The 56760-nt window shown below is 43.2% G+C and carries 71 protein-coding genes and 2 other annotated features (1 of these 73 only partly in view); all 71 genes read left to right on the plus strand.

The window, feature by feature from the left end:
• The first annotated feature begins 1290 nt into the window (after positions 1-1290).
• Entirely contained in the window at positions 1291-1752 is a 462-nt protein-coding gene (locus LQ216_RS18590; protein WP_230130972.1) for a CtsR family transcriptional regulator, read from the plus strand.
• Positions 1753-1776: 24 nt separating this feature from the next.
• Entirely contained in the window at positions 1777-2331 is a 555-nt protein-coding gene (locus tag LQ216_RS18595) for a UvrB/UvrC motif-containing protein (RefSeq protein ID WP_230130974.1), read from the plus strand.
• The gene (locus LQ216_RS18600) at positions 2328-3422 is read left to right on the plus strand and encodes a protein arginine kinase (protein ID WP_230130975.1); all 1095 of its coding nucleotides are present in this window, start codon (positions 2328-2330) and stop codon (positions 3420-3422) included. The genes LQ216_RS18595 and LQ216_RS18600 overlap by 4 nt, the downstream gene beginning before the upstream one ends.
• Positions 3419-5860, plus strand: coding sequence for an ATP-dependent protease ATP-binding subunit ClpC (clpC, locus tag LQ216_RS18605; RefSeq protein ID WP_230130977.1), 2442 nt, complete (start codon positions 3419-3421; stop codon positions 5858-5860). Before LQ216_RS18600 ends, clpC begins: the two co-directional genes overlap by 4 nt.
• Before the next feature lie 218 nt (positions 5861-6078).
• Positions 6079-7470 (plus strand): DNA repair protein RadA, encoded by a 1392-nt coding sequence (gene radA / locus LQ216_RS18610; protein ID WP_230130979.1) that lies wholly within the window; start codon positions 6079-6081, stop codon positions 7468-7470.
• Between the two features lie 2 nt (positions 7471-7472).
• Positions 7473-8546 carry a DNA integrity scanning diadenylate cyclase DisA gene (gene disA / locus LQ216_RS18615; RefSeq protein WP_230130981.1) on the plus strand — a complete coding sequence of 358 codons (1074 nt, stop codon included), beginning with the start codon at positions 7473-7475 and terminating at the stop codon, positions 8544-8546.
• A gap of 240 nt (positions 8547-8786) precedes the next feature.
• On the plus strand, positions 8787-9878 hold the full coding sequence (locus LQ216_RS18620) for a PIN/TRAM domain-containing protein (RefSeq protein ID WP_230130983.1): 1092 nt from the start codon (positions 8787-8789) through the stop codon (positions 9876-9878).
• A gap of 15 nt (positions 9879-9893) precedes the next feature.
• A complete protein-coding gene (gene ispD, locus LQ216_RS18625; protein WP_230130985.1) occupies positions 9894-10577 on the plus strand; it encodes a 2-C-methyl-D-erythritol 4-phosphate cytidylyltransferase in 684 nt (227 codons plus the stop codon).
• A gap of 30 nt (positions 10578-10607) precedes the next feature.
• Positions 10608-11087, plus strand: coding sequence for a 2-C-methyl-D-erythritol 2,4-cyclodiphosphate synthase (gene ispF, locus LQ216_RS18630; protein ID WP_230130988.1), 480 nt, complete (start codon positions 10608-10610; stop codon positions 11085-11087).
• A gap of 91 nt (positions 11088-11178) precedes the next feature.
• Positions 11179-12633, plus strand: coding sequence for a glutamate--tRNA ligase (gene gltX / locus LQ216_RS18635; RefSeq protein WP_230130990.1), 1455 nt, complete (start codon positions 11179-11181; stop codon positions 12631-12633).
• Between the two features lie 42 nt (positions 12634-12675).
• Positions 12676-12932 (plus strand) — a binding site (T-box leader).
• An 85-nt stretch (positions 12933-13017) separates the two neighbouring features.
• Positions 13018-13665, plus strand: coding sequence for a serine O-acetyltransferase (gene cysE / locus LQ216_RS18640; protein ID WP_230130992.1), 648 nt, complete (start codon positions 13018-13020; stop codon positions 13663-13665).
• 1 nt (position 13666) lies between these two features.
• The gene (cysS, locus tag LQ216_RS18645; protein WP_230130994.1) at positions 13667-15064 is read left to right on the plus strand and encodes a cysteine--tRNA ligase; all 1398 of its coding nucleotides are present in this window, start codon (positions 13667-13669) and stop codon (positions 15062-15064) included.
• 3 nt (positions 15065-15067) lie between these two features.
• Positions 15068-15481, plus strand: a complete 414-nt coding sequence (locus tag LQ216_RS18650) for a Mini-ribonuclease 3 (protein ID WP_230130995.1) — start codon at positions 15068-15070, stop codon at positions 15479-15481.
• 4 nt (positions 15482-15485) lie between these two features.
• A complete protein-coding gene (rlmB, locus tag LQ216_RS18655) occupies positions 15486-16229 on the plus strand; it encodes a 23S rRNA (guanosine(2251)-2'-O)-methyltransferase RlmB (protein ID WP_230130997.1) in 744 nt (247 codons plus the stop codon).
• A gap of 4 nt (positions 16230-16233) precedes the next feature.
• On the plus strand, positions 16234-16743 hold the full coding sequence (locus LQ216_RS18660) for an NYN domain-containing protein (protein WP_230131091.1): 510 nt from the start codon (positions 16234-16236) through the stop codon (positions 16741-16743).
• Positions 16744-16814: 71 nt separating this feature from the next.
• The gene (gene sigH / locus LQ216_RS18665) at positions 16815-17465 is read left to right on the plus strand and encodes an RNA polymerase sporulation sigma factor SigH (RefSeq protein ID WP_230130999.1); all 651 of its coding nucleotides are present in this window, start codon (positions 16815-16817) and stop codon (positions 17463-17465) included.
• Between the two features lie 3 nt (positions 17466-17468).
• A complete protein-coding gene (locus tag LQ216_RS18670) occupies positions 17469-17657 on the plus strand; it encodes a hypothetical protein (RefSeq protein ID WP_230131001.1) in 189 nt (62 codons plus the stop codon).
• Between the two features lie 39 nt (positions 17658-17696).
• On the plus strand, positions 17697-17846 hold the full coding sequence (rpmG, locus tag LQ216_RS18675; protein WP_117303886.1) for a 50S ribosomal protein L33: 150 nt from the start codon (positions 17697-17699) through the stop codon (positions 17844-17846).
• Between the two features lie 59 nt (positions 17847-17905).
• On the plus strand, positions 17906-18076 hold the full coding sequence (gene secE, locus LQ216_RS18680; protein ID WP_230131093.1) for a preprotein translocase subunit SecE: 171 nt from the start codon (positions 17906-17908) through the stop codon (positions 18074-18076).
• Between the two features lie 228 nt (positions 18077-18304).
• Positions 18305-18838 carry a transcription termination/antitermination protein NusG gene (gene nusG, locus LQ216_RS18685; protein ID WP_230131003.1) on the plus strand — a complete coding sequence of 178 codons (534 nt, stop codon included), beginning with the start codon at positions 18305-18307 and terminating at the stop codon, positions 18836-18838.
• A gap of 177 nt (positions 18839-19015) precedes the next feature.
• A complete protein-coding gene (gene rplK, locus LQ216_RS18690) occupies positions 19016-19441 on the plus strand; it encodes a 50S ribosomal protein L11 (protein WP_230131005.1) in 426 nt (141 codons plus the stop codon).
• A gap of 99 nt (positions 19442-19540) precedes the next feature.
• On the plus strand, positions 19541-20230 hold the full coding sequence (gene rplA / locus LQ216_RS18695) for a 50S ribosomal protein L1 (protein ID WP_230131007.1): 690 nt from the start codon (positions 19541-19543) through the stop codon (positions 20228-20230).
• Between the two features lie 53 nt (positions 20231-20283).
• Positions 20284-20433 (plus strand) — a sequence feature (ribosomal protein L10 leader region).
• 37 nt (positions 20434-20470) lie between these two features.
• Complete coding sequence (gene rplJ / locus LQ216_RS18700) at positions 20471-20971, plus strand: 50S ribosomal protein L10 (RefSeq protein WP_117303882.1); 501 nt, start codon at positions 20471-20473, stop codon at positions 20969-20971.
• 62 nt (positions 20972-21033) lie between these two features.
• Positions 21034-21399: a 50S ribosomal protein L7/L12 gene (gene rplL / locus LQ216_RS18705; protein ID WP_230131009.1), complete on the plus strand. Its 366-nt coding sequence runs from the start codon at positions 21034-21036 to the stop codon at positions 21397-21399.
• A gap of 138 nt (positions 21400-21537) precedes the next feature.
• Positions 21538-22143 carry a class I SAM-dependent methyltransferase gene (locus LQ216_RS18710; RefSeq protein ID WP_230131095.1) on the plus strand — a complete coding sequence of 202 codons (606 nt, stop codon included), beginning with the start codon at positions 21538-21540 and terminating at the stop codon, positions 22141-22143.
• 242 nt (positions 22144-22385) lie between these two features.
• Positions 22386-25967 (plus strand): DNA-directed RNA polymerase subunit beta, encoded by a 3582-nt coding sequence (gene rpoB / locus LQ216_RS18715; RefSeq protein WP_230131011.1) that lies wholly within the window; start codon positions 22386-22388, stop codon positions 25965-25967.
• 142 nt (positions 25968-26109) lie between these two features.
• Positions 26110-29709, plus strand: coding sequence for a DNA-directed RNA polymerase subunit beta' (rpoC, locus tag LQ216_RS18720; protein ID WP_230131013.1), 3600 nt, complete (start codon positions 26110-26112; stop codon positions 29707-29709).
• Between the two features lie 158 nt (positions 29710-29867).
• Positions 29868-30116: a 50S ribosomal protein L7ae-like protein gene (locus tag LQ216_RS18725; protein ID WP_230131015.1), complete on the plus strand. Its 249-nt coding sequence runs from the start codon at positions 29868-29870 to the stop codon at positions 30114-30116.
• Positions 30117-30217: 101 nt separating this feature from the next.
• The gene (rpsL, locus tag LQ216_RS18730; RefSeq protein ID WP_230131017.1) at positions 30218-30640 is read left to right on the plus strand and encodes a 30S ribosomal protein S12; all 423 of its coding nucleotides are present in this window, start codon (positions 30218-30220) and stop codon (positions 30638-30640) included.
• 42 nt (positions 30641-30682) lie between these two features.
• Entirely contained in the window at positions 30683-31153 is a 471-nt protein-coding gene (gene rpsG / locus LQ216_RS18735) for a 30S ribosomal protein S7 (protein WP_117303875.1), read from the plus strand.
• 51 nt (positions 31154-31204) lie between these two features.
• On the plus strand, positions 31205-33283 hold the full coding sequence (gene fusA, locus LQ216_RS18740; protein ID WP_230131019.1) for an elongation factor G: 2079 nt from the start codon (positions 31205-31207) through the stop codon (positions 33281-33283).
• 120 nt (positions 33284-33403) lie between these two features.
• Positions 33404-34591, plus strand: a complete 1188-nt coding sequence (tuf, locus tag LQ216_RS18745) for an elongation factor Tu (protein ID WP_230131021.1) — start codon at positions 33404-33406, stop codon at positions 34589-34591.
• 427 nt (positions 34592-35018) lie between these two features.
• Positions 35019-35327, plus strand: coding sequence for a 30S ribosomal protein S10 (rpsJ, locus tag LQ216_RS18750; RefSeq protein WP_230131023.1), 309 nt, complete (start codon positions 35019-35021; stop codon positions 35325-35327).
• Between the two features lie 40 nt (positions 35328-35367).
• Complete coding sequence (gene rplC / locus LQ216_RS18755; protein WP_230131025.1) at positions 35368-35997, plus strand: 50S ribosomal protein L3; 630 nt, start codon at positions 35368-35370, stop codon at positions 35995-35997.
• Positions 35998-36023: 26 nt separating this feature from the next.
• Entirely contained in the window at positions 36024-36647 is a 624-nt protein-coding gene (gene rplD / locus LQ216_RS18760; protein ID WP_230131026.1) for a 50S ribosomal protein L4, read from the plus strand.
• Positions 36644-36931: a 50S ribosomal protein L23 gene (rplW, locus tag LQ216_RS18765; RefSeq protein ID WP_230131096.1), complete on the plus strand. Its 288-nt coding sequence runs from the start codon at positions 36644-36646 to the stop codon at positions 36929-36931. The genes rplD and rplW overlap by 4 nt, the downstream gene beginning before the upstream one ends.
• 26 nt (positions 36932-36957) lie before the next feature.
• Complete coding sequence (gene rplB / locus LQ216_RS18770) at positions 36958-37788, plus strand: 50S ribosomal protein L2 (RefSeq protein WP_230131028.1); 831 nt, start codon at positions 36958-36960, stop codon at positions 37786-37788.
• Positions 37789-37848: 60 nt separating this feature from the next.
• The gene (gene rpsS / locus LQ216_RS18775) at positions 37849-38127 is read left to right on the plus strand and encodes a 30S ribosomal protein S19 (RefSeq protein WP_117303868.1); all 279 of its coding nucleotides are present in this window, start codon (positions 37849-37851) and stop codon (positions 38125-38127) included.
• A 17-nt stretch (positions 38128-38144) separates the two neighbouring features.
• Positions 38145-38486, plus strand: a complete 342-nt coding sequence (gene rplV / locus LQ216_RS18780; protein ID WP_230131030.1) for a 50S ribosomal protein L22 — start codon at positions 38145-38147, stop codon at positions 38484-38486.
• A 3-nt stretch (positions 38487-38489) separates the two neighbouring features.
• Positions 38490-39146, plus strand: a complete 657-nt coding sequence (gene rpsC / locus LQ216_RS18785) for a 30S ribosomal protein S3 (RefSeq protein ID WP_230131032.1) — start codon at positions 38490-38492, stop codon at positions 39144-39146.
• A gap of 2 nt (positions 39147-39148) precedes the next feature.
• Positions 39149-39583, plus strand: a complete 435-nt coding sequence (rplP, locus tag LQ216_RS18790; protein ID WP_230131033.1) for a 50S ribosomal protein L16 — start codon at positions 39149-39151, stop codon at positions 39581-39583.
• A complete protein-coding gene (rpmC, locus tag LQ216_RS18795; protein WP_117303864.1) occupies positions 39573-39776 on the plus strand; it encodes a 50S ribosomal protein L29 in 204 nt (67 codons plus the stop codon). The genes rplP and rpmC overlap by 11 nt, the downstream gene beginning before the upstream one ends.
• A gap of 19 nt (positions 39777-39795) precedes the next feature.
• A complete protein-coding gene (gene rpsQ, locus LQ216_RS18800; RefSeq protein WP_230131035.1) occupies positions 39796-40059 on the plus strand; it encodes a 30S ribosomal protein S17 in 264 nt (87 codons plus the stop codon).
• 42 nt (positions 40060-40101) lie between these two features.
• Positions 40102-40470 carry a 50S ribosomal protein L14 gene (gene rplN, locus LQ216_RS18805; protein WP_230131037.1) on the plus strand — a complete coding sequence of 123 codons (369 nt, stop codon included), beginning with the start codon at positions 40102-40104 and terminating at the stop codon, positions 40468-40470.
• Positions 40471-40512: 42 nt separating this feature from the next.
• Positions 40513-40824: a 50S ribosomal protein L24 gene (gene rplX, locus LQ216_RS18810; protein ID WP_230131039.1), complete on the plus strand. Its 312-nt coding sequence runs from the start codon at positions 40513-40515 to the stop codon at positions 40822-40824.
• Positions 40825-40849: 25 nt separating this feature from the next.
• The gene (gene rplE, locus LQ216_RS18815; protein WP_230131041.1) at positions 40850-41389 is read left to right on the plus strand and encodes a 50S ribosomal protein L5; all 540 of its coding nucleotides are present in this window, start codon (positions 40850-40852) and stop codon (positions 41387-41389) included.
• 24 nt (positions 41390-41413) lie between these two features.
• Complete coding sequence (locus LQ216_RS18820; RefSeq protein WP_230131043.1) at positions 41414-41599, plus strand: type Z 30S ribosomal protein S14; 186 nt, start codon at positions 41414-41416, stop codon at positions 41597-41599.
• Positions 41600-41629: 30 nt separating this feature from the next.
• On the plus strand, positions 41630-42028 hold the full coding sequence (rpsH, locus tag LQ216_RS18825; RefSeq protein WP_117303858.1) for a 30S ribosomal protein S8: 399 nt from the start codon (positions 41630-41632) through the stop codon (positions 42026-42028).
• A gap of 31 nt (positions 42029-42059) precedes the next feature.
• Positions 42060-42596, plus strand: coding sequence for a 50S ribosomal protein L6 (gene rplF / locus LQ216_RS18830; RefSeq protein ID WP_230131045.1), 537 nt, complete (start codon positions 42060-42062; stop codon positions 42594-42596).
• A 35-nt stretch (positions 42597-42631) separates the two neighbouring features.
• Positions 42632-42994, plus strand: coding sequence for a 50S ribosomal protein L18 (rplR, locus tag LQ216_RS18835; RefSeq protein ID WP_230131047.1), 363 nt, complete (start codon positions 42632-42634; stop codon positions 42992-42994).
• Positions 42995-43017: 23 nt separating this feature from the next.
• Positions 43018-43521, plus strand: a complete 504-nt coding sequence (gene rpsE / locus LQ216_RS18840) for a 30S ribosomal protein S5 (protein WP_230131049.1) — start codon at positions 43018-43020, stop codon at positions 43519-43521.
• Positions 43522-43535: 14 nt separating this feature from the next.
• Positions 43536-43718, plus strand: coding sequence for a 50S ribosomal protein L30 (gene rpmD / locus LQ216_RS18845; RefSeq protein WP_101596716.1), 183 nt, complete (start codon positions 43536-43538; stop codon positions 43716-43718).
• Between the two features lie 32 nt (positions 43719-43750).
• Complete coding sequence (gene rplO / locus LQ216_RS18850; protein WP_230131051.1) at positions 43751-44191, plus strand: 50S ribosomal protein L15; 441 nt, start codon at positions 43751-43753, stop codon at positions 44189-44191.
• Positions 44191-45486 carry a preprotein translocase subunit SecY gene (gene secY, locus LQ216_RS18855; RefSeq protein WP_230131053.1) on the plus strand — a complete coding sequence of 432 codons (1296 nt, stop codon included), beginning with the start codon at positions 44191-44193 and terminating at the stop codon, positions 45484-45486. Before rplO ends, secY begins: the two co-directional genes overlap by 1 nt.
• A 62-nt stretch (positions 45487-45548) precedes the next feature.
• Positions 45549-46199: an adenylate kinase gene (locus LQ216_RS18860; protein ID WP_230131055.1), complete on the plus strand. Its 651-nt coding sequence runs from the start codon at positions 45549-45551 to the stop codon at positions 46197-46199.
• Positions 46199-46945, plus strand: coding sequence for a type I methionyl aminopeptidase (gene map / locus LQ216_RS18865; protein ID WP_230131057.1), 747 nt, complete (start codon positions 46199-46201; stop codon positions 46943-46945). The genes LQ216_RS18860 and map overlap by 1 nt, the downstream gene beginning before the upstream one ends.
• A gap of 103 nt (positions 46946-47048) precedes the next feature.
• Positions 47049-47267 (plus strand): translation initiation factor IF-1, encoded by a 219-nt coding sequence (gene infA, locus LQ216_RS18870; protein WP_101631925.1) that lies wholly within the window; start codon positions 47049-47051, stop codon positions 47265-47267.
• A gap of 39 nt (positions 47268-47306) precedes the next feature.
• Positions 47307-47420 carry a 50S ribosomal protein L36 gene (gene rpmJ / locus LQ216_RS18875; protein WP_003156543.1) on the plus strand — a complete coding sequence of 38 codons (114 nt, stop codon included), beginning with the start codon at positions 47307-47309 and terminating at the stop codon, positions 47418-47420.
• A gap of 23 nt (positions 47421-47443) precedes the next feature.
• Positions 47444-47809: a 30S ribosomal protein S13 gene (rpsM, locus tag LQ216_RS18880; RefSeq protein ID WP_230131060.1), complete on the plus strand. Its 366-nt coding sequence runs from the start codon at positions 47444-47446 to the stop codon at positions 47807-47809.
• Positions 47810-47831: 22 nt separating this feature from the next.
• Complete coding sequence (rpsK, locus tag LQ216_RS18885) at positions 47832-48221, plus strand: 30S ribosomal protein S11 (protein ID WP_117303849.1); 390 nt, start codon at positions 47832-47834, stop codon at positions 48219-48221.
• Between the two features lie 181 nt (positions 48222-48402).
• Complete coding sequence (locus LQ216_RS18890) at positions 48403-49347, plus strand: DNA-directed RNA polymerase subunit alpha (RefSeq protein WP_230131061.1); 945 nt, start codon at positions 48403-48405, stop codon at positions 49345-49347.
• A 75-nt stretch (positions 49348-49422) separates the two neighbouring features.
• Positions 49423-49785: a 50S ribosomal protein L17 gene (gene rplQ, locus LQ216_RS18895; RefSeq protein WP_230131063.1), complete on the plus strand. Its 363-nt coding sequence runs from the start codon at positions 49423-49425 to the stop codon at positions 49783-49785.
• Between the two features lie 446 nt (positions 49786-50231).
• On the plus strand, positions 50232-51071 hold the full coding sequence (locus LQ216_RS18900) for an energy-coupling factor ABC transporter ATP-binding protein (protein ID WP_230131065.1): 840 nt from the start codon (positions 50232-50234) through the stop codon (positions 51069-51071).
• Entirely contained in the window at positions 51047-51913 is an 867-nt protein-coding gene (locus tag LQ216_RS18905; protein WP_230131067.1) for an energy-coupling factor ABC transporter ATP-binding protein, read from the plus strand. The genes LQ216_RS18900 and LQ216_RS18905 overlap by 25 nt, the downstream gene beginning before the upstream one ends.
• Entirely contained in the window at positions 51913-52713 is an 801-nt protein-coding gene (locus LQ216_RS18910) for an energy-coupling factor transporter transmembrane protein EcfT (RefSeq protein WP_230131069.1), read from the plus strand. Before LQ216_RS18905 ends, LQ216_RS18910 begins: the two co-directional genes overlap by 1 nt.
• 9 nt (positions 52714-52722) lie before the next feature.
• Complete coding sequence (gene truA / locus LQ216_RS18915) at positions 52723-53463, plus strand: tRNA pseudouridine(38-40) synthase TruA (RefSeq protein ID WP_230131072.1); 741 nt, start codon at positions 52723-52725, stop codon at positions 53461-53463.
• Positions 53464-53587: 124 nt separating this feature from the next.
• Complete coding sequence (locus tag LQ216_RS18920; RefSeq protein ID WP_230131074.1) at positions 53588-53845, plus strand: hypothetical protein; 258 nt, start codon at positions 53588-53590, stop codon at positions 53843-53845.
• A gap of 120 nt (positions 53846-53965) precedes the next feature.
• Positions 53966-54403: a 50S ribosomal protein L13 gene (gene rplM, locus LQ216_RS18925; RefSeq protein WP_230131076.1), complete on the plus strand. Its 438-nt coding sequence runs from the start codon at positions 53966-53968 to the stop codon at positions 54401-54403.
• Positions 54404-54423: 20 nt separating this feature from the next.
• Positions 54424-54816 (plus strand): 30S ribosomal protein S9, encoded by a 393-nt coding sequence (rpsI, locus tag LQ216_RS18930; protein WP_117303841.1) that lies wholly within the window; start codon positions 54424-54426, stop codon positions 54814-54816.
• 285 nt (positions 54817-55101) lie between these two features.
• Entirely contained in the window at positions 55102-56415 is a 1314-nt protein-coding gene (locus tag LQ216_RS18935; protein ID WP_230131078.1) for an MFS transporter, read from the plus strand.
• 294 nt (positions 56416-56709) lie between these two features.
• Positions 56710-56760, plus strand: partial view of a YbaK family protein gene (locus LQ216_RS18940; protein WP_230131080.1) — the 5' end (the start) only. Its footprint extends 393 nt past the window's final position; only the first 51 of its 444 coding nucleotides appear in the window; the start codon lies at positions 56710-56712; its stop codon lies off the right edge, out of view.

Below are 56760 nucleotides of genomic sequence, written 5' to 3' on the forward strand. Positions count from 1 at the left end.
GGCCCTGGATGGGGAGGAGCAAGGAGGTCGAGGAAACGAGTGAGTGAGGACCGGAATGTACTATGTACATGAGGACCGGAGCGAAGGAAGCTTGACGAAGAGATCCGCGGCTCATCGCCATCCAGGAATCCGAACGCGGAAGTTAAGCTCGAGCGCCGATGGTAGTTGGGGGATCTCCCCCTGTGAGAGTAGGACGTCGCCAAGCAAGCAGAAGATCAGTCGAATAGGCTGGTCTTTTTTTGTGTTTTAAAACCGAAGGTTAGTAAGAAGTTCAAAGTATGATGGGAGTTAAGTAAAGAAAGTCAGGCCCTGGATGGGGAGGAGCAAGGAGGTCGAGGAAACGAGTGATGTTAAGGAACGAAGGCTAAGAACGCAACATCCTGTTGCAACGCCTTCATGACCTACATCCTGTAGGCCTCACGGAAGTTAAGCTCGAGCGCCGATGGTAGTTGGGGTGAGTCAAGGACCTTCTGCTAAACCCGCCACATCCATGTGGCAACGCAGAAGTCAGCACATCCTGTGCAAGTCCTGTGAGAGTAGGGCGTCGCCAAGCAAGTGAAGACCAGCCGATTTGGCTGGTTTTTTTTTGTGTGAAAATGCGTTTCGTTTGAATGGACGATGTTTTCGTTTAAATGCCCGGAAGTTTCGTTCAAGTCACTAGGACTTTCGTTTAAATGGACTCGATATTTGTTTGAATCATAGAAATTATCGTTTAAATGATGAAAGCCTTCGCCAGAACTTCCACATATTGTAAAACTTACACAGTCAGAAACATAGAGATATATAACTCGTATCAAAAATGATCAACTTTTTTAAAAAAAAGGCTCTGTTAACGATAATGTTGTTTTTGGGAAGGGAATCTGCGAGACTCCTCGAAAATGCATACGCATTTTCTCGTGCGGTGTCTATTCAAGGATGATGAATCAACGTCCTGCGGAAAAACGGGCTGGCAAGACCCCGCAGCGAGGTACGAATGAGGAGGCTTGCCAGTTCGTCCGCGGAAAGCGAGTAGATTCCATGACCATTTGAAAATCAACAATGGAATTTAACAGAGCCAAAAAAAAAAGAATCTTTTGTTCCCCCTTATCTCTATTTTTCAGAACCCAGGTTTTACAGCAACAAATATGAGGTATAAAAATAAAATAAACGATCGGAACTTTTACGTATGTTTTAAATACATAAAAACGGGCGAAAATAATATTGTTACCAAAGGGCATTATTATTGAAAATTTTTAAATTCACTGTATAATAAAAGTCAAATATAGTCAAAGTCAGATTGGAGGAGGTTGGGTGAAAAATATCTCCGATGTAATTGAGAATTACTTAAAGCAGATATTAGAGATGAGTGAGAAAGATATTTTAGAAATTAAAAGAAGTGAAGTAGCGGATAAATTTCAGTGTGTTCCTTCTCAGATCAATTATGTCATCAATACCAGATTCACCATCGAACGAGGTTATCTGGTAGAGAGTAAGCGTGGCGGCGGCGGTTATATCCGGATTATGAAGGTTAAATCGTATGATTACGCGCATTTGATTGATCAGTTAATATCTCTTATTGGATCCCGCGTTTCTCAAGCGACTGCTGCGGGGGTTATTAGCCGGCTGATAGGCGAAGATATTGTGAATGAACGTGAAGCCAGAATTATGTTAAGCGTCATGGATCGTTCCGTTATCTATATCGAATTGCCGGCCAGGGACGAATTAAGGGCGAGAATCCTGAAGGCGATGCTTACAACCTTAAAATATAAATAAAAAGTGCCTTGAGAGGTGATAAAGATGATTTGCCAGGAATGCAACGAACGGCCGGCGGCCCTGCATTTTACGAAAATTGTAAATGGAAAAAAAACCGAAGTTCATATTTGTGAGAGGTGTGCCCAGGAAAAAGGCGAGATGTTTATGTTTAATGGCGGCTCGGGTTTTTCGATTAATAATCTGCTAGCGGGTTTATTAAACATAGAATCCGGCTTTCAACAAGCAATGCCAAATGCTCTTCCCCAAAAAGAAGTGCTTCGCTGTAAACGTTGTAATCTTTCGTTTCCGCAGTTTGTCCATGTTGGTAAATTTGGCTGTGCTGAATGCTATGAAACCTTTAAAGACCAACTGGATCCTATTTTAAAAAGAGTGCATAGCGGAAATACTTCACATCATGGGAAAGTACCTAAAAGAATTGGCGGAAGCATTCATATAAGAAAGCAAATCAACGATTTAAAACAAACACTTAAACAGTTTATCGAACAGGAAGAGTTTGAGAAGGCTGCTGACATTCGTGACCAGGTTCGTTCATTGGAAAAACAAATGGACAGTGGTGATGAAGGAGGGGAGCGGTCTTGAGTCTGGAACATTTTTTGGAAAACGCTATTAGCTCATGGATGAATGAAGAGGGCCCCGATTCTGATATTGTACTAAGTTCGCGGGTACGTCTGGCAAGGAATTTTAAAGACTTTTCTTTTTCTACTTTATTTTCACAAGAAGAAGCTGTGGCGATTATAAATGTAATAAAAGATCGTTTAAAGGATACGGAGATACCTGAGGTCGGGAAGCTGGAGTTTTTGCAGGTAGAAACACTTCAGCCACTTGAAAAATTGGTATTGGTTGAAAAGCATTTAATCAGCCCACATTTAGCAGAAGATTCACCATACGGGGCTTGCCTGCTTTCAGAAAATGAAGAAGTCAGCATCATGGTAAATGAAGAGGACCATATTCGGATCCAATGTCTATTTTCCGGATTGCAGCTAAATGAAGCTTTGCTGAGGGCAAATGTTATCGATGATTTTATCGAAGGGCAAATTGATTATGCTTATGATGAAGAGCGCGGCTATTTGACTAGCTGTCCCACAAATGTCGGTACCGGGCTCCGGGCCTCAGTGATGATGCATTTGCCGGGCCTCGTGCTGACAAATCAGATGAACCATCTCGTTCCTGCCATCAATCAATTAGGTCTTGTTGTCAGAGGGATCTATGGAGAAGGCAGTGAGGCGCAGGGGAATATTTTTCAAATTTCGAACCAGATCACACTCGGTAAGTCTGAAACGGACATTGTGGAGGATTTAACGAGCGTTGTACAACAAATCATCGCTCAGGAAAGGTCTGCGCGTAAAGCATTAGTGCAAACCTCTAACATACAATTAGAAGATAGAGTCTACCGTTCATTAGGTACTCTGCTGCATGCCCGGGTCATCGAAACGAAGGAGGCTGCAAGATGTCTCTCCGATGTTAGATTAGGAATTGATCTTGGGTATATTAAGAATATTTCCAAATGCATTTTGAATGAGTTAATGATTTTGACTCAGCCGGGATTTTTACAAACGTATGCCGGCGGCCCGCTTCGTCCTCAAGATAGGGATATAAGAAGAGCTGCTTTCATTAGAGAACGATTCGAATTAGAGAAAAGAGATAATACTGAAGGAGGAATTTCCTTATGATGTTTGGCCGATTTACAGAAAGAGCCCAAAAAGTATTAGCATTAGCCCAAGAAGAAGCCATCCGTTTAGGTCATAATAATATTGGAACCGAACACATATTGCTAGGATTGGTTCGCGAAGGCGAAGGAATTGCTGCGAAGGCATTGAATGCGCTTGGATTAGGAGCGGATAAAATCCAAAAAGAAGTGGAAAACCTAATTGGCCGCGGTCAGGAAAACGCCCAGACCATCCATTATACACCAAGGGCAAAAAAGGTTATTGAGTTATCAATGGATGAAGCCCGTAAACTGGGACATTCCTATGTCGGCACAGAACATGTCCTGCTCGGCCTGATTCGTGAAGGCGAAGGTGTTGCAGCACGGGTTCTGAATAATCTTGGCGTTAGCTTAAATAAAGCACGACAGCAAGTATTGCAGCTACTTGGCAGCAATGAGTCAGGCGGACATCAGGGTTCTTCATCCGCAAGCGCCAGCACACCAACATTAGACAGCTTGGCGCGCGACTTAACCGCGATTGCCAGAGAAGGAAGCCTTGACCCGGTTATCGGCAGAAGCAAAGAGATTCAGAGGGTCATTGAAGTGTTAAGCCGCCGTACAAAAAATAACCCGGTGTTAATTGGTGAGCCTGGAGTTGGTAAAACAGCGATTGCAGAAGGTCTTGCCCAGCAAATCATTAACAATGAAGTGCCAGAGATTCTTAGAGACAAACGCGTTATGACTCTCGATATGGGTACGGTCGTTGCTGGGACGAAATACCGCGGGGAGTTCGAGGACCGTTTAAAGAAGGTGATGGATGAAATCCGCCAGGCGGGCAATATCATCCTGTTCATCGATGAGCTTCACACTTTAATTGGAGCCGGCGGTGCTGAGGGTGCGATTGATGCATCCAATATTCTGAAGCCTTCCCTGGCACGCGGAGAGCTTCAATGTATCGGAGCTACAACACTTGATGAATATCGTAAATATATCGAAAAAGATGCGGCCCTTGAACGGCGTTTCCAGCCCATTCAGGTTAATGAACCTACGATGCCGGAGTCAATTCAAATTCTTCAAGGACTTCGCGACCGTTATGAAGCTCATCACCGAGTATCCATCTCGGATGAAGCGATTGAGGCTGCTGTTAAATTATCAGACCGCTATATTTCCGATCGTTTCTTGCCGGACAAAGCCATCGATCTAATTGATGAGGCCGGTTCCAAGGTGCGTTTGCGCTCCTATACGACACCACCGAATCTTAAAGAATTAGAAGTCAAGCTTGATGAAGTAAGAAAAGAGAAAGATGCTTCCGTACAAAGCCAAGAGTTTGAGAAAGCAGCTTCTCTCCGCGATACGGAACAACGTTTGAGAGAGCAGCTGGAAGAGACGAAGAAAACTTGGAAGGAAAAACAAGGGCAGGAAAATAGCGCGGTTACTGTCGATGACATCGCAAGTGTTGTCTCAAGTTGGACCGGTGTGCCTGTAACACGACTTGCCCAGACAGAGACTGATAAATTGTTGAATATGGAAGAACTCCTTCATGCGCGCGTAATCGGACAGGACGAAGCGGTGATTGCGGTGGCGAAAGCAGTCCGCCGTGCGAGAGCCGGGTTAAAAGACCCTAAACGCCCGATTGGTTCCTTTATCTTTCTGGGTCCTACGGGAGTCGGGAAAACAGAGCTTGCCCGGGCCCTTGCTGAATCGATCTTTGGTGAGGAAGATGCCATGATCCGCATTGATATGTCGGAATATATGGAGAAACATTCCACTTCACGTCTTGTCGGTTCTCCACCAGGGTATGTAGGATACGAAGAGGGTGGCCAATTAACGGAAAAGGTTCGGAGAAAACCATACTCAGTCGTCCTGCTCGATGAAATTGAAAAAGCGCATCCGGATGTGTTTAATATCTTGCTTCAAGTCCTTGAAGACGGCAGGTTAACGGATTCAAAAGGACGTGTCGTTGATTTCCGTAATACGATATTGATCATGACTTCAAATGTCGGTGCTGCAGCACTTAAGAGCAATAAATATGTAGGCTTCAACATCCAGGATGAAGGACAGGATTACAAGGATATGAAAGGAAAGGTATTAGAAGAGCTAAAAAGAGCCTTCCGTCCAGAATTCCTGAACCGTATCGACGAAACGATTGTCTTCCATTCACTTGAGAAAAAACATTTGAGGGAGATTGTATCGCTGATGACCGATCTGCTTACTGTCCGGTTGAAGGAGCAGGATATTATGCTGGAGCTTACCGATGCGGCCAAAGCAAAAATTGCGGAAGAAGGCTATGATCCAGAATATGGTGCGCGACCGATTAGAAGAGCGATCCAGAAGCATGTAGAAGATTATCTGTCAGAAGAGCTGCTGAAAGGCACTATCCAAAAAGGGCAGAAGGTATTAATGGACGTAGAAAATGGGGAATTTACCGTAAAGCAGGTAGAAGCTGCTTCAGTGAATGAATAGTAACATAAAACAGCATGGGAGGTGCACGCAATTATGCTGTGCATCTCTTTTTCTTCTTTAACATGTGATAATATGGACGCACGAGCAATGAAAAAGTCGAATGTATGTTAAAAATGTTGTAATTATTTGCGATGAAGTTTTAGAAGGATTAAACCATGCTTTTATTTAATATCTTACTAGTAGCGGTTTTTTCTAAATGAAATAGAGGGGAAGCAACTATGGCTGTTAAAAAAAAGACGAAATTTATTTGCCAATCATGCGGATATGAATCTGCTAAATGGATGGGCAAATGCCCGGGATGCGGTGACTGGAATAAGATGGTTGAGGAAGTGGAGATCGTAAAACCTGCCAGGAGAGGAGCCTTTGCTCATTCAGAAATGACCGCAGGAAAAGGGGAAAGACAGAAGGCCACCCCGATAACGATGATTGAAACGTCACAGGAACCGCGCATTTCGACTGATTTAGCGGAGTTAAACCGTGCTCTGGGAGGAGGGGTCGTACAGGGATCGCTTGTATTAATCGGTGGCGATCCGGGAATCGGAAAGTCGACCCTGTTATTACAGGTGTCTTCTCAATTGGCGCGGAAGCAGAAGAAAGTATTGTATATTTCAGGCGAGGAATCGGTTAAGCAGACAAAAATGAGAGCGGACCGGCTTGGAGCGGCTTCCGACAATCTTTATGTGTACTCGGAGACCGATATGGAATATATCAATCAAGCGATTCAGGAGGTCAAGCCGGATCTGGTGATCATCGATTCGATTCAGACTGTTTATCACGCAGAAGTAACCTCGGCCCCAGGGAGTGTATCGCAGGTTCGGGAATGTACAGCTTCCTTAATGAGAATTGCCAAGACGAGTGGAATCGCGATTTTCATCGTCGGCCATGTTACGAAGGAAGGCTCAATTGCCGGACCGAGGATTTTGGAGCATATGGTCGATACCGTGCTCTATTTTGAGGGAGAGAGACACCACACATACCGGATTGTCAGGGCAGTAAAGAATCGTTTTGGATCGACGAACGAGATGGGTATTTTTGAAATGAAGGAAAATGGGCTGGAAGAGGTGGCGAACCCTTCGGAAATCTTTCTTGAAGAACGATCACAGGGTGCCTCGGGATCCACGGTCGTCGCTTCGATGGAAGGAACCCGGCCCGTATTGGTTGAGATACAGGCTTTAATTTCACCAACCAGCTTTGGGAACGCAAGGAGAATGGCAACTGGAATAGACCATAGTCGTGTATCACTGTTGATGGCCGTATTGGAAAAAAGAGTAGGATTGCTTCTGCAAAATCAGGATGCCTATTTAAAGGTTGCTGGAGGAGTAAAGCTTGATGAACCGGCAATAGACCTGGCGATCACTGTCAGCATTGCCTCCAGTTTTCGCGATAAACCTACCAAACAAACGGATTGTATTATCGGTGAGGTAGGTTTGACCGGGGAAGTCAGACGGGTATCGAGAATCGAGCAGCGCGTCCAGGAGGCGGCAAAGCTTGGGTTCGAGAGGGTCATCCTTCCAGCTAACAATATCGGGGGATGGACTGCCCCTAAAGGAATTGAAATTGTAGGCGTATCTACAGTTGTGGAGGCTCTTCATTATGCTTTAGGAGGGTGAGCATGACGGAAAAAAAAGCGTATGAAAAGACAAGGTTTGAAATCCTGCGAATGGTGGCCCCCGGTTCGCCGCTGCGTGAAGGGATTGATAACGTCCTCCGGGCGAACACAGGTGGGCTTATCGTGGTAGGCTACAATGAAAAAGTGAAGACAATAGTCGATGGGGGATTTCAGATAAATTGTTCATGCACCCCCAGTACGCTTTATGAATTGGCCAAGATGGACGGAGCCATTATTTTAAACGAGAAGACAGATAAAATTATTTTGGCGAATGCACAGCTGGCCCCTGACTCAGCTGTCTCCTCAACAGAGACCGGGATGAGGCACCGAACTGCGGAACGTGTCGCAAAGGAAACCAAAACGTTAGTTATCGCTATTTCTCAGCGACGCAATGTCATTACGCTCTACCAGGGGAATTTTCGTTATGCTTTAAAGGATATTGCTGTCATCCTTGCAAAAGCTAACCTTGCGATACAAACGCTTGAAAAATACAAAGTGGTTCTACAGCAAAGCATTTCGGAATTAAGCTTTTTGGAATTTGAAGAAATTGTAACATATGCAGACCTGCTAAGGGTATTTCACCGTTTTGTGATGGTGCTCCGAATCAAGGTTGAGCTTTTATCTTATTTGCATGAGCTCGGCACAGAGGGAAGGCTGATCAGGCTGCAAATGAATGAGCTTTTATCTGATTTGGAAGAAGAAGGGTTACTCCTTATCAAGGATTATGCCTTCGAGAAAGATGGAAAGCCCGGCCGAATCGTTCAGCGTCTGCAAGATCTTGCACAATTGGAAATTCTCGAAGATAGCGTGCTTTTGAAGGTGCTTGGCTATAATGGGTATATTCCTGTGGATGAGGTCGTAAGTCCGCGAGGTTACCGGGTTTTAAATAAAATCCCCCGGTTACCGGGACTGATAGTTGAAAATCTCGTTCACCGATTTAGGGTTTTTACGAATGTAACCAAAGCCACTGTTGAAGAATTGGATGATGTGGAAGGAATTGGTGAAGTCAGGGCGAAAAAAATTCAGGAAGGTCTAAGAATTTTAAGAAACCAGTTGGTGCTGGAACGAAAAATGTAAAGAAATATACGTTCTTGTTAAGGGCAATGTTACAAAAAAGTGAACAAGACACTATTTTTTGACACCTCTATTTCTTGATGCTAGGCTAATATTACGGAGCCTCTTTTATGATCTTCACTAGCTATCTTACTTCTAAAGATTACGATAAGTTCTCCACTTTCGATATTTTTCAAAAACCTTCTTCAATGTGGTTTCAATTTGTTGATTTTGTTAATAATGATTAAAAAAGGAGGTGAGGGGATGTTAAAACGCATTATTCAAGCATGTTTCTTAATAATAGGCGGAACTCTGGGGATTTTTCTTATTCCTCAATTATTAACGATCGTACATGCGGATCATATTGCTTTTATAAACAATCCTTACGTTAGTGCAATTTTAGGTGCTATTATATTCTATCTTTTTACTTTTTGGGCAGTAGATTATGTAGTGGATTTCATTAAATGGTTCGAGGAACTTCTTGTAAAGGCTCCAATTACCGATATTATCTTTGGAAGTGTCGGATTGATCGTCGGTCTTTTTGTTGCTTTTTTAATTGGATATGCCTTGAATGCTATCCAAGTCCCTATTTTTACTACGGTCGCACCGATTCTGTTAACATTGCTGTTCGGATATCTAGGTTTTCAGGTAGGATTCAAAAAACGGGATGAACTGTTGAATCTATTTTCCAAAAACAGCAAAAGGAAGGGCGATGCTCTCGATTCAGATGAAGTTGAGCCGGGCAGCAGCCCTATCAAAATCCTCGATACGAGTGTTATCATTGATGGACGGATTGCAGATATTTGCCAGACGGGATTCCTGGAGGGAACCATCGTGATCCCTCAATTTGTTTTAGCGGAACTGCAGCATATTGCCGATTCTTCTGATGCATTAAAAAGAAATCGCGGAAGACGGGGATTGGATATTCTGAACAGGATTCAAAAGGAATTAGCAGTCGAAGTCGAGATGTACGAAGGCGATTTTGAAGATATCCAGGAAGTGGACAGCAAGCTCGTAAAGCTTGCGAAAATTACAAATGGAATTGTTGTGACGAATGACTTTAATCTAAATAAAGTCTGTGAATTTCAGAACGTATCTGTGCTAAACATCAATGATTTAGCGAATGCCGTTAAGCCGGTTGTCCTGCCAGGAGAAGAAATGAATGTACAAGTCATTAAAGATGGCAAGGAGCAAAACCAAGGGATCGCTTATTTAGATGACGGAACGATGATCGTCGTAGAAGGCGGCCGCGATCATATCGGAAAGCGCCTTGATGTAATCGTGACAAGCGTTCTGCAAACGTCAGCCGGCCGAATGATTTTTGCCAAACCTAAACTTTTAGAAAAAGCATTATAGTAGGGAGAAGCCTGTATGTTTTACGAAGTAATCATTCCTGCAGCGGGACAAGGCAAAAGAATGAATGCAGGAAAAAACAAGCTGTTTGTCGAGCTTGCCGGCAAACCTATTATCATTTATACGCTTCAGGTGTTTGAAAGTGATCCTGCGTGCAACGGAATTATTCTCTCTATTAATCCAGATGAGGAAGAATTGTTTCAATCTATCATCACTCAATATGGATTGAAAAAAATCAAAAAGCTGGTTCCGGGTGGGAATGAAAGGCAACAAAGCGTATATAACGGGATTAAATATGCCGATGAACATTCAATTGTTCTAGTTCATGACGGAGCACGTCCCTTTATCGGGCATGCCCTTATCATGGAATTAGCCACTGCTGCTTCCAAGTATGGAGGGGCAATTGTCGCGGTCCCGGTAAAGGATACAATCAAAAAAGCAAAAGATAAAGCGGTGGTGGAAACCGTTGAACGATCTAGCTTGTGGGCAGTCCAGACACCACAAGCTTTTCGCGTCCCTAAGCTGATCAAGGCCCATGAAATGGCCGAAAAAGAACGGTTTTTAGGTACGGACGATGCCATCCTTCTTGAAAGAATGGGAGAATCCGTCATAATTATTGAGGGGAATTACGATAACATTAAAATCACGACACCGGAAGATTTGTATTTTGCGGAAGCCATTTTACAAAAAATGCGTTCTTAGGTAAGGACGGACAGAAAGGGAGAGAAAGCCATGTTTCGAATCGGACAGGGATTTGACGTCCACCAGCTTGCAAGCGGTCGTCCACTAATTATTGGCGGGGTCACCATTCCATACGAAAAGGGGCTGCTAGGGCATTCAGATGCCGATGTGTTGCTTCATACCGTGGCAGATGCATGCCTTGGGGCAATCGGAGCCGGTGATATCGGTAAGCATTTCCCAGATACGGATCCAGAATTTAAGGATGCTGATTCAGCAAAGCTTTTGCAGCATGTGTGGAGGCTTGTGAAAAAAGAGGGATACGTATTAGGCAATGCGGATTGCACAATTATTGCGCAAAGTCCTAAGATGGCCCCTTATATCGAACAAATAAGAGCACGCATTGCTGAACTGCTTGACGCTTCATTAGAGCAAATCAATGTGAAAGCCACGACTACGGAAAAGCTTGGCTTTACGGGTAGAAGTGAAGGGATTGCCTCACAGGCAGTAGTTTTGCTAATAAAAGCGAACTAACCTCTCTTTACAGCTAAGTGCTTTATCCTGCCACATTTAGATGGTAGAATAGAACGATATTAGAGATGTAGAGCTTAGGAGGCGTCAAACGATGAGTAGCGAAATTCGTGTTCGTTATGCACCAAGTCCAACCGGACATTTACATATAGGGAACGCAAGGACGGCATTATTCAATTACCTTTTTGCCCGCAATAAAGGCGGAAAGTTCATCATCCGGATTGAAGATACGGACTTGAAGCGCAATATTGAAGGCGGGGAAGAAAGCCAGCTTACCTATTTGAAGTGGCTTGGTATGGATTGGGACGAAAGTGTCGATAAAGGTGGAGAATACGGGCCGTACCGCCAATCAGAACGCAATGATATGTATAATGATTTGTATAACCAGCTGCTTGAAAAAGGGCTTGCCTATAAATGTTATTGTACGGAAGAAGAGCTTGAAGCAGAGCGAGAGGCCCAAATGGCTAAGAATGAAACACCGAAATACTCCGGCAAGTGCCACCATTTAACAGACGGTGAACGAGCTAAGCTCGAGGCAGAGGGAAGGAAACCGAGTATCCGGTTTGTTGTTCCTGAAGGTAAGGTTTATCAATTCCATGATATGGTCAAGGATGATGTATCCTTCGATTCAGAGGGCATCGGTGATTGGGTGATCGTGAAAAAAGACGGGATTCCTACCTATAATTTCGCTGTAGCAGTGGATGATCACTTGATGAAAATCTCCCATGTTCTTCGCGGGGATGACCATATTTCAAACACGCCCAAGCAATTGATGATTTATGAAGCTTTCGGCTGGGAACCGCCGGTATTTGGACATATGACTCTAATTGTGAACGAAAGTCGGAAGAAATTGAGCAAGCGGGACGAATCGATTATCCAGTTTATTGAACAATACAAAGAGCTCGGGTATGTACCGGAAGCCCTTTTTAACTTCATTGCCTTGCTCGGATGGTCTCCAGGAGGGGAGGAAGAAATTTTCTCCAAAGATGATTTTATTAAGCGATTCGATGCGGACCGTTTATCCAAGTCGCCGGCGCTTTTCGATAAGCAAAAGCTCACTTGGATGAATAACCAGTATGTAAAACAGCTTGAACTGGATCGCGTTCTGGAAATCTCGGTACCTCATCTGATTAAAGCGGGCAAAATAGCTGGTGCGAGTGCGGCTGAAAACGAATGGGTCCGGAATCTTGTAGCGCTTTATCAGGAGCAAATGAGTTACGGAGCAGAAATCGTCGAGCTTTCCAGCTTATTTTTCAAGGATAAAATCGAGTATGAAGAAGAGGCGAAGGAAGTTCTTGCTGAGGAACAGGTGCCGGAAGTTATGGCTGCTTTCCTTGAAGAAGTGAACAAGCTGGAGAATTTTGCGGCTGATGAAATCAAGGCCGCAATCAAAACGGTACAAAAAAGTACCGGCCAGAAAGGCAAAAAGCTGTTTATGCCCATCCGGGCAGCAGCGACCGGACAAACACACGGACCAGATTTGCCTAAGGCAATCGCACTATTAGGCAAAGAAAAAATAAAACAGCGATTGCAAGACATTTTACATTAACAGACAATAAAAAGTATAATATACTAATAATCAATTAAAACCCAGAATGCGTAGACGGGGAGAAGTAAAGACATGATGCTTTCAGAGAGAACCATGACCTGGTGAAAGTGGTTCAAGCCTCTCATGCTTGAAATGCACCCCTGAGTCCTTTGTTGAACCTTACTTACAAGTAGGCGAAGGCGGCAATTCCTCCGTTATCGGGAAAAGAGTTGGGAATGAAATGTATCAGCAGGACTTTACTTGCGTGAGAAATTGCATTCCAAACAGAGTGGAACCGCGCGCAGTTAAGCGTCTCTGTCATTAGGCAGAGGCGCTTTTTTATATGGGTTTTAACAGTGTAAACACAGACTAAACAACTGACTAGGAGTACAGGAGGGGATAAGTGTGATTAAAATATTTAAAGAAGACATCGAAGTCATTTTCGATCAGGATCCTGCAGCGCGTAGCTATATTGATGTAATTCTTACTTATTCCGGCCTCCATGCGATTTGGAATCATCGGCTGGCACATGCTTTATATAAAAGGAAGTTTTATTTTATCGCACGGTGTATTTCGCAGGTAAGCCGTTTTTTTACAGGCGTTGAAATTCACCCTGGCGCCCAAATAGGACGGCGTCTCTTCATTGATCATGGAATGGGGGTTGTCATCGGGGAAACGTGTGAGATCGGCGATAATGTTACCGTGTTTCAGGGAGTTACTCTCGGTGGCACAGGTAAAGAAAAAGGGAAAAGGCATCCTACCATAAAAGACAATGTCTTAATCGCAACCGGGGCCAAGGTTCTCGGATCGATCATAATTGGAGAGAATTCAAAGATCGGGGCGGGTTCTGTCGTCCTTAAGGAAGTTCCTCCTAATTCGACCGTCGTAGGCATCCCGGGGAAAGTTGTCATCAGGGACGGCGTGAAAGTGACCAAAGACTTAAACCATACCGATTTACCGGATCCGACAGGGGACCGATTTAAAGAAATGGAAAAGGAAATCGCTGCTTTAAAAATAGAATTGAAAAATTTAAAAAGAGAAAGGGTCAACTAAAATGGCGATAAAAATCTACAACACATTAACGAGGCAAAAGGAAGAATTTAAGCCATTAGAAGCAGGAAAGGTCAAAATGTATGTATGCGGCCCGACCGTCTATAACTATATCCATATCGGAAATGGCAGGCCTCCAATCGTATTTGATACGGTACGCCGGTATTTCAGCTATCGTGGCTATGATGTGCAATATGTTTCGAATTTTACTGATGTTGACGACAAGCTAATCCGCGCAGCTAAAGAGCTGGGAGAAGATGTTCCCACGGTTTCAGATCGTTTTATTAAAGCTTACTTTGAAGATGTTACCGCGCTTGGTTGCCAAAAAGCGGATGTCCATCCGCGTGTTATGGAAAGCATGGATATCATCATCGAGTTTATTGAAACACTGATTGAAAAAGGCTTTGCTTATGAATCAGAAGGGGACGTGTATTATCGGACACGCAAATTTGATACGTATGGAAAATTATCTCATCAATCGATCGATGAATTGCGGATCGGCGCCCGGATTGAAGTCGGTGAAAAGAAACAGGATGCCCTTGATTTTGCCGTATGGAAAGCGGCCAAAGAGGGCGAGATATCATGGGAAAGCCCATGGGGCAAGGGCCGACCGGGCTGGCATATCGAATGCTCGGCGATGGTTCGGAAATATCTTGGCGACACGATTGATATTCACGCAGGCGGACAGGATTTGGCCTTCCCGCATCACGAAAATGAAATCGCCCAATCGGAAGCTCTGACAGGCAAACCTTTTGCGAATTATTGGATGCATAACGGGTATATAAATATCGATAATGAAAAGATGTCCAAATCATTGGGTAACTTTGTGCTGGTGCATGACATCATTCAAAAGCATGACCCGCAGGTATTGCGCTTTTTTATGCTATCCGTCCATTACCGTCATCCGATTAACTATAGTGAAGAGCTTCTTGATAATATGAAAGCCTCCTTGGACCGACTAAAAACATCTTACCAAAACCTGAAGCACCGGAGCGGCTCGAGCGACGGCTTAACGGAAAACAACCAAGGATGGCTGGATAAAATCATCAGCATCCACAAAGAATTTATTCAAGAAATGGATGACGATTTCAATACAGCGAATGCCATCTCTGTTTTATTTGAACTATCAAAGCAGGCAAACTATTACTTAATGGAAAAGAATACAGACAAGAAAGTGATTCAGGCTTTCATGGATGAATTTAAAGATTTGTTTCAGGTACTAGGCTTATCATTGGAAGAGGAAGCGTTACTTGATGACGAGATTGAGGATTTGATCCAACAGCGGATACAGGCCCGTAAAGATCGGAATTTCCAGCTTTCTGATGATATTCGCGACCGTCTTAAAGATATGAATATTATTCTTGAAGACACACCGCAAGGTACAAGATGGAAAAGAGGATAAGCTATGCTTCCTTATCGGGATAAAATTGACGAAAAAATTCTGGGGAGTCTCGCGCTCGCTTACATGGGCGATGCTGTCTATGAAACGTACATCAGGCATCATCTTATTCAAAAGGGGGCAGTTAAGCCGAACCTTCTACATAAAGAAGCCACGAGCTTTGTTTCCGCGAAAGCCCAAAGCAAAGTGATTCATTATTTGCTTGAGAATGAAAAGTTAACGGAAGAGGAACTGGCAGTTGTGCGCAGAGGAAGAAACGCAAAGTCGGGAACGGTTCCAAAAAACACGGATGTGCAAACATATCGGTATGGTACCGCTTTTGAGGCGTTGATTGGATACCTTTATTTGGCGGAACAAAAGGACCGGCTTGAAGAAATTATCATTCAATCAATCCAATTCATTGAGGAAGAAGGGAGTTGAACCCATGAGCGAAGAATACATCATTGGAAGAAACCCGGTGTTGGAGGCCTTGCGGTCGGAACGGGAAATCAATAAAATCTTGGTTGCTGAAGGCTCCCAAAAGGGCCAGATGCAGCAAATCATCGGACTCGCAAAGGAAAGACAGGTTTTACTGCAATTCGTTCCGAAGAAAAAAATCGACCAAATGTCTGATGGAAACCATCAAGGTGTCATTGCGCAAGTAGCTGCTTATGCATACGCTGAATTGGATGACTTGTTCGCGCTTGCCGAAGAAAGAAACGAAGCTCCCTTCTTTCTTTTGTTGGACGAGATCGAAGACCCGCACAATCTGGGTTCGATTATGAGAACGGCCGATGCAGCAGGGGTGCATGGGATCATTATTCCGAAGCGGCGAGCGGTTGGCTTGACGGCAACAGTGGCGAAATTGTCTACGGGCGCAATCGAGTACATACCTGTCGTGCGTGTAACCAATATGGCAAGAGCCATTGAAGAGATTAAGGAACGCGGTGTTTGGATCGTCGGAACAGATGCGAAAGGAAGCGATGATTATCGCAGCATGGATGGCGGAATGTCGATCGGCCTCGTGATCGGAAGTGAAGGAAAAGGCATGGGCAGGTTGATAAAAGATAAATGTGATTTTCTGATACGCTTGCCAATGGCTGGGAAGGTCACCTCTTTAAATGCATCCGTCGCAGCCGGGCTATTGATGTATGAGGTTTATCGCAAAAGACACCCGCTAGGGGAATAAGATGATGAACATTCTGTTGGTGGATGGTTACAACATCATTGGCGCCTGGCCGGAACTGAGAGAATTAAAGGATCGGGATCTTTCGGCAGCAAGGGACCGCTTAATTGAACGGATGGCTGAATACCAGGCGTTTACCGGTTTCCGGGTTATCATTGTGTTTGATGCTCATTTCGTTCAGGGAATCGAGCGCAAATACGAAAATTACAAGATCGAAATAATTTTTACTAAAGAAAATGAAACAGCGGATGAACGGATTGAAAAACTGGCAAGCGACTTAAATAATATCAAAACGCAAGTTCATGTAGCCACCTCCGATTACACGGAGCAATGGGTGATTTTTGGCCAGGGAGCGTTACGGAAATCAGCGCGCGAGCTTCTGAATGAAATGAATCACATCGATAGGGAGATCGAAAAAAACGTAAAAAAAACGACGAAAAAAAAGCCTGCTTCCAAAATTGACCTGACTGATGAAATGGCTGAAATTTTTGAAAAATGGCGCCGAGGACAATTTTGACCTGTTGACGTCTAAAAATTTTCTACTGTATAATATTTCTATCTATATGTGTACGGTCAGGGGGATATAACATGGGTGTCAACTTCGGAATGAAACTGAACGACAAGTACTTGCAGGTAGAAGATGAAGGGCTGGTAGACTTAGTGCACAAAGGCGACACCGAGGCATTGGACTATTTAATCCATAAATACCGCAATTTTGTGAGAGCGAAAGCGCGTACTTATTTCCTGATCGGCGCTGACAAGGAAGACATCGTTCAGGAAGGCATGATTGGCCTTTACAAAGCTATCCGCGATTTTAAAGGGGACAAGCTTTCTTCCTTCAAGGCCTTTGCCGAGCTTTGTATCACCAGGCAAATCATTACGGCTATCAAGACAGCCACGAGGCAAAAACATATCCCTCTTAATTCTTATGTCTCTCTGGACAAGCCTATATACGATGAAGAATCTGACAGGACGTTGATGGATGTGATTTCAGGCGCAAAAATACTCGATCCGGAAGCGCTGATCATCAACCAGGAAGAGTTCGATGATATTGAATTGAAAATGGCAGAGCTATTGAGTGATCTCGAACGAAAAGTTCTCGCCTTATACCTTGACGGACAGTCGTATCAGGAAATTTCCGCGGAGTTGAACCGCCATGTGAAATCGATCGATAATGCTCTCCAGCGTGTAAAAAGAAAACTGGAGCGCTATCTGGAAGTTAGAGAGATTACCCAGTAACCCGTGGGACTTGCCCGGGATGGGCTGGCATCGGCGCAAGACATACCGACATGGCAGGTTTTAGTCGATGGCCCAACAACAGGGCGCTTCCGCTTAGGCCCACAGGATGTGGGTCATGAAGGCGTTGCCACAGGACGTGGCGAACTTAGCCTTCGTTCCTTTCTAGTGATTGACAATAAAAGTAAGCCGTGATAAAGTTTGAAGGGCGTACGAAAGTGGCAGGTGTATAATATGAGAAAGAAGATTATTTTGGCTTGCACAGACTGCGGCTCAAGAAACTACAGTTCTGAAAGCAATAAGGATTCTCGTGCGGAACGCCTTGAGATCAAGAAGTTTTGCAGTACTTGTAACGCCCATACTATGCATAAAGAAACCAAGTAATCCTTATAATAGAAGATTCGCAGAAGCTTTCCATAAAGCAGTTGGAGGTTACATTCATGATGGACTTTTTCCGTGGCGTAGTCCGCGAGATGAAAAAAGTAAGCTGGCCAAAAAGAAAAGAGCTTACAAGGTATACGATTATCGTTATCACAACCGTTGCCTTTATGGCTGTATTTTTTGCGGTGATAGATTTAGGCATTTCTGAATTAATTCGATTAGTTCTTGAATAAGAGATTCGAAAATAAGGTATAATGGTGATAGAATAATAAGTAACACCACCGAAGGCCCGGAAACGGGTTTTTTAATTTGTCTTTTTTGGATGTGCCGAGTTCTGGAGAATATGTCCACAGCAAATAATGATCATTATTTATTATCAAGCCTTTTGAAAATGATAGCTCGGGTAAAGCCTCACAAAAAGAAAAAGCACGGGGAGGGAAGGACTTTTAGGGTCCTAACAAATGGAGAAAAATTGGTATGTCGTTCATACTTATTCAGGCTATGAAAATAAGGTGAAAACAAATCTGGAAAAACGTGTGGAAACGATGGGTATGCAAGATAAAATTTTCCGCGTTGTCGTTCCGGAAGAAGAAGAAACAGAAATGAAAGACGGCAAAAAGAAAGTAACGAAAAAGAAAGTATTTCCTGGATATGTGCTCGTGGAAATTATTATGACTGATGATTCCTGGTATGTTGTCCGTAATACACCAGGTGTAACCGGGTTTGTTGGTTCAGCTGGTTCCGGTTCCAAGCCGACAGCGCTTCTTCCTGATGAAGTGGAAATGGTGCTTAGACGTATGGGCATGGACGAGAAAAGAGTTGAAGTAGACTTTATTCTGGGAGATACGGTACAAGTCAAAGAGGGCCCATTCGCAAACTTTACGGGGTCTGTTGAAGAACTCGATATAGATAAGAGCAAGATTAAAGTCTTGGTTAATATGTTTGGACGGGATACTCCGGTTGAACTGGACTTCAGTCAGGTGGAAAAAATATAAATCCGAAATAACTTGATATTGAGTTCAATAAATGTTAATATTTCAAAGGTCAGTATGTCTCCAGACAGACACCTGAACGATTATGCAATATTCTTTATTTAATATATAAAGAATCAAGATGAGTGGGAGGGTTTCAAGCCCTATTACCACATCACGGACGATAAGGAGGTGTGTCTCGTGGCTAAAAAAGTAATTAAGTTGGTTAAGCTGCAAATTCCTGCTGGTAAAGCTAATCCAGCACCGCCTGTTGGGCCTGCTTTAGGTCAAGCTGGTGTAAACATCATGGGATTCTGTAAGGAGTTTAACGCTCGTACAGCGGATCAAGCTGGTCTGATTATTCCTGTTGAGATTACGGTATTTGAAGATCGTTCATTTACATTCATTACAAAAACTCCGCCTGCTGCAGTATTGCTTAAGAAAGCAGCTGGCATCGAGTCTGGTTCTGGTGAACCTAACCGTAAAAAAGTTGCTACAGTCAAGCGTGATAAAGTACGCGAGATTGCTGAAACGAAAATGCCTGACCTGAATGCTGCAAACGTTGAGTCTGCAATTCGCATGGTTGAAGGTACTGCACGCAGCATGGGAATCGTTATCGAAGACTAATGTTTGCGAAAGCTTCACGTTCTTACGGGGTTGCGTTTATCGCAACCTTTATTCGTGGGAGGTTATTCCGCTAAAACCACAATATAGGAGGATTTAAACATGGCTAAAAAAGGTAAAAAGTATCTTGAAGCTGTTAAGCTTGTAGATAGTTCAAAAGCATATAGTGTAACAGAAGCTATCGATCTTGCTAAAAAAACAAACTCTACAAAATTTGATGCAACTGTTGAAGTTGCTTTCCGTTTGGGTATCGACCCTAAGAAAGCTGACCAGCAAATCCGTGGGGCTGTAGTACTTCCAAACGGAACTGGTAAAACTCAACGCGTATTAGTGTTCGCTAAAGGTGAAAAAGCAAAAGAAGCAGAAGCTGCCGGCGCTGATTATGTTGGCGATTCTGAATACATCACCAAAATCCAGCAAGGTTGGTTTGATTTCGATGTAATCGTTGCTACTCCGGATATGATGGGTGAAGTTGGTAAGCTTGGACGTGTGTTAGGTCCTAAAGGCTTAATGCCAAACCCTAAAACCGGTACTGTTTCATTTGACGTTACGAAAGCTGTTAATGAAATTAAAGCGGGTAAAGTTGAATACCGCGCCGATAAAGCTGGGATTATCCACGTTCCTATCGGTAAAGTATCTTTCGAAGACAACAAGTTAGTTGAAAACTTGGAAACTATTTATGAAACTCTCATGAAAGCTAAACCAGCGGCTGCAAAAGGAACTTACATGAAAACCGTTTCTGTAACTACTACAATGGGCCCTGGCGTGAAAGTGGATTCTTCTTCTTTCTAAAACAAGTTGACATTGCAAAAAGATTATTGTTATAATCAGTTTTGTTGTAATAAAAATGAATAATGTTTGTACCGTAGACAGTAGGTGCTCTCATATAGAGCTTAATTTCCTGCCGAGGTAATTCGATAAAAATAGCACTTGCTATTATTTTTGTAATTACTGCCTTCATGTCTCCGGGATATGAAGGCTTTTTGTTTGACGGTATAAATGTGTTTCAAGAAATCTATAGGAGGTGTAAGGATGAGCAGCGTTATCGAACAAAAGAAACAAATTGTTGATGAGATTTCTGATAAGTTTAAATCAGCGCAAACAGCTGTAGTTGTTGATTACCGTGGTTTAACAGTTGCTGAAGTAACTGAACTTCGTAAACAGCTTCGTGACGCAGGTATTGAGTTCAAAGTATACAAGAACACTTTGACCCGCCGTGCTGTTGAAGCTGCTGAACTTTCTGGCTTAAACGAATCTCTGACAGGTCCAAACGCAATCGCGTTCTCTAACGAAGATGTTGTTGCGCCAGCGAAAATCCTTAATGATTTCGCAAAGAAAAATGAGGCATTAGAAATTAAAGCTGGAGTTATCGAAGGGAATGTCGCATCAGCTGATGAGATCAAAGCTCTTGCAGAACTACCTTCACGCGAAGGCTTACTATCTATGCTCCTTTCCGTGCTACAAGCACCGATCCGCAATCTTGCTCTTGCTACGAAAGCTGTTGCAGATCAAAAAGAAGAACAAGGCGCGTAAGTTAGGAAACAAACTGCCGCTATTAAATTAAAAAACCAAAACCTTTAAGGAGGAACTATAAAATGACGAAAGAACAAATCATTGAAGCAGTTAAATCTATGACTGTTTTAGAACTGAATGACCTTGTAAAAGCAATCGAAGAAGAATTTGGCGTAACTGCTGCTGCACCTGTAGCAATGGCTGGTGGAGCTGCTGCTGGCGGAGCTGCTGAAGAGCAAACTGAGTTTGATGTTATCCTTACATCTGCAGGCGACCAAAAAATCAAAGTTATCAAAGTTGTACGTGAAATCACTGGTCTTGGACTTAAAGAAGCAAAAGAAGTTGTTGACAACGCTCCAAAAGCACTAAAAGAAGGCATTGCTAAAGAAGAAGCTGAAGAAATCAAAGCTAAGCTTGAAGAAGTTGGAGCTGGCGTTGAAGTTAAGTAATCCTGCATAAGGAAGAAGCTCGCTGTAACTGGCGGGCTTTTTTTCACCTATAAAATTCAGGAAACATGTTCCTGCTTCTTCAAATATCTTCTCGCTTTAACTCTTCAAGTTACCCTTTTCTGATAGGAGGAGAGGACTCTGACAGAACATTATTATTCGCAGAAACCTGATGTGGCCAGCAGCCCAAAATTATGGGATTTTACATTAAGAGGACGTACCTTTCGCTTTAAAAGTGATCGTGGTGTTTTCTCGAAAAATGAAGTGGATTTCGGCTCCCGTCTTTTAATTGAAGCATTTCATTTGAACGAAGAAACAGAAGGGAACATACTGGATGTAGGCTGTGGGTATGGCCCAATCGGACTTTCGATTGCCGCATCTTATCCTGAAGTTACAGTTGAGATGACTGATATAAACAGCAGGGCGGTTGAACTCGCGAAGGAGAACGCAAAAACGAATGGGATTTCCAATGTCGTCATTTATGAAAGCGACCGGTTCGATCGGATTAACTCCGAACAATTTGCCGCCATTCTCACTAACCCTCCAATCCGCGCTGGTAAAAAAGTAGTACAAGAGATTTTTGAACATAGTTTTGCAAGACTGAACTCCGGGGGAGAACTCTGGGTCATCATCCAGAAAAAACAAGGGGCGCCTTCGGCAATGGAGAAATTAGATCAGTTGTTTGGAAATGTAGAAACCGTGCAAAAGAAAAAAGGCTACTATATTCTAAAGTCTAAAAAAGATTGACTCTGATTTTTTGCTATGTTATTATTATATAATGCATATATATAATTTTCTGTAATTCTGCATTTTTATACATTTATTGTATGGGAAATGGATAATATGGAAAAAATATATAAAATAATAGTTCGATTTATGTGAAATAGTGGTTTTTAAAATAAAAACCATTTTATTTTTGTCTTTAGAAAACGAATTTGTTTTCTATGGGCAATAGATCTTTATAACGCTTGATTTGAGGGGTGAATCAGTTGACAGGTCAACTTGTTCAGTATGGACGACACCGCCAACGCCGAAGTTATGCAAGAATTAGCGAGGTTTTAGAGTTACCGAATCTCATCGAAATCCAAACCGCTTCCTATCAATGGTTTCTTGATGAAGGGTTAAGGGAAATGTTCCAGGACATCTCTCCGATCGAGGATTTCACTGGTAATTTGTCGCTTGAATTTATTGACTACAGCCTTGGAGAACCAAAATACTCCGTGGAGGAATCAAAAGAGCGCGATGTTACTTATTCTGCTCCGCTTCGTGTAAAGGTACGTCTTGTTAACAAAGAAACAGGGGAAGTAAAAGACCAGGATGTATTCATGGGCGATTTCCCTCTTATGTCTGAAACAGGTACATTTATCATCAATGGTGCAGAACGTGTTATTGTATCTCAGTTAGTGCGTTCACCAAGTGTTTACTACAGTGGGAAAATGGATAAGAACGGAAAACGCGGCTATACGGCAACGGTTATTCCGAATCGCGGAGCATGGCTTGAATATGAAACGGATGCCAAGGAAGTCGTGTATGTAAGAATTGACCGCACACGAAAACTTCCGGTGACGGTACTGCTTCGTTCACTTGGATTTGGATCCGAACAAGAGATTATCGACTTGATTGGCGATAATGAATATATTCGAAACACCCTTGAAAAAGACAATACCGAAAGTGTCGAAAAAGCTTTACTGGAGATTTATGAGCGCCTTCGCCCTGGGGAACCTCCTACTGTCGAAAACGCCAAGAGTCTCTTGGTTTCCCGCTTTTTCGATCCAAAACGCTATGATTTAGCTAACGTTGGACGTTACAAAATCAATAAAAAGCTTAATATTAAAAACCGTTTGTTCGGACAGCGTATCGCTGAAACGTTGGTTGACCCTGAAACAGGTGAGATCATCGTTGAAAAAGGAACGCTTCTTGACCGCCGCACATTGGATAAAATTATTCCTAATCTCGAAGCGGGCATTGGGTTTAAATCTTATCAGCCGGTTGGCGGTGTAGTATCAGAAGAAGCTTTGTTGCAAACGATTAAAATATATGCACCAAACGATCCGGATGGAGAAAAAGTGATCAATGTAATCGGAAATGCTTATGTTTCCGATCAGGTGAAGAATATTACACCTGCTGATATCATTTCTTCGATTAGTTATTTCTTTAACCTGTTGCATTCCGTCGGAGACACAGACGATATCGATCACTTAGGTAACCGTCGCCTTCGTTCAGTTGGCGAATTGCTGCAAAATCAATTTAGAATTGGTTTATCCCGTATGGAACGTGTTGTTCGTGAAAGAATGTCCATTCAGGACACAAACACGATCACGCCTCAGCAATTGATCAATATACGTCCGGTAATCGCTTCGATTAAAGAATTCTTTGGAAGCTCTCAGCTGTCACAATTCATGGACCAAACGAATCCGCTTGCGGAATTAACGCATAAGCGCCGTCTATCCGCATTAGGACCTGGTGGTTTGACTCGTGAGCGTGCAGGCTTTGAAGTGCGTGACGTTCACTACTCCCACTACGGGCGGATGTGTCCGATTGAAACACCTGAGGGACCGAACATCGGTTTAATTAACTCTTTATCGAGCTTTGCGAAGGTAAATCGCTTCGGTTTTATAGAAACTCCGTATCGCCGGGTTGATTCGGATACTGGTAAGATCACAAACCGCATCGATTATTTAACTGCCGATGAAGAAGATAACTATGTAGTTGCTCAGGCAAACGTTCGTCTTTCAGATGACGGATCATTCCTTGATGACGATATTGTAGCCCGTTTCCGTGGTGAAAATACAGTTGTTCCGAGAGACCGCGTCGATTATATGGACGTTTCTCCTAAACAAGTTGTGTCAGCAGCGACTGCTTGTATCCCGTTCTTGGAAAACGATGACTCTAACCGTGCGTTGATGGGTGCGAACATGCAACGGCAAGCTGTTCCGTTATTGCAGCCTGAGGCACCTCGTGTCGGCACAGGTATGGAGTACGTTTCAGCAAAAGATTCCGGAGCTGCGGTAATCTGTAAGCGCGAAGGAATTGTTGAGCACGTAGAAGCACGCGAAGTATGGGTGCGACGTGTTTCTGAAGTTGACGGAAAAGAAGTTCAAGGTGATCTGGATAAATACCGGATGCAGAAGTTTATTCGTTCCAACCAGGGAACTTGCTATAACCAGCGCCCGATTGTAGAAGTTGGGAACAGGGTTGTCAAAGGAGAAATTCTTGCAGACGGTCCATCCATGGAAAAAGGTGAATTAGCACTTGGTCGTAATGTGCTGGTCGCATTCATGACATGGGATGGCTATAACTATGAAGATGCCATCATCATGAGTGAACGTCTTGTGAAAGATGATGTGTATACTTCAATCCATATCGAAGAATATGAATCAGAATCCCGTGATACAAAGCTTGGACCTGAAGAGATCACCCGTGATATTCCAAACGTTGGAGAAGATGCATTGCGCAATCTTGATGAACGTGGAATTATCCGTATTGGTGCTGAAGTGAAAGACGGCGATCTGTTAGTAGGGAAGGTAACTCCTAAAGGGGTAACAGAACTTACGGCTGAAGAACGCCTTTTACATGCAATCTTCGGGGAAAAAGCCCGTGAAGTTCGGGATACATCCCTTCGCGTCCCTCATGGAGGTGGCGGAATTGTTCACGATGTGAAAGTCTTCAACCGCGAGGATGGCGATGAGCTTCCGCCGGGAGTTAATCAGCTTGTACGCGTATATATCGTTCAAAAGCGTAAAATCCACGAAGGCGATAAGATGGCAGGCCGCCACGGGAATAAAGGTGTTATCTCTCGGATCCTTCCGGAAGAGGATATGCCATACTTACCTGACGGAACGCCAGTAGATATCATGTTAAATCCACTTGGTGTACCATCCCGTATGAACATCGGGCAAGTATTGGAGCTCCATCTTGGGATGGCTGCCCGTGCGCTAAACATCCACGTTGCATCACCGGTATTTGACGGTGCTCGTGAAGAAGATGTTTGGTCTACGATTGAAGAAGCAGGAATGGCACGCGATGCCAAGACTGTCCTTTATGATGGCCGTTCAGGAGAACCATTTGATAACAGAGTATCCGTTGGTGTCATGTATATGATCAAGCTAGCTCACATGGTTGACGATAAGCTCCATGCCCGTTCAACCGGACCTTACTCTCTTGTTACGCAGCAACCTCTTGGCGGTAAAGCGCAATTCGGCGGCCAGCGTTTCGGCGAGATGGAAGTTTGGGCACTTGAAGCTTACGGTGCCGCTTATACTCTCCAAGAGATTCTTACAGTTAAGTCGGATGACGTTGTTGGGCGTGTAAAAACATACGAAGCGATCGTTAAGGGTGAAAATGTCCCTGAACCTGGAGTGCCTGAATCATTCAAAGTATTGATTAAAGAACTTCAAAGCTTAGGTATGGACGTCAAAATCCTTTCCGCTGATGATCGCGAGATCGAAATGCGTGACTTGGAGGACGAAGAAGTAGAGAATCAGCCGGATACATTGACGCTTGATTCTGAAGGCAAAGACATGGTTACCTCTGAAGCAGGGGTAAACACAAACGCATTTACAACTGAGTAATGCTAAAATACAGCTTCATTACGCTCTAACAGGCAGTGAAATCCTCGCGGGTTAGCTGCCAGTTAGAGTTCTATACATTATGAATGTGTATCAAAGTAAGCAATTAGGGTAAAACCGGAGATCGGAAAGGGAGGTAGGCCCCTTGATAGACGTTAATAATTTTGAGTATATGAAAATTGGTCTTGCTTCGCCGGACAAGATTCGTTCTTGGTCACACGGAGAAGTGAAAAAGCCGGAAACAATCAATTATCGTACTTTAAAGCCTGAGAAAGATGGCTTGTTCTGTGAGCGAATTTTCGGACCTCAGAAGGACTGGGAATGTCACTGCGGAAAGTATAAGCGTGTTCGTTATAAAGGTGTAGTGTGTGACCGATGCGGAGTTGAAGTAACTCGTGCTAAAGTTCGTCGCGAACGCATGGGGCATATTGAATTAGCTGCACCTGTATCACACATCTGGTACTTCAAGGGCATACCGAGCCGTATGGGGCTTTTGCTGGACATGTCTCCACGTGCTTTAGAAGAAATTATTTACTTTGCATCTTATGTTGTAACTGAAACCGGTGATACTTCTTTAGAAAAGAAGCAACTGCTTTCTGAGAAAGAATATCGTGCATACCGTGATAAATATGGGAAAAAGTTTCAAGCTGCCATGGGCGCTGAAGCAATCAAAAAGCTTCTTTCTGATATAGATACTGCAAAAGAAGTGGATGGGTTGAAGGAAGAGCTTAAAACTGCTCAAGGTCAACGCAGAACACGTGCCATCAAGCGCTTGGAAGTTTTAGAAGCTTTTCGTAACTCAGGAAATGAGCCGTCTTGGATGATCCTTGACGTACTGCCGGTCATTCCACCAGAGCTTCGCCCGATGGTACAGCTTGACGGTGGGCGTTTCGCTACATCTGACTTGAATGACTTGTACCGTCGCGTGATAAACCGGAACAATCGTTTGAAAAGATTGTTAGATCTTGGGGCGCCAAGCATCATCGTCCAAAACGAAAAGCGTATGCTCCAGGAAGCGGTAGACGCCTTGATTGACAATGGCCGCCGTGGCCGTCCTGTTACAGGACCGGGTAACCGTCCATTAAAATCTTTATCGCATATGCTCAAAGGTAAGCAAGGCCGTTTCCGTCAAAACCTTCTTGGTAAGCGTGTTGACTATTCTGGCCGTTCCGTTATCGTTGTAGGACCTAACCTTAAAATGTACCAGTGTGGATTACCAAAGGAAATGGCTATCGAGCTGTTCAAACCTTTCGTAATGAAAGAGTTGGTTCAAAAAGGATTAGCACACAACATCAAATCAGCTAAACGCAAAATTGAACGATTACAACCTGAAGTTTGGGATGTGCTTGAATCTGTGATTAAAGAGCATCCGGTACTGCTTAACCGTGCACCAACTCTCCACAGACTTGGTATTCAAGCGTTCGAGCCTACATTGGTAGAAGGACGTGCTATCCGTTTGCACCCATTGGTATGTACTGCTTACAACGCAGATTTCGACGGTGACCAAATGGCCGTTCACGTTCCGCTATCATCTGAAGCTCAGGCTGAAGCCCGTTTGCTTATGCTTGCTGCTCAAAACATCTTGAACCCTAAAGATGGTAAGCCGGTAGTAACTCCATCTCAAGATATGGTATTGGGTAACTATTACCTGACCCTTGAAAGAGAAGAAGCAATAGGCGAAGGAATGATCTTCAAGGATACAAACGAAGCGTTGATTGCCTATCAAAATGGATACGTTCACTTGCACACACGTGTAGCAGTGCATGCATCTTCATTAAATAATGAAACATTTACCGAAGAACAAAACACTCAACTACTACTTACAACTGTAGGTAAATTGATTTTCAATGAAATCTTGCCAAAATCGTTCCCATATATTAATGAACCTACAAAAACAAATCTTGAAGAGGAAACTCCTAAGAAGTACTTTGTAGAAAAAGGTGCGAACATTAAAGAGATTATCCCAGCTCAGCCAATCGTTGAGCCATTTAAAAAGCAAATTCTCGGAAACATCATTGCTGAAGTATTCAAGCGGTTCAAAATTACTGAAACTTCTAAGATGCTTGACCGCATGAAGGATCTTGGCTTTAAACATTCAACTAAAGCAGGCATTACAGTTGGTGTAGCTGACATTGTCGTATTAGGCGAAAAACAGCAAATCATTGCAGAAGCACAAACGAAGGTAGATAACGTGTTAAAGCAATTCAGACGCGGTCTGATTACTGAGGATGAGCGCTATGACCGTGTAATCTCCATTTGGAGTGCTGCTAAGGATACCATTCAGTCTAAGCTAATGAAATCACTGAACCGACGCAACCCAATCTTTATGATGAGTGATTCTGGTGCACGTGGTAACGCGTCTAACTTTACACAGCTTGCCGGTATGCGTGGTTTGATGGCCAACCCGGCCGGCCGGATTATTGAACTTCCAATCAGATCAAGTTTCCGTGAAGGTTTAACCGTATTAGAGTACTTTATCTCTACTCACGGCGCCCGTAAAGGTCTTGCTGATACAGCTCTTAAAACAGCCGATTCCGGTTATCTTACCCGCCGTCTTGTAGACGTTGCCCAGGATGTTATCGTACGTGATGATGATTGCGGAACGGACCGCGGATTGCTAATTGCGGCTTTAAAAGACGGAACGGAAGTCATTGAACAGCTGGAAGAACGTTTAATCGGACGTTATGCGAGAAAACCGATCAAACATCCAAAAACAAACGAAGTCATTGTCCCAGAAAATGAATTAATTACGGAGGACCTTGCAGTATACATCGAAGAAAGCGGAGTGGAGCAGGTTTGGATCCGTTCAGCGTTTACGTGTAACACCAGCCATGGTGTCTGTAAAAAATGCTACGGCCGTAACCTCGCCACAGGCCAGGAAGTTGAAGTGGGCGAAGCGGTTGGTATCATCGCCGCACAATCCATCGGTGAACCGGGTACACAGTTAACCATGCGTACATTCCATACCGGCGGTGTTGCAGGAGATGATATCACTCAAGGTCTACCTCGTATCCAGGAAATCTTTGAAGCAAGAAATCCTAAAGGGCAAGCGATTATTTCTGAAATCAAAGGTACAGTCGTAGGAATTAACGAGATTCGTGATAAGCAGCAGGAAATTGTCGTTCAAGGCGAAGTAGAGTCACGTACCTACACTGCTCCATACACAGCCCGCCTGAAGGTAACTGTAGATACACATGTAGAGCGCGGAGAGGAATTAACAGAGGGTTCTATCGACCCGAAGGAATTGCTGAAAGTGAAAGATGTATTATCTGTACAAGAATATCTGCTGCGTGAGGTTCAAAAGGTATACCGTATGCAAGGGGTAGAAATTGGCGATAAACATATCGAGGTTATGGTAAGACAAATGCTTCGTAAAGTGCGTGTAATTAATGCAGGTGAAACCGATGTACTTCCAGGCACATTGCTTGATATCCATCAGTTCACTCTAGCTAACGCTTCTGCTTTATTAGAAGGTAAAATACCAGCAACCGGTCGTCCAATATTACTAGGTATCACCAAGGCGTCTCTTGAAACTGATTCATTCTTGTCTGCGGCATCCTTCCAGGAAACGACAAGGGTCCTTACAGATGCGGCAATCAAAGGCAAGCGCGATGAGCTGCTTGGTCTTAAAGAAAATGTTATCATCGGTAAGCTTGTTCCAGCAGGAACTGGTATGCTACGTTATAGAAAAGCACAACCTGTTCTCGCGGAAGATCTCAAAGAAAAGACAGTAACAGTAGATTAATCTCAGGCGAGGCTGACTCCTAGGGAGCAGCCTCGTCTTTATATGTTCATCGGACCTAGCTGATTTTTTAAAAAGAAAGTTGACATCATGATTTAAAAGATGATATTATAGCAAAGGTGCTCCTATAATACCCTGTATTGGCTTTGGAGGATATGAACATGTCTTATGAGAAAGTATCGCAGGCAAAGTCAGTGATTATAGGAACGAAACAAACAGTGAGAGCTCTTAAAAACGGTTTGATTCAAGAGGTAATCATAGCACAGGATGCTGATATTTATCTGACATCCAAAGTTATTGATACCGCTGAAGAGCTTGAGGTTCCAATCACATACGTTGACTCGGTGCGAATGCTGGGAAAGGCATGCGGCATTGATGTCGGAGCAGCAACTGTTGCCATTAAAAAGTAAAACTGTTTTTGCGGACCATCCTGCAAAAACTTTGTTTTTGCTCATTTATGAACCACCTGGATGTGTGGGACTAGACTGAAAAAGTGAAGGGAGGAAAAATAATGCCTACTATTAATCAATTAGTGCGTAAAGGACGAGAGTCTAAAGAGGTTAATTCAAAATCTCCAGCGCTAAACAAAGGTTATAACAGCTTTAAGAAAACACAAACGAACGTATCATCTCCACAAAAACGTGGTGTTTGCACTCGTGTTGGTACAATGACACCGAAGAAGCCGAACTCAGCATTGCGTAAGTATGCGCGTGTGCGTTTGACAAATGGTATCGAGGTAACTGCTTATATTCCGGGTATCGGACACAACCTACAAGAACACAGTGTTGTACTTATCCGTGGCGGACGTGTAAAAGACTTACCAGGGGTACGTTATCACATCGTTCGTGGTGCACTTGACACTGCTGGAGTAACTGATCGTATGCAAGGCCGTTCTAAATACGGTACAAAACGTCCGAAAGCTGCTAAAAAATAAACTGATAGAAAATAAAAACTTATATTGAAAGGAGGAAAAATAATGCCTCGTAAAGGACCTGTTTCAAAAAGAGACGTATTACCAGATCCGATTTACAATTCTAAGCTTGTGACTCGTCTAATCAACAAATTGATGGTTGACGGACAAAGAGGTAAGTCACAAAAAATTCTTTACTCAGCATTTGATGTTATTTCAGAGCGTACTGGCAAAGATGCGATTGAAACATTTGATCAAGCTCTTAAAAACATCATGCCGGTATTAGAAGTAAAAGCACGTCGTGTAGGTGGTTCAAACTACCAAGTACCAGTTGAGGTGCGCCCAGAACGCCGTACTACTTTAGGTCTTCGTTGGTTAGTAAACTATTCTCGCCTTCGTGGTGAAAAAACGATGGAAGAGCGTTTAGCTAACGAAATCATGGATGCAGCCAATAATACTGGTGCTTCTGTTAAGAAACGTGAAGATACTCATAAAATGGCTGAAGCAAACAAAGCATTTGCTCATTATCGCTGGTAAGATTGATTCTTTCTATAAAATTATACCCATAGATGGAAGGAGAAAGACCAAATGGCAAGAGAGTTCTCCTTAGATAAAACGCGTAATATCGGGATCATGGCTCACATCGATGCCGGTAAAACAACTACAACTGAACGTGTTCTCTACTATACAGGCCGCATCCACAAGATCGGCGAAACTCACGAAGGTGCCTCACAGATGGACTGGATGGAGCAAGAACAAGAACGCGGAATTACAATTACATCTGCTGCAACAACAGCTTCATGGGAAGGCCACCGCGTTAATATCATCGATACGCCTGGACACGTAGACTTCACAGTAGAAGTTGAACGTTCCCTTCGTGTACTAGATGGTGCGGTTGCTGTACTTGATGCACAATCAGGTGTAGAGCCTCAAACTGAAACAGTATGGCGCCAGGCTACTACTTACGGGGTTCCTCGTGTAGTGTTTGTTAACAAAATGGACAAAATCGGTGCTGATTTCTTGTATTCAGTAAAAACAATTCATGAGCGCCTTCAGGCGAATGCTCACCCGATCCAAATACCAATTGGTGCGGAAGATGAGTTTGAAGCGATCATTGATCTTGTCGAAATGAAAGCTGTATTCTACGGAAACGATTTAGGCACTGATATTGAAGTGCGTGAAATTCCGGAAGAACACAGAGGATTAGCAGAAGAATACCGTGAAAAGTTAATTGAAGCGGTAGCTGAGCTAGATGAAGAATTAATGGAGAAATACCTGGGTGGAGAAGAGCTTACGAATGAAGAAATCAAAGCTGGGATCCGTAAAGGCACTGTTAACGTTGAATTCTATCCAGTAATCTGTGGTTCGGCTTTTAAAAACAAAGGTGTTCAATTAATGCTTGATGCTGTTATTGACTATCTTCCATCTCCATTAGATGTACCAGCAATCAAAGGTACTCTTCCGGATTCAGATGAAGAAACCACTCGTCCATCTAGCGACGAAGGGCCATTCTCAGCACTTGCATTTAAAGTTATGACAGACCCTTATGTCGGTAAATTGACATTCTTCCGTGTATACTCTGGTACATTGAGCTCCGGTTCTTATGTACAAAACTCTACTAAAGGAAAACGTGAACGTGTTGGTCGTATCCTTCAAATGCACGCAAATTCCCGTGAAGAGATTGCTCAGGTATACGCTGGAGATATCGCAGCTGCTGTTGGTTTGAAAGATACAACAACTGGTGATACTCTATGTGATGAGAAAGATCTTGTGATCCTAGAATCTATGGTATTCCCAGAGCCAGTTATTTCACTTTCTATCGAACCTAAATCAAAAGCTGACCAAGATAAAATGACTACAGCTCTTCAAAAACTACAAGAAGAAGATCCGACATTCCGTGCACATACTGATCAGGAAACTGGTCAAATTATCATCGCTGGAATGGGTGAACTTCACTTAGATATTCTAGTAGACCGTATGCGTCGCGAGTTTAAAGTTGAAGCAAATGTAGGTGCTCCTCAGGTTGCTTATCGTGAAACTTTCCGTGGCTCTGCAAAGGTTGAAGGTAAGTTTGTACGTCAGTCAGGCGGACGCGGTCAATTCGGACATGTTTGGATTGAATTCTCACCTAATGAAGAAGGAAAAGGCTTTGAATTCGAAAATGGTATCGTTGGTGGTGTTGTACCACGTGAATACATTCCTGCTGTACAAGCTGGTCTTGAAGACTCCCTTGACAACGGTGTAATTGCTGGTTTCCCACTGGTTGATATTAAAGCGAGACTATATGATGGATCTTACCATGATGTTGACTCCAACGAAATGGCATTCAAAATCGCTGCATCCATGGCTCTTAAAAATGCAGCTTCTAAGTGTAAGCCTGTAATCTTAGAGCCAATCATGAAAGTAGAAGTTGTTATTCCTGAAGAATACATGGGCGATATCATGGGAGATATCACATCTCGCCGTGGCCGTGTAGAAGGTATGGAAGCGCGCGGTAACACACAAATGGTTAAAGCGATGGTTCCATTATCTGAAATGTTCGGGTATGCAACATCTCTACGTTCAAACACACAAGGACGAGGAACGTTCTCGATGCACTTCGATCACTATGAAGAAGTACCTAAGAGCATCTCTGAGGAAATTGTGAAAAAAAATAAAGGTGAATAATTGATTTTCACCTGTTAATAAAGTATAACTACTTATGTAAGCTATGAGAGCGGAAAATATCCGGCTTTCATAGCGCCATATACTTAATCTTATTTATATAATTTAAGGAGGAATATCCTAATGGGAAAAGCTAAATTCGATCGCTCTAAGCCACACGTAAATATCGGAACAATCGGTCACGTTGACCATGGTAAAACTACTTTAACTGCTGCAATTACATCTGTTCTTGCTAAAGTTGGTGGTGCTGAAGCTCGTGCCTACGATCAAATCGACGGAGCTCCAGAAGAAAGAGAGCGCGGTATCACAATCTCTACTGCACACGTTGAGTATGAAACTGCAACTCGCCACTATGCACACGTTGACTGCCCTGGACACGCTGACTATGTTAAAAACATGATCACTGGTGCTGCACAAATGGACGGTGGTATCCTAGTGGTATCTGCTGCTGACGGCCCAATGCCACAAACTCGTGAACACATTCTTCTTTCTCGTCAAGTAGGTGTACCATACCTTGTTGTATTCATGAACAAGTGTGATGTGGTTGACGACGAAGAGTTACTTGAATTAGTTGAAATGGAAATTCGTGATCTTCTAACTGAATATGAATTCCCTGGCGATGACATTCCAGTAATCAAAGGTTCTGCTCTTAAGGCTCTTGAAGGAGATGCTGCATGGGAAGAAAAAATCAATGAACTTATGACTGCAGTTGATGAGTATATCCCAACTCCAGCACGTGATACTGAAAAGCCGTTCATGATGCCTGTTGAGGATGTATTCTCAATCACTGGACGTGGAACCGTTGCTACTGGACGTGTAGAACGCGGTGTAGTTAAAGTCGGTGACGTTATTGATATCATTGGTCTTGCTGAAGAACCTAAATCTACAACAGTAACTGGTGTAGAAATGTTCCGTAAGCTTCTTGACTATGCTGAAGCTGGAGACAACATCGGTGCACTTCTTCGTGGTGTAGCACGTGAAGACATCCAACGTGGCCAAGTACTTGCTAAGCCTGGTACAATCAATCCACACACAAAGTTCAAAGCAGAAGTATATGTTCTTTCTAAAGAAGAAGGTGGACGTCATACTCCATTCTTCACAAACTACCGCCCTCAGTTCTACTTCCGTACAACTGACGTAACTGGTATCTGCAACCTTCCTGAAGGTGTAGAAATGGTTATGCCTGGCGATAACATCGAAATGACTGTTGAATTAATTGCTTCAGTTGCTATCGAAGAAGGTACAAAGTTCTCTATTCGTGAAGGCGGACGTACTGTAGGCGCTGGCGTAGTTGCTACAATCCAAGCATAATATATAGTTTTAAAGATGATAAAAAAGCAGACGGGACGCCGTCTGCTTTTTTATTTGTTTCAGAACTGTGGGTTACAGTGCAGCTTCCATATATCTATTGATCAGTACTGACCTTCTAGTATAAACTCAGATTTTCTAGCGAATCTCATCCCTTATAATAGAAGAAAATAATAACAGCCAAACACTTTTAAAGATTAGCTTGAAAATGACTTGTTCGATATGTATAATAGTAAAAGTGTCAAAGCCACAGAAAACTATAAGATCTTCTTGTATATTCTGTGCGTTTTATGTATAATAGACAATGTTGGTCTTTGACTGCGATGATATGGAAGGTTGCTGACACACCCGGCCGCTTTGCCATGGCGAGTGTGTGGGAAATTTCCATTGAGAAGGTCTATTCTAAAATAGGCGAAAAGGAGGGAAAATAATGGCAAAACAAAAGATTCGTATCCGTTTAAAAGCGTATGATCACAGGATTCTTGATCAATCTGCTGAGAAAATTGTTGAAACTGCAAAACGTTCTGGAGCGGCTGTATCTGGTCCGATTCCACTACCGACAGAAAGAGCTGTTTATACAGTCTTACGTGCGGTTCATAAATACAAAGATTCACGTGAACAATTCGAGATGCGTACTCACAAGCGTTTAATCGACATCGTGAACCCAACACCACAAACTGTTGATTCACTAATGCGTTTAGACCTACCATCCGGTGTTGACATTGAAATCAAACTTTAATCAATATAAAAGTATTATAAAAATCTAGGAGGTGTGACTAATGACCAAAGGAATCTTAGGAAGAAAGATCGGTATGACACAAGTATTTGCTGAAAACGGTGAGCTTATCCCGGTAACTGTTGTTGAAGCTGCACAAAACGTGGTGCTTCAAAAGAAAACAGTTGCGGTTGATGGCTACGAGGCAGTTCAAATTGGTTTTGAAGATAAGCGCGAAAAGCTTTCTAACAAACCGACTAAAGGACATGCTGCAAAAGCAAACACTGCTCCTAAGCGCTTCATTCGCGAATTCCGCGATTCAAATATCGATGAGTACGATATGGGTCAGGAAGTCAAAGTTGATATTTTCGCTGAAGGCGATGTAGTTGATGTAACAGGAATTTCAAAAGGTAAAGGATTCCAGGGTGCTATCAAGCGCCATGGACAATCACGCGGGCCAATGGCTCACGGCTCCCGTTACCACCGTCGACCTGGTTCAATGGGTCCTGTAGCTCCAAACCGTGTATTCAAAGGTAAAGCTTTACCTGGACGCATGGGTGGAGAGCAGATCACTGTTCAAAACTTGACCATTGTAAAAGTTGATGTAGAACGCAACCTGCTTTTAATTAAAGGTAATGTACCTGGTGCTAGAAAAGCATTATTAAAAGTAAATACTGCGGTTAAATCTAAGTAATTTTCTGAGAAAGGAGGAGCATTAGAATGCCAAAAGTTACATTGTTCAACCAAGGTGGATCGCAAGTTGGCGACATCGAGCTTAATGATTCTATCTTTGGTATTGAGCCTAATAATGCTGTATTATTTGAAGCAATCATTATGCAAAGGGCTTCCTTGCGTCAAGGAAACCATAAAGTAAAAAACCGTTCTGAAGTAGCGGGCGGCGGACGTAAGCCGTGGCGCCAAAAAGGTACTGGACGTGCTCGTCAGGGATCAATCCGTTCCCCACAATGGCGCGGCGGCGGTGTTGTATTTGGACCAACACCAAGATCTTATAGCTATAAACTGCCTAAAAAGGTACGTCGTTTGGCTATCAAATCAGCTCTATCTGCTAAAGTGCAAGAAGAAGGTATTTTAGTTCTTGAGAGCCTTTCATTCGAAACTCCAAAAACAAAAGAATTTGCAGCTGTACTAAAAGGACTTTCAGTAGATGCTAAAACGTTAATTGTAACGGACGGTTTAGATGAGAAAGTTGCTCTATCTGCGCGTAACATCCCTGGTGTTACTGTAGTAGAAGCTAACGGTCTAAATGTTCTTGATGTTGTATCTCACAACAAATTGATCATGACTAAGTCAGCTGTTGAAAAAGTAGAGGAGGTGCTTGCATAATGGATGCACGCGATATCATTAAGCGCCCCGTAATCACTGAACGTTCATCAGAGATAATGGCTGAAAAAAAATACACTTTTGAAGTGGACGTTAGAGCTAACAAAACACAAGTTAAAGATGCAGTTAAAGAAATTTTCGGCGTAGAAGTTGAAAAAGTTAACATCATGAACTATAAAGGGAAGTTCAGACGCTTAAACGGACGTACTGGTTTTACGAACAAGCGCCGTAAAGCGATCGTGAAATTAACTGCTGATAGTAAAGAAATCGAATTATTTGAAGAATAAACCATTAGAGAAGGAGGGAAATACACATGGCGATTAAAAAGTATAAACCTACCTCTAACGGTCGACGCGGCATGACGGTTTCTGATTTCGCTGAAATCACAACTGACAAACCAGAAAAATCATTGCTTGCTCCTTTAAAAAGAAAAGGCGGCCGTAATAACCAAGGTAAGTTAACAGTTCGTCATCAAGGTGGCGGCCACAAACGTCAATATCGTATCATTGATTTCAAACGTGAAAAAGATGGTATACCAGGACGCGTTGCCACTGTCGAATACGATCCAAATCGTTCTGCAAACATTGCATTAATTAATTATGTGGATGGAGAAAAGCGTTATATCCTTGCTCCAAAAAACCTACAGGTAGGTATGGAGATAATGTCAGGAACTGAAGCCGACATTAAAGTGGGTAATGCACTTCCATTATCAAATATTCCGGTAGGTACTGTTGTTCATAACATCGAACTTAAACCTGGTAAAGGTGGACAGTTAGTGCGTTCAGCTGGTACTTCAGCGCAAGTTCTTGGTAAAGAAGGACGTTATGTTCTTGTTCGCTTGAATTCTGGTGAAGTTCGTATGATCCTTGCAACTTGCCGTGCTTCTATAGGTCAAGTAGGGAACGAACAACATGAATTAATCAACATCGGTAAAGCTGGAAGATCACGCTGGTTAGGTATACGCCCAACTGTTCGTGGATCCGTAATGAACCCGAACGATCACCCGCATGGTGGTGGTGAAGGTAAATCTCCTATCGGACGTAAATCTCCAATGTCTCCTTGGGGTAAACCAACCCTTGGTGCTAAAACTCGTAAGAAGAAAAATCAATCCGATAAATTTATCGTGCGTCGCCGTAAAAAATAACGGGAATGTACTGCGGTTCATAAACCGAACCGTAGCACAATCACGAAGGGAGGAACTTACATGGGTCGCAGTTTGAAAAAAGGACCTTTTGTTGATGAGCATTTGATGGTTAAGGTAGAAAAGTTAAATGAATCTGACAAGAAACAAGTTGTAAAAACTTGGTCTCGTCGTTCAACCATCTTCCCACAATTCATCGGTCACACAATCGCTGTCTATGATGGTCGTAAACACGTACCGGTATATGTAACTGAAGACATGGTAGGCCACAAGTTGGGCGAATTCGCTCCAACACGTGCTTACAAGGGTCACGCAAGTGATGACAAGAAAACAAGACGTTAATGAGAGGAGGGCATCTCATGCAAGCAAAAGCTGTTGCTAGAACAGTTCGTATTGCTCCTCGTAAAATCCGTTTAGTCGCTGATTTAATTCGAGGTAAGCAAGTAGGTGAAGCGGTGGCGATTCTTCGCTTAACTCCAAAGGCTGCTTCTCCAGTTATAGAAAAAGTATTAAAATCTGCAGTTGCTAACGCAGAGCACAACTACGAAATGGATATCAATAACTTGGTTGTTTCAGAAGCTTATGTGAATGAAGGACCAACATTGAAACGTTTCCGTCCACGTGCTATGGGCCGTGCGAGTGCAATCAATAAACGTACTAGTCATATTACTATCGTTTTATCAGAAAAGAAGGAGGGATAGTCTGTGGGTCAAAAGGTAAATCCAGTCGGTTTGCGTATCGGGATCATCCGTGATTGGGAATCTAAATGGTACGCAGGTAAAGACTATGCTGATCTTTTGCATGAAGACCTTAGGGTTCGTGAATATATCGCGAAACGCTTAAGTGATGCTTCTGTATCAAAGGTTGAAATCGAACGTGCTGCTAACCGCATTAACATTTCAGTTCACACTGCGAAGCCGGGTATGGTTATCGGTAAAGGCGGTACTGAAGTTGAAGCGCTTCGTAAAGCGTTAAATCAATTAACAGGCAAACGTGTCCATATCAATATTATTGAAATCAAAAGAGCAGATCTTGATGCGAAACTAGTTGCTGAAAACATCGCTCGTCAATTAGAAAACCGTGTTTCTTTCCGTCGTGCACAAAAACAAGCGATCCAACGTACAATGCGTTCTGGTGCTCAAGGGATCAAAACACAAGTTTCCGGTCGTCTTGGCGGTGCTGACATCGCTCGTTCTGAACACTACAGCGAAGGAACAGTTCCACTTCACACACTTCGCGCTGACATAGACTATGCTACAGCTGAAGCGGACACTACTTATGGTAAGCTTGGCGTAAAAGTATGGATCTATCGTGGAGAGGTTCTTCCTACTAAGAAGAAAACAGAGGAAGGAGGAAAATAATTATGTTAATGCCTAAACGTGTTAAATACCGTCGTGAACATCGCGGTAAGATGAGAGGGAATGCAAAAGGCGGTACTGAAGTACATTTCGGTGAGTACGGTCTTCAAGCTTTAGAAGCATCCTGGATCACGAACCGTCAAATTGAAGCTGCCCGTATTGCTATGACTCGTCATATGAAACGTGGCGGTAAAGTTTGGATTAAAATTTTCCCAAGCAAGCCTTTCACTGCCAAGCCTTTGGAAGTACGTATGGGTTCCGGTAAAGGTGCTCCTGAAGGATGGGTTGCTGTCGTTAAACCCGGCAAGATCATGTTTGAACTCGCAGGTGTCCCTGAAGAGGTGGCCCGAGAAGCATTGCGTCTTGCAGCACACAAACTTCCGATCAAATGTAAGTTTGTGAAACGAGAAGAAATTGGTGGTGAATCGAATGAAAGTTAATGAAATTAAAGACCTAACCACTGCCGAAATTGAACAAAAAGTAAAATCTCTAAAAGAAGAATTATTTAATCTTCGTTTCCAGTTAGCTACTGGTCAACTTGAAAATACAGCGCGTATTCGTGAAGTGCGCAAATCGATCGCTCGTATGAAAACGGTTGTTCGTGAAAGAGAGATCGGTGTCAATAATCGATAATTGAGGGGAGGTTTGCATAATGAGCGAACGCAACCAACGCAAGGTCTACACCGGACGCGTGGTATCCGACAAAATGGATAAGACGATAACAGTTGTTGTAGAAACTTATAAAAAACATTCTCTTTACGGGAAGCGTGTTAAATACTCTAAGAAATTAAAGACTCATGATGAGTTAAACGAAGCAAAAGTAGGCGATACTGTGAGAATCATGGAAACTCGTCCACTTTCCGCTACTAAACGCTTCCGTCTATTGGAAGTAGTAGAAAAAGCTGTAATTATTTAATCTATGTTCGGATTATGCTAATTCCGAAGGGAGGTTTCGTACATGATTCAACAAGAATCTCGTTTAAAAGTCGCTGACAACTCTGGCGCTCGTGAAGTTCTTACTATTAAAGTTCTTGGTGGCTCTGGCCGCAAGACAGCAAACATCGGTGATGTCATCGTATGCACAGTAAAACAAGCAACACCAGGGGGCGTTGTTAAAAAAGGTGAAGTTGTGAAGGCAGTTATTGTCCGTACTAAACGGGGTGTACGTCGTCCTGACGGTACTTACATTCGTTTTGATGAAAATGCATGTGTAATTATCCGTGATGACAAGAGCCCACGTGGTACCCGTATTTTTGGACCTGTTGCCCGTGAACTTCGTGACAGCAATTTCATGAAAATCGTTTCTCTTGCTCCAGAAGTTCTATAATGAATAAATCTCGTAAAAGCCTTTCAAGGAGGTGCGAAGCTAATGCATGTTAAAAAAGGTGACAAAGTCGTAGTCATCTCTGGTAAGGACAAAGGCAAACAAGGAACGATTCTTGAAGCGTTTCCTAAAACCGACCGTGTGCTGGTTGAAGGAATCAATATCGTGAAAAAGCACGCTAAGCCTTCTCAAGATAATCCGCAAGGAGGAATTTTGAGCTTAGAAGCTGCTATTCACGTATCGAACGTTATGCCATTAGATCCGAAATCAGGTGAACCAACCCGTGTTGGTTACAAAGTTGAAAACGGCAAAAAAGTACGTATTGCTGTAAAATCAGGTGAATTGTTAGATAAATAAGTCATTGAAGAAGGGAGGTAACGTAATGAACCGCCTAAAGGAAAAATTCCAAAAAGAAATTTCTCCTGCTCTAGTGAGCAAGTTTAATTATAAATCTGTAATGGAAGTACCAAGAATCGAAAAAATCGTAGTGAACATGGGTGTAGGTGACGCTGTTGCTAACTCAAAAGCATTGGACAATGCTGTTGAAGAGCTAACGTTAATCACTGGTCAGAAGCCGGTGGTAACAAAAGCGAAAAAATCTATCGCTGGTTTCCGTCTTCGTGAAGGTATGCCTATCGGTGCAAAGATTACATTGCGCGGTGAGCGTATGTATGAATTCTTTGATAAGCTAGTTTCTGTTTCTTTACCACGTGTACGTGACTTCCGTGGGATTTCTAAGAAGTCTTTTGACGGTCGCGGGAACTACACTTTAGGGATTAAAGAACAACTTATCTTCCCTGAGATTGACTACGATAAAGTGAGCAAGGTTCGCGGTATGGACATCGTAATTGTTACGACTGCCAAAACTGACGAAGAAGCTCGTGAGCTACTTACTGGATTCGGAATGCCGTTCCAAAAGTAATCTTAAATAAAGGGAGGCGAAAACGTGGCTAAAAAATCCATGATTGTGAAGCAAAAACGCGGATCGAAGTTTAAAGTACAAGAATATTCACGCTGCGAACGTTGCGGTCGACCACATTCTGTATTACGTAAATTTAAGCTTTGCCGTATTTGTTTCCGTGAACTTGCACATAAAGGACAAATCCCTGGCGTGAAAAAAGCTAGCTGGTAAAACCCGACTTTGGGAAGGAGGTAAATAAAAATGGTCATGACAGATCCTATTGCAGATATGCTTACTCGCATCCGTAATGCGAATATGGTTCGTCACGAGAAATTGGAAGTTCCAGCTTCAAAGATCAAGAAGGAAGTTGCAGAGATCTTAAAGCGTGAGGGCTTCGTACGTGACGTGGAATTCATTGAAGACAACAAACAAGGTATCATCCGTATCTTCCTTAAGTACGGTTCAAACAATGAACGTGTAATCACTGGTCTAAAACGTATCAGCAAACCTGGTTTGCGTGTTTACGCAAAGACTGGAGAAGTTCCACGTGTGCTTAACGGCTTAGGTATCGCTATTGTTTCTACTTCTACTGGAGTTTTAACTGATAAAGAAGCTCGCGCTAAACAAGTTGGCGGAGAAGTACTAGCATACGTTTGGTAATATATTTCTAACACGAATGGAGGTGCACTAGATGTCACGCGTAGGTAAAAAACCGATTGAAATCCCGAATGGCGTAACTGTTACGGTTGACAAAAACAACGTTACAGTTAAAGGACCTCAAGGAGAATTAGCTAGATCTTTTAATCCTGATATGACAATTAGCGTCGAGGAGAATGTTCTTACAGTAACCCGTCCATCTGACGGAAAAGAACACCGTGCCTTACACGGTACCACTCGCGCGGTTATTTCAAATATGGTTGAAGGCGTATCAAAAGGTTTCGAGAAATCTCTTGAACTTATTGGTGTTGGATACCGTGCACAAAAACAAGGTACAAAACTAATCCTTAACGTTGGGTACTCTCACCCAGTTGAGATCGAACCTGAACAAGGTGTTGTAGTTGAAGTCCCTTCTAATACTAAAATCATCGTAAAAGGCGCGAACAAAGAACGCGTAGGCGCTCTTGCAGCAAACATACGTGATGTTCGTCCACCAGAGCCATACAAGGGCAAAGGTATTCGTTACGAAGGCGAATATGTGCGTCGTAAAGAAGGTAAAACAGGTAAGTAATGCAACACATAAGTAAAACGAAAGGAGTGACGTAAATGATTACGAAGGCTGATAAAAATTCTGTTCGTAAGAAGAGACATGCACGTGTTCGTGCAAAGCTTTCTGGAACTGAAGCTCGTCCTCGTTTAAATGTGTTCCGTTCAAGCAAACACATTTACGCACAATTGATTGACGATTTAAGCGGTGTAACTCTTGCAAGTGCTTCTACACTTGATAAAGAGGTCGGCGTCGAATCTAAAGGCAATACTGATGCAGCTGTAAAAGTCGGTGAACTAATTGCGAAACGCGCAATCGAGAAAGGTTACAAAACTGTGGTATTTGACCGCGGTGGCTACCTTTTCCATGGTCGTGTTAAAGCATTAGCTGACTCTGCTCGTGAGAACGGCTTAGAATTTTAATGGAAAAAGGAGGGACAAAACAGATGCGTCGTAGTATCGATCCTAATAAATTAGAACTTGAAGAGCGCGTTGTTACTATCAACCGTGTAGCTAAGGTTGTTAAAGGTGGACGTCGTTTCCGTTTCACTGCACTTGTTGTTGTAGGTGACAAAAACGGCCACGTTGGTTTCGGAACTGGGAAAGCTCAAGAAGTACCGGATGCCATCCGCAAAGCAATCGAAGATGCTAAGAAAAACTTAATCACCGTACCTATGGTTGGTACAACAATTCCACACCTTGTAAACGGTCATTTTGGCGCGGGTCACATTCTTTTAAAACCTGCTTCTGAAGGTACTGGAGTCATCGCAGGTGGTCCTGTTCGTGCGGTACTTGAACTAGGCGGAGTAAGTGATATCCTTTCAAAATCACTAGGTACAAACACACCAATTAACATGGTTCGTGCAACAATCGATGGATTAAAGCAATTAAAACGTGCTGAGGACGTAGCTAAGTTACGTGGAAAATCAGTCGAAGAACTGTTAGGATAAGGGAGGGAATTCAAATGGCTAATAAATTAGAAATCACCCTTACTCGCAGCTTGATTGGTCGTCCTGAAGACCAACGCGTTACAGTTAACACACTGGGTCTACGCAAAATGCATCAAACAGTTGTTCATGATGATAACCCTGCTATTCGCGGTATGATTAACAAAGTTGCTCATCTTGTTACTGTAAAAGAACAATAAAATAATTTCTCTCATAACAAGGAGGTGCCAACATGAAACTTCATGAATTAAAACCTGCAGAAGGTTCTCGTAAAGAACGTAAACGCAAAGGTCGCGGGATCGGTTCCGGAAACGGTAAAACAGCCGGTAAAGGTCATAAAGGTCAAAACGCTCGTTCCGGCGGCGGTGTTCGCCTTGGATTTGAAGGAGGTCAAACTCCTTTATTCAGACGTTTGCCTAAACGCGGTTTCACAAACATCAACCGTAAAGACTATGCGATTGTTAACCTTGACGTCCTGAATCGCTTTGAAGAGGGTACAGAAGTTACACCAGCTTTATTAATTGAAACTGGTATCGTAAGCAAAGAAAAAGCAGGAATCAAGATTCTTGCCAAAGGTAATGTTGAGAAAAAGCTTACTGTTAAAGCTCACAAATTCTCCACTACTGCAAAAGAAGCTATTGAAGCTGCCGGTGGTAAAACTGAGGTGATTTAATGTTTCGTACGATCTCCAACTTTATGCGCGTGGGTGATATAAGAAACAAAATCATATTTACCCTTTTAATGTTAGTTGTCTATCGCATCGGTACATTTATCCCTGTACCGAATGTGAATGCTGAACTGTTAGCTACACAAGACCAGCTAAGCGTCTTTGGTGTTTTAAACACCTTTGGCGGCGGCGCGCTGCAAAACTTCTCAATCTTGGCGATGGGAATTATGCCGTATATCACGGCATCGATCATCATTCAGCTATTGCAAATGGACGTTGTTCCTAAGTTCACTGAATGGTCCAAGCAAGGAGAGGTCGGCCGTCGTAAATTAGCTCAGTTTACCCGCTATGCAACGATTATTCTTGGTTTTATCCAGGCGTTAGGTATGTCATACGGCTTTAATAATATGGCTGGTGGTCAACTTATACAAAACCCTGGAGTTGGAACGTATTTGCTTATCGCGACTGTATTAACAGCAGGAACGGCTTTTCTCTTGTGGTTGGGAGAGCTAATTACTGCAAAGGGTGTAGGTAATGGAATCTCTATCATTATTTTCGCTGGGATTGTAGCGAGTATACCTACTACAGTTAATCAGATATATGCTCAACAGTTTGAAAATGCGGGAGAAGAGCTTTTCTTGCGAATTGCGACGATGGCTCTCATCTTAGTGGCCGTTCTTGCGATTGTGGTTGCCGTTATTTTCATTCAACAAGCTTTACGTAAGATTCCGATTCAATATGCCAAGCGTGCTGCGGCTGGCCGCGAGCAAGCTGGCGGCCAATCGACACATCTGCCTTTGAAAGTAAATGCGGCTGGGGTTATTCCGGTAATCTTCGCCATGGCATTCATAATAACTCCAAGAACGATTGCGTCGTTTTTTGGCCCCAATGATGTAACACGCTGGATTGACAAAACATTCGACTACTCCCATCCGATTGGGATGGTCGTCTATGTTGCACTCATCATTGCTTTCTCTTATTTCTATGCCTTCATTCAGGTCAACCCTGAACAAATGGCAGATAATTTGAAAAAGCAGGGCGGTTATGTTCCGGGAATCAGACCTGGTAAAAACACTCAAGATTACTTAACGCGTGTTCTATACCGGTTAACGTTCGTTGGCTCTATTTTCCTGGCGGTTATCGCTGTTTTACCGGTGGTTTTCATACAACTTGCAGGCTTGCCTGAATCCGCACAAATCGGCGGAACGAGCTTGCTAATCATAGTGGGCGTTGCTCTTGATACGATGAAGCAGTTGGAAGCTCAATTAGTGAAACGCCATTATAAAGGTTTTATAAAGTAATGAGTTATGGGGACCCCCTATGAGTTCCCAAAACACATTATAGAGTTTGAGGGGGAAATAATGTGAATCTTGTGCTAATGGGGCTACCGGGTGCCGGGAAAGGTACTCAAGCCGAAAGAATCGTAGAAAAATATGACATCCCTCATATCTCTACTGGAGATATGTTCCGGGCAGCTATCAAAGATGGTACGGAACTTGGCTTACAGGCTAAATCATTCATGGATAAAGGTGAGCTTGTTCCTGATGAGGTGACAATCGGCATCGTCCGTGAAAGATTAAGCAAAGAAGATTGCAAGAAAGGCTTCCTCCTTGACGGCTTTCCGCGCACGGTGGCTCAGGCTGAAGCGCTTGAAAACATTCTTGCTGATTTAGATCGACAAATTCATCATGTCATCAATATTGATGTTGATAAAAACATCCTTATGGAGCGTTTAACTGGCAGACGTATTTGCAAAAACTGTGGAGCGACTTATCACTTAGTGTTCAATCCTCCAGCGGTAGAAGGAAAATGCGACCGCTGCGGCGGAGAGCTTTATCAACGCGCAGATGATAATGAAGAAACTGTACAAAACCGTTTAGACGTGAACTTGAAACAAACAAAGCCTCTACTTGATTTCTATGAAGAAAAGGGCTACGTTCGCAATATCAATGGACAACAGGATATCAATCAAGTATTTGTGGATGTTAACGAACTGCTTGGAGGATTGCGTTAATGATCATATGTAAGACTCCGCGTGAAATCGAAATCATGCGTGAAGCTGGACGTATTGTCGCTTTGACTCACCAAGAGTTAAAGAAACATATCGCTCCCGGCATCACAACGGAAGAGTTGGATCGAGTAGCTGACAGCTTTATACGCAAACATGATGCAATCCCCTCTTTTAAAGGGTATAATGGATTTCGCGGCAGTATTTGCACATCTGTCAATAGTGAACTTGTTCACGGTATTCCGGGACTTCGGGCGCTACATGAAGGAGATATCATCAGCATTGATATCGGAGCCAAGTTTAACGGCTATCATGGTGACTCTGCCTGGACATATGCGGTGGGCAACATTGATATAGAAACACAGCGGCTCTTAGATGTAACCGAAGAGTCATTATATAGAGGGTTGAAAGAGGCTAGGCCAGGCGAGCGCCTTTCAAACATCTCCCATGCTATTCAAACCTATGTCGAGGCTAATCACTTCTCTATCGTCAGAGAGTATGTCGGTCACGGAATCGGTCAAGACTTACATGAGGATCCTGACATTCCTCATTACGGTCTACCAAATAAAGGTCCTCGGTTAAAGCCTGGTATGGTGCTCGCTGTTGAACCAATGGTGAATGCCGGAAGCAGATATGTTAAGACTTTAGAGGATGACTGGACCGTAGTAACAGTCGACGGAAAAAAGTGTACTCATTTCGAACATACTATCGCAATCACTGAAACAGGGTATGATATTTTAACCAGTCTTTAGGCAAATGATTTGCGTGGATGAGAATCGGGTGCACACATAGGGCAATGGTTCAAAGTGAATTTACGACCTGAGCACATTGCTGAACAGAAGGGAGAATTATTTAATGGCGAAAGATGATGTAATTGAAGTTGAAGGGAAAGTCACTGAGACTTTGCCAAACGCTATGTTTAAGGTAGAATTAGAAAATGGTCATACTGTTTTAGCTCATGTATCCGGTAAAATTCGTATGCACTTCATTCGCATTTTGCCTGGAGATAAGGTTACGGTTGAGCTTTCCCCGTATGATCTAACTCGCGGCAGAATCACATACCGATTCAAATAATCTGGTACGCTCCGATCTGTATAAGGAGGTTAGATAGCAATGAAAGTCAGACCATCAGTAAAGCCAATCTGCGAGAAATGTAAAGTTATCCGCAGAAAAGGTAAAGTTATGGTTATTTGCGAAAACCCTAAACATAAACAAAAACAAGGCTAATATAGAAGGAGGTGCTACTTACAATGGCACGTATTGCTGGTGTAGATATTCCACGTGATAAGCGTATTATCATTTCTTTAACATATATTTTTGGTATTGGTAAACAAACAGCGGCTAAAGTTCTTTCAGAAGCTGGTGTTTCTGAGAACACTCGTGTTCGCGATTTAACTGAAGACGAGCTAAACAAAATTCGTGAGATCGTCGATAAGTTAAAGGTAGAAGGTGATCTTCGTCGTGAAGTATCCCTAAATATCAAACGATTAATGGAAATCGGCAGCTATCGCGGATTGCGTCACCGTCGCGGTCTTCCGGTTCGTGGACAAAATACAAAGAACAATGCTCGTACGCGTAAAGGACCTCGTCGTACAGTAGCTAACAAGAAAAAATAATCAGTAAAGGAGGTTACATTTCATGGCACGTAAAACTAATACACGTAAACGTCGTGTGAAAAAGAATATCGAATCAGGTATTGCACATATCCGTTCTACATTCAACAACACTATCGTTACAATTACTGACTCTCATGGGAATGCGATTTCATGGTCAAGCGCCGGTGCTCTAGGATTCCGTGGATCTCGTAAATCGACTCCGTTCGCTGCACAGATGGCTGCTGAAACAGCTGCTAAGACATCAATGGAACACGGCATGAAAACTCTTGAAGTTACGGTTAAAGGACCAGGTGCTGGACGTGAAGCTGCAATCCGTGCTCTTCAAGCTGCTGGTTTGGAAGTAACTGCAATTAAAGATGTAACTCCAGTTCCACATAACGGATGCCGTCCACCAAAACGTCGCCGTGTCTAATTTTTCTGTATAGATCATGCATCTTTGGTCAATAATGGGATATAATAACAAGTTTGCGTTCTTACAGAATGATTAGTTCAGTTGTTGCGCACAATCGGGAACGTATGCATGGGGAATTTCGGTTACGTTTGAATGTATATAAACGAACCGGGGTTTCGACGTTTTGAAGGAGGGTTTATTAATGATAGAAATAGAAAAACCAAAAATCGAAACGGTTGAAATCAACGATGACACCAAATACGGTAAGTTCGTCGTCGAGCCACTAGAGCGTGGGTATGGTACAACATTAGGTAACTCCTTACGTCGTATTCTATTATCCTCACTCCCAGGTGCCGCTGTCACATCTATTCAAGTAGATGGAGTTATGCACGAGTTCTCAACAATTGAAGGCGTTGTAGAAGATGTTACTTCTATTATTCTTAATGTGAAAAAACTAGCTCTGAAGATTTACTCCGATGAAGAAAAGACGCTTGAAATTGATGTGCAGGATGAAGGAGTAGTTACGGCAGCAGACATTACACATGACAGTGACGTGGAAATCTTAAATCCGGATTTACACATTGCGACGTTAGGAAAAAACGGTCATATGCGTATGAGATTAACTGCACGACGTGGTCGCGGTTATACTCCTGCTGAGCAAAACAAGAGAGATGATCAGCCAATCGGCGTGATTCCTATCGACTCCATTTTCACTCCTGTTTCGCGTGTTTCCTATCAAGTAGAGAACACACGTGTTGGACAAATGACAAACTATGACAAGCTGACGTTTGATGTTTGGACTGATGGAAGCAACGGTCCACAGGAAGCGGTAGCACTTGGAGCTAAGATTTTAACAGAGCATTTGAATATTTTTGTCGGGCTAACTGACGAAGCTCAAAATGCTGAAATCATGGTTGAAAAAGAAGAAGATCAAAAAGAAAAAGTTCTGGAAATGACAATTGAGGAACTGGATCTTTCTGTTCGTTCTTATAACTGCCTAAAGCGTGCCGGTATCAACACTGTTCAAGAGCTTGCTCATAAAACAGAGGAAGATATGATGAAGGTACGTAACTTAGGACGTAAATCACTTGAAGAAGTGAAAGCAAAATTAGATGAGTTAGGCTTAGGTCTGCGTAAAGACGACTGATGACTTAACTAGTCATTTTGCCTGCAAACCTGATTAACAGATTATATAACTTCAACAAAGGAGGGAATCTCTCAAATGGGTTACAGAAAGTTAGGACGCACTAGCGCACAACGTAAAGCATTACTTCGTGATTTAGCTACAGACCTTATTATCCATGAGCGCATTGAAACGACAGAAGCACGCGCAAAGGAATTACGGTCAGTTGTAGAAAAAATGATCACTCTTGGCAAGCGTGGAGACTTACATGCTCGCCGTCAAGCAGCTGCTTACATTCGCAATGAAGTAGCCAACGCTGAAAATGGCCAGGACGCAGTTCAAAAACTATTCAGCGACATCGCTGCGCGTTATGAAGAACGCCAAGGTGGCTACACTCGTATCATGAAAATTGGTCCGCGCCGCGGTGATGGTGCACCAGTCGTAGTTATCGAGTTAGTTTAAACAGCGGTTTAATCGGGGCGGGACAGTTGAACATCTAACTTGTTCTTCGCCCTTTTTCTTTTATCATCTCTAGATTTACTTACAAGAATACGCGAATTGAGTGTTACGATGGCTGGCGAACTTCAAGTTCCCCTTCACGTCTAGCTCAAGCACCCCTTCCCGCTTTTTACAAGCGTTAAATAAGAAGATACCCAAGGACGCCCTGGGTTGATTGATAAGCTGCTCTTAATTTACCGAACCACATTCGGTGGAAGGGGTGCAGCGTTTTTTTATTTTCAAAAATAGTTTGAAAAGCTACAATATGAACAGGGATTAGGGATCTTTTGCGTATTCAAATTTAAGAGTGATTATCGAAATGTAAGACGAATAGATATTTTTGACGATATCTCATTACGTGTATGGTTATCAATAACTGCTTGTTGATTACGATTAGTAGGAGGGTAGACATGGCGGACAAGCTTGTTACATTAAAGGATGTTACTTTTAAATATGAAGGCCAGGACCTGAATGCCATAGACGGGGTAAGCTTTGATGTCTATAAGGGTGAATGGCTCGCGATCGTAGGACATAATGGTTCAGGAAAATCGACGCTGGCAAAGCTTCTAAATGGCCTGCAGTATGCTGAATCTGGATCCATTTCTATCAATGATGTAGAGCTCTCTGAGACAACGGTGTGGGACGTTCGAAAGAAGATTGGTATGGTTTTTCAAAACCCTGATAATCAATTTGTAGGGTCTACTGTTCAGGATGATGTGGCTTTTGGTTTAGAAAACCTGGGAGTTCAGCAGGGTTTGATGGTTGAACGTGTCCAGGAAGCTCTAAGCAAAGTGAAAATGGATCAATTTCTTAATCAAGAGCCGCACCATCTTTCCGGCGGCCAGAAGCAACGGGTTGCGATAGCAGGAGTGCTCGCCCTAAAGCCGGATATTATCATTTTGGATGAAGCAACATCTATGCTCGATCCGCGTGGACGCGAGGAAGTGCTTCATACGGTTCGTGAATTAAAGGATGAAAATATACTGACTGTCATTTCGATCACTCACGACCTGGAAGAGGCGGCTAAAGCAGACAGGATTATTGTGATGAATCAGGGGCATCTTTATCGTCAGGGGACTCCGAGTGAAATATTTCTTATGGAAGATGAATTAATTGCTTTAGGTTTGGATATCCCTTTTTCCGTGAAATTAAGCAAGGCATTGCGTGAACAGGACCTTAATTTGGCTGATAGTCATTTAACAGAAGAAGAGTTGGTGAAGGATTTATGCGAATTAAACTCCAAGATGTAGAATACCGCTACCAAATCGATACGCCTTTTGAACGTTTGGCGATTCATGATGTTAATATGGAAATCACCCCCGGTTCATCAGTAGCGATCATTGGCCATACTGGTTCAGGTAAGTCAACACTGCTTCAGCATTTGAATGCTCTTATCAAACCGACGAAGGGCAGAGTGATCATTGGCGACCGTACAATTGAATCCGGCCGAAAGGAAAAACAGCTACGTCCGATCCGGCAAAAGGTCGGGATTGTTTTTCAATTTCCAGAACATCAGTTGTTTGAAGAAACGGTGGAAAAGGATATCTGTTTTGGCCCGATTAATTTTGGTGTGCCTAAAGAGAAAGCAAAGGTACAGGCAAGGAATGCTTTAGAACTCGTTGGCCTTTCGGAAGATATGCTCGAAAAATCGCCTTTTGATTTATCTGGCGGACAAATGCGGCGGGTAGCCATAGCCGGAGTCCTTGCCATGGAACCGGAAGTACTCGTGCTTGATGAGCCGACAGCAGGCCTGGACCCGCGCGGCCGCAAGGAAATAATGGACATGTTTTACCGGCTTCATAAAGAACAAGGCATCACCACAGTTCTGGTTACTCACAGCATGGAGGATGCAGCCAGGTATGCGGATGAAATCGTGATTATGCACAAAGGTACAGTCTATCAGAGAGGAACGCCCCTGGAGATATTTTCCCAGCCGGAACAACTGATAGAATTAGGGCTGGATGTGCCTAATACCGTGCGTTTTCAATTACAGTTGCAAAAAGAAATGGGAATCCGTTTTGATCATCCTTGTTTAAGCATTGAAGATTTGGCCGGGGAAATTAAACGGGTTATGGAACGGGGGAGCCGCTAATGCTGGATAAAATGATTTTCGGGCGTTATGTTCCGCTGGAGTCACCGATTCACCGAATGGACCCCCGTTCTAAATTATTGCTCGTTTTCATATTCGTATGCATCGTATTTCTTGCTAACAATCTGATAACTTATTCGATACTTGCTGTGTTTACATTTGCCCTTATAGCTATTTCAAGAATTCCCGTCCGCTTCCTTTTCAACGGACTGAAACCGATTTTATTCTTAATCTTATTTACGTTACTGCTGCATATTTTTTTCACAAAGGAAGGCTCGCCTATTTTTGAGCTTGGATTTGTTAAAATATACGAAGGCGGTCTACGCCAGGGGATTTATATTTCGTTACGTTTCACCTTTTTGATTTTAGTGACCTCGCTATTAACACTGACGACGTCGCCGATCTCGATTACCGATGGCATAGAGCAGCTGCTCGGTCCGCTTAAGAAGTGGAAAATGCCGGTACATGAACTTGCGTTAATGATGTCGATTTCTTTGAGGTTCATTCCAACTCTAATGGAAGAAACCGAAAAAATCATGAAAGCACAGACAGCACGCGGAGTCGATTTTACGTCCGGTCCGATTAAAGAGCGGGTAAAAGCGATTGTTCCCCTTCTGGTTCCTTTGTTTGTCAGTTCATTTAAGAGGGCAGAAGAGTTGGCCATTGCGATGGAAGCACGCGGATACAAGGGCGGCGAAGGGCGGACGAAATACCGCCAATTAAGCTGGCATACGATTGACACGCTTTTAATGGTCGCCCTTGTTATTTTAGCGGTCTTACTGTTTGTATTTCGTTCAAATTGAGGGAGAAGTATGCACAGATATAAATGTATTATTTCTTATGATGGCACTTTGTTTGCGGGATATCAGGTTCAGCCTAATAAGCGGACCGTCCAATCGGAAATGGAGAAGGCATTGTGTAACATGCATAAAGGCAAGATGATAAAAGTAAATGCCTCTGGACGGACTGATTCAGGAGTTCATGCCATGGGGCAGGTCATCCATTTTGATTCCCCTTACTCTTTCCAGGCCGAAAACTGGGAAAAAGCACTGAATGCCCTTCTTCCCGAAGAAATAGTGGTCATTTCTATTAATGAAGTGGCTGCTGATTTTCATGCCCGATTCGATGCCACGGGCAAGGAATATCGATATAAAATCTCTCTTTCGAAAAAAAGGGATCCATTCAAAAAAAACTATGCTTATCATTTTCCATTCGAATTGGATTATCAAGCCATGGAAAAAGCCATCCCAATGCTTTTAGGTACTCATGATTTCACAAGCTTTTGCTCGGCCAAAACGGAAAGGGCCGATAAAGTCCGGACGCTAAGGGAAATAGAACTGCTTGAGGAAGACGGCATGCTTCTGTTTCGTTTTGTAGGAAGCGGTTTTTTATACAATATGGTCCGCATCCTTGTCGGAACGTTGCTTGATATTGGCACAGGGAAGAAAAAACCCGAAGACATAACGGAGATCCTGCAAAAAAAGAATCGCAGTTTCGCGGGAAAAACGGTGCCGGGACAAGGCTTGTACTTGTGGGAAGTTTTTTATAGGTAAATAAGTGGAACTTTTTTAACTTTGATGGATGTCTAACTGCGACGTACAGGACGTGACTTGCGCCGACTTGCCACAGTGGCGGTCTTAGTCGGCCAGCGCCCAGCCGTTCGGGGGCCCACAGGATGTGGGTCAGAACGACGTTGCAACAGGATGTTGCGTTCTTAGTCGTTCTTCCTTTATTAACGGGTTAGCCGAGGTTCCTCTAAGCCAAACCACTGGGAACTGCCTCCTCGCGGTTCATCTTATGCCTGTCACGACTTGCCCAGGATGGGCTGACATCGACGTTTGCCACACGATGTGGAAGATTTTAGTCGATGTTTCATACTTGCTGGGCGCTTCCGCATTTCTTGTAACAACTAATCCTGGTGTAACATTTTCTTGACAATGCTATGTGGAGAGTTTAATATAATATGGTATGTATTTTAATCCCACGATAAGCCCCGGAAAAAACTTATTGTGATTGAAAATAAATATAACTATTGATCTATTTAGGAGGGTAATCATGCGTACAACTTTTATGGCGAAAGCTAATGAAATTGAACGTAAATGGTACGTTGTAGACGCTGAAGGTAAAACTTTGGGACGTCTTGCAAGTGAAGTAGCGACCATTTTACGCGGCAAACACAAACCAACTTTTACACCGAACGTTGACACTGGTGATCATGTAATTCTAATCAATGCTTCTAAAATCGAATTGACTGGTAAGAAATTGACTGACAAGATCTACTACCGTCACACTATGCATCCAGGCGGTTTAAAAACAAGAACTGCTCTTGAAATGCGTACGAACTACCCGGAGAGAATGCTTGAACTTGCTATCAAAGGTATGCTTCCAAAGAATTCTCTAGGTCGTCAAATCTACAAAAAATTGCACGTATATGCAGGAAACGAGCACCAGCATCAAGCTCAACAGCCTGAAGTATACGAATTACGCGGATAATTAATAAGGAGGTTACTATCTTGGCACAAGTTCAATATTATGGTACTGGTCGTCGCAAAAGCTCAGTTGCCCGTGTACGTTTAGTACCAGGCGAAGGCCGCATTATTGTTAACGAACGTGAAGTTGAAGAATATATCCCATTTGCAGCACTGCGTGAAATAGTAAAGCAGCCACTAGTTGCTACTGAAACAACTGGTAACTATGATGTACTAGTAAATGTTAGTGGCGGTGGATACACTGGCCAGGCTGGCGCAATCCGTCACGGCATCGCTCGTGCATTGCTTCAAGTCGATCCAGAATACCGCGGCTCATTGAAAGCTGCAGGACTATTGACTCGTGACGCTCGTATGAAAGAACGTAAAAAATACGGACTTAAAGGCGCTCGTCGTGCACCTCAGTTCTCAAAGCGTTAATCACACGCTTCAAAGGCTCTCAACCATTTTGGTTGGGGGTCTTTTTTATGCCTCAAAATAATATTTGATGATTATGGAATAAAATTTTAGGGGTAAGAATCTGCTTTTATTCCTCCATCTTGCAGGAATTGTTTAAATATATCTTTTATTTTAGAATTATGTGATAATTATGAAATGATCTTACATATTTAGATTTAAAAGAAGTGTTTTTATAGTTACAAACCATGTGTGTGCTGACGCACGGCTAAGGAGCGTCTGCACCGGTACTTCAGGAGGAGGATAAGAATGAATCAATCCAATGAACGAGCAAACACAAGACGCATCACAGGCAACATCTTCAAAGGTTCGGTAGGAAATCTGATCGAATGGTATGACTGGTATGTCTATTCAGCTTTCGCCGTATATTTCTCAGCAACATTCTTTCCCGAAGGAGACTCCACTAGCCAACTGCTCAACACGGCGGCAATCTTCGCCGTTGGCTTCCTGATGCGCCCATTAGGCAGCCTGTTGATGGGCCGCTATGCCGATCGCCATGGCCGCCGCGCCGCGTTGACGCTTTCCATCACCGTCATGGCAGGGGGTTCTCTGATCATTGCCTGCACCCCGGGTTATGGCACGATTGGTATAATGGCTCCGATTATCCTCGTTCTGGCACGCCTGCTTCAAGGGTTGTCGTTAGGAGGAGAGTATGGAACGTCGGCAACGTATTTGTCCGAGATGGCCTCAAGCGGCCGCCGCGGCTTCTACTCGAGTTTCCAGTATGTCACACTTGTTGCCGGACAGATGGTGGCACTGGGAGTGCAGATCATACTCCAGCAAGTGCTCAGCGAATCCGATATGATGTCCTGGGGCTGGCGGATTCCCTTCGTCATCGGAGCGATGGGAGCCTTGGCCGTATTGTGGCTGCGCCGCACAATGGACGAATCGGAGCAGTTCTCAAAAATGGGTTCTGAAACCCGGGCGAATGCCGGGACCGTTCGGGCTTTAATGAAACACCCGAAAGCGGTGCTGACTGTGGTCGGACTCACGCTTGGCGGAACGGTCGCCTTCTATACTTACACGACCTATATACAGAAGTTCATGGTGAATACGGTGGGCCTCGACAAGGAGGTCGTCAGCTGGATTAACTTTATTGCCCTGTTAATATTCGTCGTGCTTCAACCGCTTGCCGGCGCGCTGTCCGACCGGATTGGGCGTCGTCCGCTATTAATGAGTTTCGGTATACTCGGAACAGTGCTGACGGTGCCGATATTCCTGTTCATGGAGCAGGCAAATAACCCTTTGATTGCTTTCTTACTTATGATGGTAGGTCTCATCATAGTCACCGGTTACACTTCTATCAATGCAATCGTGAAAGCTGAGCTCTTCCCGACTGAGATCCGTGCCCTTGGCGTCGGACTCCCTTATGCACTTACCGTAGCGATCTTCGGAGGGACGGCGGAATTCATTGCGCTATGGCTGAAGAATATTGGAGTAGAGTCGCTCTTCTACTACTATGTAGCTGGTTGTATTGCCATTAGTTTTATTGTCTATTGGCGTATGGCTGAGTCTTCGAAGGTCTCCCAAATCGAAGCCGAGCTGGATACTAAGACACGCTAGTTTCCGCAAAGCGAGATGATGGCATTATGAAATATCGCAAAGGAACTTCTCCATTACAGAAGACAGGGAGAAGGATCATGAACGAAGGAACCGACTAAAACAGGTCGGTTTTTTTTCATGTCCTGATAAATAATATCTTCTCCTTTTTAGCCGTGAAGCACCCAATAAATAATTGCCATCAACAAACTGAAAAAGAGTAGCATCACAAAGTGGTCTAGGCGAAAACTAATGGCATATCCCCTGGAATAGACCGGGGAATTGGAGAAGAACTATGGGATTCATGGGGTGTATAAAATGAATGTGATTACAACGCTGACAGAGAAGCAGAAGGCAAAACAGATTAAA

Origin of the sequence: Bacillus sp. CECT 9360 (assembly GCF_918741275.1) — a bacterium.
Lineage (GTDB): Bacteria > Bacillota > Bacilli > Bacillales > DSM-1321 > Peribacillus.

Coding starts and splice junctions, on each gene's coding strand:
- LQ216_RS18595 (WP_230130974.1), top strand. CDS start 1,777: ATGATTTGCCAGGAATGCAACGAACGGCCGGCGGCCCTGCATTTTACG.
- clpC (WP_230130977.1), top strand. CDS start 3,419: ATGATGTTTGGCCGATTTACAGAAAGAGCCCAAAAAGTATTAGCATTA.
- radA (WP_230130979.1), top strand. CDS start 6,079: ATGGCTGTTAAAAAAAAGACGAAATTTATTTGCCAATCATGCGGATAT.
- disA (WP_230130981.1), top strand. CDS start 7,473: ATGACGGAAAAAAAAGCGTATGAAAAGACAAGGTTTGAAATCCTGCGA.
- LQ216_RS18620 (WP_230130983.1), top strand. CDS start 8,787: ATGTTAAAACGCATTATTCAAGCATGTTTCTTAATAATAGGCGGAACT.
- ispD (WP_230130985.1), top strand. CDS start 9,894: ATGTTTTACGAAGTAATCATTCCTGCAGCGGGACAAGGCAAAAGAATG.
- ispF (WP_230130988.1), top strand. CDS start 10,608: ATGTTTCGAATCGGACAGGGATTTGACGTCCACCAGCTTGCAAGCGGT.
- gltX (WP_230130990.1), top strand. CDS start 11,179: ATGAGTAGCGAAATTCGTGTTCGTTATGCACCAAGTCCAACCGGACAT.
- cysS (WP_230130994.1), top strand. CDS start 13,667: ATGGCGATAAAAATCTACAACACATTAACGAGGCAAAAGGAAGAATTT.
- LQ216_RS18650 (WP_230130995.1), top strand. CDS start 15,068: ATGCTTCCTTATCGGGATAAAATTGACGAAAAAATTCTGGGGAGTCTC.
- rlmB (WP_230130997.1), top strand. CDS start 15,486: ATGAGCGAAGAATACATCATTGGAAGAAACCCGGTGTTGGAGGCCTTG.
- LQ216_RS18660 (WP_230131091.1), top strand. CDS start 16,234: ATGAACATTCTGTTGGTGGATGGTTACAACATCATTGGCGCCTGGCCG.
- sigH (WP_230130999.1), top strand. CDS start 16,815: ATGGGTGTCAACTTCGGAATGAAACTGAACGACAAGTACTTGCAGGTA.
- rpmG (WP_117303886.1), top strand. CDS start 17,697: ATGAGAAAGAAGATTATTTTGGCTTGCACAGACTGCGGCTCAAGAAAC.
- secE (WP_230131093.1), top strand. CDS start 17,906: ATGGACTTTTTCCGTGGCGTAGTCCGCGAGATGAAAAAAGTAAGCTGG.
- nusG (WP_230131003.1), top strand. CDS start 18,305: ATGGAGAAAAATTGGTATGTCGTTCATACTTATTCAGGCTATGAAAAT.
- rplA (WP_230131007.1), top strand. CDS start 19,541: ATGGCTAAAAAAGGTAAAAAGTATCTTGAAGCTGTTAAGCTTGTAGAT.
- rplJ (WP_117303882.1), top strand. CDS start 20,471: ATGAGCAGCGTTATCGAACAAAAGAAACAAATTGTTGATGAGATTTCT.
- rplL (WP_230131009.1), top strand. CDS start 21,034: ATGACGAAAGAACAAATCATTGAAGCAGTTAAATCTATGACTGTTTTA.
- LQ216_RS18725 (WP_230131015.1), top strand. CDS start 29,868: ATGTCTTATGAGAAAGTATCGCAGGCAAAGTCAGTGATTATAGGAACG.
- rpsL (WP_230131017.1), top strand. CDS start 30,218: ATGCCTACTATTAATCAATTAGTGCGTAAAGGACGAGAGTCTAAAGAG.
- rpsG (WP_117303875.1), top strand. CDS start 30,683: ATGCCTCGTAAAGGACCTGTTTCAAAAAGAGACGTATTACCAGATCCG.
- fusA (WP_230131019.1), top strand. CDS start 31,205: ATGGCAAGAGAGTTCTCCTTAGATAAAACGCGTAATATCGGGATCATG.
- tuf (WP_230131021.1), top strand. CDS start 33,404: ATGGGAAAAGCTAAATTCGATCGCTCTAAGCCACACGTAAATATCGGA.
- rpsJ (WP_230131023.1), top strand. CDS start 35,019: ATGGCAAAACAAAAGATTCGTATCCGTTTAAAAGCGTATGATCACAGG.
- rplC (WP_230131025.1), top strand. CDS start 35,368: ATGACCAAAGGAATCTTAGGAAGAAAGATCGGTATGACACAAGTATTT.
- rplD (WP_230131026.1), top strand. CDS start 36,024: ATGCCAAAAGTTACATTGTTCAACCAAGGTGGATCGCAAGTTGGCGAC.
- rplB (WP_230131028.1), top strand. CDS start 36,958: ATGGCGATTAAAAAGTATAAACCTACCTCTAACGGTCGACGCGGCATG.
- rpsS (WP_117303868.1), top strand. CDS start 37,849: ATGGGTCGCAGTTTGAAAAAAGGACCTTTTGTTGATGAGCATTTGATG.
- rplV (WP_230131030.1), top strand. CDS start 38,145: ATGCAAGCAAAAGCTGTTGCTAGAACAGTTCGTATTGCTCCTCGTAAA.
- rplP (WP_230131033.1), top strand. CDS start 39,149: ATGTTAATGCCTAAACGTGTTAAATACCGTCGTGAACATCGCGGTAAG.
- rpmC (WP_117303864.1), top strand. CDS start 39,573: ATGAAAGTTAATGAAATTAAAGACCTAACCACTGCCGAAATTGAACAA.
- rpsQ (WP_230131035.1), top strand. CDS start 39,796: ATGAGCGAACGCAACCAACGCAAGGTCTACACCGGACGCGTGGTATCC.
- rplN (WP_230131037.1), top strand. CDS start 40,102: ATGATTCAACAAGAATCTCGTTTAAAAGTCGCTGACAACTCTGGCGCT.
- rplX (WP_230131039.1), top strand. CDS start 40,513: ATGCATGTTAAAAAAGGTGACAAAGTCGTAGTCATCTCTGGTAAGGAC.
- rplE (WP_230131041.1), top strand. CDS start 40,850: ATGAACCGCCTAAAGGAAAAATTCCAAAAAGAAATTTCTCCTGCTCTA.
- rpsH (WP_117303858.1), top strand. CDS start 41,630: ATGGTCATGACAGATCCTATTGCAGATATGCTTACTCGCATCCGTAAT.
- rplF (WP_230131045.1), top strand. CDS start 42,060: ATGTCACGCGTAGGTAAAAAACCGATTGAAATCCCGAATGGCGTAACT.
- rplR (WP_230131047.1), top strand. CDS start 42,632: ATGATTACGAAGGCTGATAAAAATTCTGTTCGTAAGAAGAGACATGCA.
- rpsE (WP_230131049.1), top strand. CDS start 43,018: ATGCGTCGTAGTATCGATCCTAATAAATTAGAACTTGAAGAGCGCGTT.
- rpmD (WP_101596716.1), top strand. CDS start 43,536: ATGGCTAATAAATTAGAAATCACCCTTACTCGCAGCTTGATTGGTCGT.
- rplO (WP_230131051.1), top strand. CDS start 43,751: ATGAAACTTCATGAATTAAAACCTGCAGAAGGTTCTCGTAAAGAACGT.
- secY (WP_230131053.1), top strand. CDS start 44,191: ATGTTTCGTACGATCTCCAACTTTATGCGCGTGGGTGATATAAGAAAC.
- map (WP_230131057.1), top strand. CDS start 46,199: ATGATCATATGTAAGACTCCGCGTGAAATCGAAATCATGCGTGAAGCT.
- infA (WP_101631925.1), top strand. CDS start 47,049: ATGGCGAAAGATGATGTAATTGAAGTTGAAGGGAAAGTCACTGAGACT.
- rpmJ (WP_003156543.1), top strand. CDS start 47,307: ATGAAAGTCAGACCATCAGTAAAGCCAATCTGCGAGAAATGTAAAGTT.
- rpsM (WP_230131060.1), top strand. CDS start 47,444: ATGGCACGTATTGCTGGTGTAGATATTCCACGTGATAAGCGTATTATC.
- rpsK (WP_117303849.1), top strand. CDS start 47,832: ATGGCACGTAAAACTAATACACGTAAACGTCGTGTGAAAAAGAATATC.
- LQ216_RS18890 (WP_230131061.1), top strand. CDS start 48,403: ATGATAGAAATAGAAAAACCAAAAATCGAAACGGTTGAAATCAACGAT.
- rplQ (WP_230131063.1), top strand. CDS start 49,423: ATGGGTTACAGAAAGTTAGGACGCACTAGCGCACAACGTAAAGCATTA.
- LQ216_RS18900 (WP_230131065.1), top strand. CDS start 50,232: ATGGCGGACAAGCTTGTTACATTAAAGGATGTTACTTTTAAATATGAA.
- LQ216_RS18905 (WP_230131067.1), top strand. CDS start 51,047: ATGCGAATTAAACTCCAAGATGTAGAATACCGCTACCAAATCGATACG.
- LQ216_RS18910 (WP_230131069.1), top strand. CDS start 51,913: ATGCTGGATAAAATGATTTTCGGGCGTTATGTTCCGCTGGAGTCACCG.
- truA (WP_230131072.1), top strand. CDS start 52,723: ATGCACAGATATAAATGTATTATTTCTTATGATGGCACTTTGTTTGCG.
- rplM (WP_230131076.1), top strand. CDS start 53,966: ATGCGTACAACTTTTATGGCGAAAGCTAATGAAATTGAACGTAAATGG.
- LQ216_RS18935 (WP_230131078.1), top strand. CDS start 55,102: ATGAATCAATCCAATGAACGAGCAAACACAAGACGCATCACAGGCAAC.